This is a genomic window from Micromonospora trifolii, from assembly GCF_022229005.1.
Classification (GTDB): domain Bacteria; phylum Actinomycetota; class Actinomycetes; order Mycobacteriales; family Micromonosporaceae; genus Micromonospora; species Micromonospora trifolii.
This window is the reverse complement of the sequence record NZ_JAKKFD010000009.1, coordinates 112413-170083: the sequence shown is the minus strand read 5'-3', so window position 1 is coordinate 170083 and position 57671 is coordinate 112413. Positions and strand designations below refer to the sequence as shown.

The 57671-nt window shown below is 71.0% G+C and carries 53 protein-coding genes (2 of these 53 cut by a window edge); 42 read left to right on the top strand and 11 right to left on the bottom strand.

Features of this window, described 5'->3' with window-relative positions; translation table 11 throughout:
* Positions 1-4 carry the beginning of an Lrp/AsnC family transcriptional regulator gene (locus NIE79_RS06985; RefSeq protein WP_238659941.1) on the bottom strand. Its footprint begins 509 nt before the window's first position, so only the first 4 of its 513 coding nucleotides appear in the window; its start codon is at positions 2-4; its stop codon lies beyond the left edge, outside the window.
* A 214-nt stretch (positions 5-218) separates the two neighbouring features.
* Between NIE79_RS06985 and NIE79_RS06980 the strand changes: the two genes are divergently transcribed.
* The 14 genes from NIE79_RS06980 to NIE79_RS06915 all read left to right on the top strand — a co-directional run bounded on the left by NIE79_RS06980 (position 219) and on the right by NIE79_RS06915 (position 14916).
* Complete coding sequence (locus NIE79_RS06980) at positions 219-1403, top strand: polyamine ABC transporter substrate-binding protein (RefSeq protein ID WP_238677764.1); 1185 nt, start codon at positions 219-221, stop codon at positions 1401-1403.
* Between the two features lie 5 nt (positions 1404-1408).
* On the top strand, positions 1409-2560 hold the full coding sequence (locus tag NIE79_RS06975) for an ABC transporter ATP-binding protein (protein WP_238677763.1): 1152 nt from the start codon (positions 1409-1411) through the stop codon (positions 2558-2560).
* Positions 2557-3465 (top strand): ABC transporter permease, encoded by a 909-nt coding sequence (locus NIE79_RS06970; RefSeq protein ID WP_238677762.1) that lies wholly within the window; start codon positions 2557-2559, stop codon positions 3463-3465. The genes NIE79_RS06975 and NIE79_RS06970 overlap by 4 nt, the downstream gene beginning before the upstream one ends.
* A complete protein-coding gene (locus tag NIE79_RS06965; protein ID WP_238677761.1) occupies positions 3465-4301 on the top strand; it encodes an ABC transporter permease in 837 nt (278 codons plus the stop codon). The genes NIE79_RS06970 and NIE79_RS06965 overlap by 1 nt, the downstream gene beginning before the upstream one ends.
* A 37-nt stretch (positions 4302-4338) precedes the next feature.
* Positions 4339-5805: an NAD(P)/FAD-dependent oxidoreductase gene (locus tag NIE79_RS06960; RefSeq protein ID WP_238677760.1), complete on the top strand. Its 1467-nt coding sequence runs from the start codon at positions 4339-4341 to the stop codon at positions 5803-5805.
* Positions 5805-6986 (top strand): saccharopine dehydrogenase family protein, encoded by a 1182-nt coding sequence (locus tag NIE79_RS06955; protein ID WP_238677759.1) that lies wholly within the window; start codon positions 5805-5807, stop codon positions 6984-6986. The genes NIE79_RS06960 and NIE79_RS06955 overlap by 1 nt, the downstream gene beginning before the upstream one ends.
* Positions 6987-7256: 270 nt before the next feature.
* On the top strand, positions 7257-8045 hold the full coding sequence (locus NIE79_RS06950; RefSeq protein WP_238677774.1) for a G5 domain-containing protein: 789 nt from the start codon (positions 7257-7259) through the stop codon (positions 8043-8045).
* A 254-nt stretch (positions 8046-8299) separates the two neighbouring features.
* Positions 8300-9145, top strand: coding sequence for a type IV toxin-antitoxin system AbiEi family antitoxin (locus NIE79_RS06945; protein ID WP_238677758.1), 846 nt, complete (start codon positions 8300-8302; stop codon positions 9143-9145).
* 424 nt (positions 9146-9569) lie between these two features.
* Complete coding sequence (locus NIE79_RS06940; RefSeq protein WP_238677757.1) at positions 9570-10235, top strand: response regulator transcription factor; 666 nt, start codon at positions 9570-9572, stop codon at positions 10233-10235.
* The gene (locus NIE79_RS06935; protein WP_238677756.1) at positions 10232-11296 is read left to right on the top strand and encodes a sensor histidine kinase; all 1065 of its coding nucleotides are present in this window, start codon (positions 10232-10234) and stop codon (positions 11294-11296) included. Before NIE79_RS06940 ends, NIE79_RS06935 begins: the two co-directional genes overlap by 4 nt.
* 73 nt (positions 11297-11369) lie before the next feature.
* Entirely contained in the window at positions 11370-12383 is a 1014-nt protein-coding gene (locus tag NIE79_RS06930) for a threonine ammonia-lyase (protein ID WP_238677755.1), read from the top strand.
* Entirely contained in the window at positions 12380-13510 is a 1131-nt protein-coding gene (locus NIE79_RS06925; RefSeq protein WP_238677754.1) for a D-alanine--D-alanine ligase family protein, read from the top strand. Before NIE79_RS06930 ends, NIE79_RS06925 begins: the two co-directional genes overlap by 4 nt.
* Positions 13507-14184 carry a M15 family metallopeptidase gene (locus NIE79_RS06920; protein ID WP_238677753.1) on the top strand — a complete coding sequence of 226 codons (678 nt, stop codon included), beginning with the start codon at positions 13507-13509 and terminating at the stop codon, positions 14182-14184. Before NIE79_RS06925 ends, NIE79_RS06920 begins: the two co-directional genes overlap by 4 nt.
* A gap of 57 nt (positions 14185-14241) precedes the next feature.
* A complete protein-coding gene (locus tag NIE79_RS06915) occupies positions 14242-14916 on the top strand; it encodes an RlpA-like double-psi beta-barrel domain-containing protein (protein WP_238677752.1) in 675 nt (224 codons plus the stop codon).
* 56 nt (positions 14917-14972) lie between these two features.
* On the opposite strand, the gene gabT is transcribed toward NIE79_RS06915, so the two are convergent.
* Positions 14973-16280, bottom strand: coding sequence for a 4-aminobutyrate--2-oxoglutarate transaminase (gabT, locus tag NIE79_RS06910; protein ID WP_238677751.1), 1308 nt, complete (start codon positions 16278-16280; stop codon positions 14973-14975).
* Positions 16281-16307: 27 nt separating this feature from the next.
* Positions 16308-17744 (bottom strand): gamma-aminobutyraldehyde dehydrogenase, encoded by a 1437-nt coding sequence (locus NIE79_RS06905; RefSeq protein ID WP_238677750.1) that lies wholly within the window; start codon positions 17742-17744, stop codon positions 16308-16310.
* 142 nt (positions 17745-17886) lie between these two features.
* Here NIE79_RS06905 and NIE79_RS06900 point away from each other — a divergent pair, with 142 nt between their 5' ends.
* A complete protein-coding gene (locus NIE79_RS06900) occupies positions 17887-19326 on the top strand; it encodes an aldehyde dehydrogenase family protein (protein WP_238677749.1) in 1440 nt (479 codons plus the stop codon).
* Between the two features lie 18 nt (positions 19327-19344).
* Here the strand turns inward: NIE79_RS06900 and NIE79_RS06895 are convergent, their stop codons facing one another.
* The gene (locus NIE79_RS06895) at positions 19345-20586 is read right to left on the bottom strand and encodes an SUKH-3 domain-containing protein (RefSeq protein ID WP_238677748.1); all 1242 of its coding nucleotides are present in this window, start codon (positions 20584-20586) and stop codon (positions 19345-19347) included.
* Between the two features lie 78 nt (positions 20587-20664).
* On the opposite strand from NIE79_RS06895, the gene NIE79_RS06890 reads away from it, so the two are divergent.
* From NIE79_RS06890 to ahcY, 14 genes are all read left to right on the top strand, one after another.
* Complete coding sequence (locus tag NIE79_RS06890; protein ID WP_238677747.1) at positions 20665-21087, top strand: YbaB/EbfC family nucleoid-associated protein; 423 nt, start codon at positions 20665-20667, stop codon at positions 21085-21087.
* Positions 21084-21416, top strand: coding sequence for a hypothetical protein (locus tag NIE79_RS06885; protein ID WP_238677746.1), 333 nt, complete (start codon positions 21084-21086; stop codon positions 21414-21416). Before NIE79_RS06890 ends, NIE79_RS06885 begins: the two co-directional genes overlap by 4 nt.
* A gap of 15 nt (positions 21417-21431) precedes the next feature.
* A complete protein-coding gene (locus NIE79_RS06880) occupies positions 21432-25373 on the top strand; it encodes a toxin glutamine deamidase domain-containing protein (protein WP_238677745.1) in 3942 nt (1313 codons plus the stop codon).
* A 73-nt stretch (positions 25374-25446) separates the two neighbouring features.
* A complete protein-coding gene (locus tag NIE79_RS06875) occupies positions 25447-25698 on the top strand; it encodes a hypothetical protein (RefSeq protein WP_238677744.1) in 252 nt (83 codons plus the stop codon).
* A 43-nt stretch (positions 25699-25741) separates the two neighbouring features.
* Positions 25742-26080, top strand: coding sequence for a hypothetical protein (locus NIE79_RS06870; protein ID WP_238677743.1), 339 nt, complete (start codon positions 25742-25744; stop codon positions 26078-26080).
* Between the two features lie 252 nt (positions 26081-26332).
* The gene (locus NIE79_RS06865) at positions 26333-26581 is read left to right on the top strand and encodes a hypothetical protein (RefSeq protein ID WP_238677742.1); all 249 of its coding nucleotides are present in this window, start codon (positions 26333-26335) and stop codon (positions 26579-26581) included.
* Positions 26582-26799: 218 nt separating this feature from the next.
* Positions 26800-27441 carry a deoxyribonuclease V gene (nfi, locus tag NIE79_RS06860; protein ID WP_238677741.1) on the top strand — a complete coding sequence of 214 codons (642 nt, stop codon included), beginning with the start codon at positions 26800-26802 and terminating at the stop codon, positions 27439-27441.
* A gap of 139 nt (positions 27442-27580) precedes the next feature.
* Complete coding sequence (locus NIE79_RS06855) at positions 27581-28648, top strand: hypothetical protein (protein WP_238677740.1); 1068 nt, start codon at positions 27581-27583, stop codon at positions 28646-28648.
* A gap of 69 nt (positions 28649-28717) precedes the next feature.
* Positions 28718-30103 (top strand): phosphomannomutase/phosphoglucomutase, encoded by a 1386-nt coding sequence (locus NIE79_RS06850; protein ID WP_238677739.1) that lies wholly within the window; start codon positions 28718-28720, stop codon positions 30101-30103.
* Positions 30104-30164: 61 nt separating this feature from the next.
* Positions 30165-30350 (top strand): Trm112 family protein, encoded by a 186-nt coding sequence (locus NIE79_RS06845; protein ID WP_091394023.1) that lies wholly within the window; start codon positions 30165-30167, stop codon positions 30348-30350.
* Positions 30347-31543, top strand: coding sequence for an SIS domain-containing protein (locus tag NIE79_RS06840; RefSeq protein WP_145787176.1), 1197 nt, complete (start codon positions 30347-30349; stop codon positions 31541-31543). Before NIE79_RS06845 ends, NIE79_RS06840 begins: the two co-directional genes overlap by 4 nt.
* Positions 31544-31690: 147 nt before the next feature.
* Positions 31691-32698, top strand: coding sequence for a cation diffusion facilitator family transporter (locus NIE79_RS06835; RefSeq protein ID WP_238677738.1), 1008 nt, complete (start codon positions 31691-31693; stop codon positions 32696-32698).
* Positions 32699-32701: 3 nt separating this feature from the next.
* The gene (gene manA / locus NIE79_RS06830) at positions 32702-33865 is read left to right on the top strand and encodes a mannose-6-phosphate isomerase, class I (RefSeq protein ID WP_238677737.1); all 1164 of its coding nucleotides are present in this window, start codon (positions 32702-32704) and stop codon (positions 33863-33865) included.
* A gap of 279 nt (positions 33866-34144) precedes the next feature.
* Entirely contained in the window at positions 34145-35644 is a 1500-nt protein-coding gene (gene ahcY, locus NIE79_RS06825) for an adenosylhomocysteinase (RefSeq protein WP_238677736.1), read from the top strand.
* A gap of 185 nt (positions 35645-35829) precedes the next feature.
* Here ahcY and NIE79_RS06820 read toward each other — a convergent pair whose 3' ends face one another.
* Complete coding sequence (locus NIE79_RS06820) at positions 35830-35976, bottom strand: hypothetical protein (protein WP_238677735.1); 147 nt, start codon at positions 35974-35976, stop codon at positions 35830-35832.
* Positions 35977-36137: 161 nt separating this feature from the next.
* On the opposite strand from NIE79_RS06820, the gene efeU reads away from it, so the two are divergent.
* The 8 genes from efeU to hpf all read left to right on the top strand — a co-directional run bounded on the left by efeU (position 36138) and on the right by hpf (position 45557).
* Complete coding sequence (gene efeU / locus NIE79_RS06815; protein ID WP_238677734.1) at positions 36138-37037, top strand: iron uptake transporter permease EfeU; 900 nt, start codon at positions 36138-36140, stop codon at positions 37035-37037.
* Positions 37038-37060: 23 nt separating this feature from the next.
* Positions 37061-38194 carry an iron uptake system protein EfeO gene (efeO, locus tag NIE79_RS06810; RefSeq protein ID WP_238677733.1) on the top strand — a complete coding sequence of 378 codons (1134 nt, stop codon included), beginning with the start codon at positions 37061-37063 and terminating at the stop codon, positions 38192-38194.
* A 25-nt stretch (positions 38195-38219) separates the two neighbouring features.
* Positions 38220-39497 (top strand): iron uptake transporter deferrochelatase/peroxidase subunit, encoded by a 1278-nt coding sequence (gene efeB / locus NIE79_RS06805; protein ID WP_238677732.1) that lies wholly within the window; start codon positions 38220-38222, stop codon positions 39495-39497.
* 195 nt (positions 39498-39692) lie between these two features.
* Complete coding sequence (mtrA, locus tag NIE79_RS06800; protein WP_030331519.1) at positions 39693-40382, top strand: MtrAB system response regulator MtrA; 690 nt, start codon at positions 39693-39695, stop codon at positions 40380-40382.
* A gap of 12 nt (positions 40383-40394) precedes the next feature.
* Positions 40395-42152, top strand: a complete 1758-nt coding sequence (gene mtrB, locus NIE79_RS06795; RefSeq protein WP_238677731.1) for an MtrAB system histidine kinase MtrB — start codon at positions 40395-40397, stop codon at positions 42150-42152.
* 32 nt (positions 42153-42184) lie between these two features.
* Positions 42185-43963, top strand: a complete 1779-nt coding sequence (locus NIE79_RS06790) for an LpqB family beta-propeller domain-containing protein (protein WP_238677773.1) — start codon at positions 42185-42187, stop codon at positions 43961-43963.
* Positions 43964-44000: 37 nt separating this feature from the next.
* Positions 44001-44675: a ComF family protein gene (locus tag NIE79_RS06785; RefSeq protein ID WP_238677772.1), complete on the top strand. Its 675-nt coding sequence runs from the start codon at positions 44001-44003 to the stop codon at positions 44673-44675.
* Between the two features lie 246 nt (positions 44676-44921).
* On the top strand, positions 44922-45557 hold the full coding sequence (gene hpf / locus NIE79_RS06780) for a ribosome hibernation-promoting factor, HPF/YfiA family (RefSeq protein WP_196921222.1): 636 nt from the start codon (positions 44922-44924) through the stop codon (positions 45555-45557).
* Positions 45558-45624: 67 nt separating this feature from the next.
* On the opposite strand, the gene NIE79_RS06775 is transcribed toward hpf, so the two are convergent.
* A complete protein-coding gene (locus NIE79_RS06775; protein ID WP_238677730.1) occupies positions 45625-46737 on the bottom strand; it encodes a GNAT family N-acetyltransferase in 1113 nt (370 codons plus the stop codon).
* A complete protein-coding gene (locus NIE79_RS06770; protein ID WP_238677729.1) occupies positions 46734-47885 on the bottom strand; it encodes a GNAT family N-acetyltransferase in 1152 nt (383 codons plus the stop codon). The genes NIE79_RS06775 and NIE79_RS06770 overlap by 4 nt, the downstream gene beginning before the upstream one ends.
* A gap of 168 nt (positions 47886-48053) precedes the next feature.
* Between NIE79_RS06770 and secA the strand changes: the two genes are divergently transcribed.
* Positions 48054-50978, top strand: coding sequence for a preprotein translocase subunit SecA (secA, locus tag NIE79_RS06765; RefSeq protein ID WP_238677728.1), 2925 nt, complete (start codon positions 48054-48056; stop codon positions 50976-50978).
* A 134-nt stretch (positions 50979-51112) separates the two neighbouring features.
* On the opposite strand, the gene NIE79_RS06760 is transcribed toward secA, so the two are convergent.
* Positions 51113-51709 (bottom strand): Rv3235 family protein, encoded by a 597-nt coding sequence (locus NIE79_RS06760; protein WP_238677727.1) that lies wholly within the window; start codon positions 51707-51709, stop codon positions 51113-51115.
* Between the two features lie 200 nt (positions 51710-51909).
* Positions 51910-52137, bottom strand: a complete 228-nt coding sequence (locus NIE79_RS06755) for a helix-turn-helix domain-containing protein (protein WP_030490852.1) — start codon at positions 52135-52137, stop codon at positions 51910-51912.
* A gap of 217 nt (positions 52138-52354) precedes the next feature.
* Here NIE79_RS06755 and NIE79_RS06750 point away from each other — a divergent pair, with 217 nt between their 5' ends.
* Positions 52355-52864, top strand: coding sequence for a DUF6912 family protein (locus NIE79_RS06750; RefSeq protein WP_238677726.1), 510 nt, complete (start codon positions 52355-52357; stop codon positions 52862-52864).
* A 19-nt stretch (positions 52865-52883) separates the two neighbouring features.
* Here NIE79_RS06750 and NIE79_RS06745 read toward each other — a convergent pair whose 3' ends face one another.
* Together NIE79_RS06745 and NIE79_RS06740 are read right to left on the bottom strand one after the other, a co-directional pair.
* Positions 52884-53570, bottom strand: coding sequence for a Type 1 glutamine amidotransferase-like domain-containing protein (locus NIE79_RS06745; RefSeq protein ID WP_238677725.1), 687 nt, complete (start codon positions 53568-53570; stop codon positions 52884-52886).
* A 20-nt stretch (positions 53571-53590) separates the two neighbouring features.
* Positions 53591-54724 (bottom strand): hypothetical protein, encoded by a 1134-nt coding sequence (locus tag NIE79_RS06740; protein WP_238677724.1) that lies wholly within the window; start codon positions 54722-54724, stop codon positions 53591-53593.
* A gap of 291 nt (positions 54725-55015) precedes the next feature.
* Between NIE79_RS06740 and pruA the strand changes: the two genes are divergently transcribed.
* The 3 genes from pruA to prfB all read left to right on the top strand — a co-directional run.
* Complete coding sequence (gene pruA / locus NIE79_RS06735) at positions 55016-56644, top strand: L-glutamate gamma-semialdehyde dehydrogenase (protein ID WP_238677723.1); 1629 nt, start codon at positions 55016-55018, stop codon at positions 56642-56644.
* Between the two features lie 177 nt (positions 56645-56821).
* The gene (locus NIE79_RS06730) at positions 56822-57337 is read left to right on the top strand and encodes a PadR family transcriptional regulator (protein ID WP_238677722.1); all 516 of its coding nucleotides are present in this window, start codon (positions 56822-56824) and stop codon (positions 57335-57337) included.
* Between the two features lie 64 nt (positions 57338-57401).
* A protein-coding gene (prfB, locus tag NIE79_RS06725; RefSeq protein WP_238677721.1) for a peptide chain release factor 2 crosses the window boundary here: on the top strand, positions 57402-57671 show its 5' end (the start). It continues 852 nt past the right edge of the window; 270 of the gene's 1122 nt are visible here — the first part of the coding sequence; its start codon is at positions 57402-57404; its stop codon lies off the right edge, out of view.

The window sequence follows — 57671 nt, the reverse complement described above, 5'->3', positions numbered from 1 at the left end:
TCATTGCCCGCTCCCCATGTCCCGAATCGTGATGTCGCGCGTGTATCCCCGCGTAGTCTGGCGTATTTCGTCGTGCATCGCTATTCCCGCAACGGAATCCCTTGTAAGGGAGGTCACCTCATGTCAGGATCAGTCGTCCATGGCACTTGACCCTCCCGACATTCCCGCCGGCGTGCCTCCCCGTCCCGCCCGCCGACGATGACCCCCTAGGAGTCGTCATGCGTACTCCCCTCCGGCCCCTCTCCCGGCGTGGACTGCTCACCGGCACTCTCGGTTCGGCCGCCCTGCTCACCATGGGCGGCAGCCTCGCGGGCTGCGGCACCAAAGGCGCGCAGCAGACCGAAGCTGGCTGCGTCAGCGAGGACCTCTCCGGCACCGAGAAGAAACTGGCCTTCGCAAACTGGCCGCAGTACATGGACGTGGACGACGCTGACGAGTCCAAGCGACCGAGCCTCGACGAGTTCATCACGAAGACCGGCATTCAGGTGACCTACACCGAGGACATCAACGACAACAACGAATTCTTCGGCAAGGTGCAGAACCAGCTCGCCGCCTGCCAGAGCACCGACCGGGACATCATCGTGCTGACCGACTGGATGGCGGCCCGGATGATCCGGCTCGGCTGGATCCAGAAGCTGGACCCGGCGAAGATCCCGAACGTGCAGGCCAACCTGCTTCCGTCGCTGCTCAACCGCCCCTTCGACGCCGAGAACCGGATCTCCATCCCGTGGCAGTCCGGCCTCGCCGGCCTGGCGTACAACGGCAACGTCACAAAGGAACTGCGGACTGTCGACGAACTGCTCACCCGCCCCGACCTCAAGGGCAAGGTGACAGCGCTCAGCGAGATGCGCGACACCATGGGCCTGCTGCTCGGGTCCAACGGGCACGACCCGGCGAACTTCACCGCCGCCCAGTTCGACGACGCCCTCAACAAGCTCAAGAAGGCCGTCGACTCCGGGCAGATCCGCAAGTTCACCGGCAACGACTACGCGCCCGACCTGGCCAAGGGCGACATCGCCGCCTGCATCGGCTGGTCCGGCGACGTCATCCAACTCTCCACCGAGGACGAGAAGGTGCGGTTCGTCGCGCCGGACTCCGGCGTGATGCTCTACAGCGACAACATGATGGTCCCCAACAAGGCCACCCACAAGGGCAACGCCGAAGCGCTGATCAACTACTACTACGAGCCCGCGGTAGCGGCGAAGCTCGCCGCGTACGTCAACTACATCTGCCCGGTGAAGGGCGCTCAGGCCGAGATGGAGAAAATCGACCCCGAGCTGGCCGCCAACCCGCTGATCTTCCCGGACGAGGCGCTGCTGTCGAAGTCCAAGGTGTTCATGGCCCTGGACGAGAAGCAGGAGAAGGAGTACGAGGGCAAGTTCCAACAGGTCATCGGGGCGTGACGAGGATGGCGCGCGAGACACCCGCCGGCGACCTGCGCCTGGCCGACCTCACCAAACGGTTCGGCGTCTTCACAGCTGTCGACGACCTGAGCCTGACCATCGAGCAGGGCTCGTTCTTCGCGCTGCTCGGGGCGTCCGGCTGCGGCAAGACCACCACGTTGCGGATGATCGCCGGCCTGGAGGAGCCGACCAGCGGCCAGGTGCTGCTCGGTGACCGGGACATCGCCCGGCTGCGGCCCTACAAGCGGCCGGTCAACACCGTCTTCCAGAGCTATGCGCTCTTCCCGCACCTCTCCATCTTCGAGAACGTCGCCTTCGGGCTGCGCCGACGCGGCATCCGCTCGGTCGACGACGAGGTCACCCGGATGCTGTCGCTCGTGCAACTCGACGGGTACGGCAACCGCCGCCCCGCCCAGCTCTCCGGTGGTCAGCAGCAGCGGGTCGCGCTGGCCCGCGCCCTGATCAACCGGCCGCAGGTGCTGCTGCTCGACGAGCCCTTGGGCGCACTCGACCTCAAGTTGCGCCGACAGATGCAGATCGAGCTGAAGCGCATCCAGACCGAGGTGGGCATCACCTTCGTGCACGTCACCCACGACCAGGAGGAGGCCATGACCATGGCCGACACCGTCGCGGTGATGAACGCCGGCCGGATCGAGCAGTTGGGTGCCCCGGCCGACATCTACGAGTTTCCCGCCACCGCCTTCGTGGCGAACTTCCTCGGCCAGTCCAACCTGCTCGCCGGCGAGGCCACCGGCGCCAGTGGCGGCGACGTCGCGGTGACCGCGCACGGCACGCGCTTCTCGGTGCCCGCCGGCCGCTCACGGGCCGACCACGGCCCGGTCCACCTGGGGGTACGCCCGGAGAAGCTGATTCTGGTCGGCTCCGCCGACCAGGTGCCCGCCGGGCATCAGCACGTCACCGGGGTGGTCACCGACGCCTCCTACGTGGGAGTCAGCACGCAGTACCTGCTGCGCACCGGCTGGGGCACCGAGTTGTCGGTCTTCGCCGCCAACAGCGGGACGTCGGCGCGGGTGGCGCTCGGCAGCGAGGCCGTGGCGTACTGGGATCCGCAGCACGCGTTCCTGCTGCCCCGCGACGCCGCCGACACCGACCGGACGTCGCCGGTGCTCGACGAGCCGGTGGGTGCGTCGTCGTGACCCTGCTGGCCCCCACCGGCTCGGGGCACCCGCCACCCGCGCCACCGGCAGCCCGGTCCGGGCGACGCCGACTCCTGCCGTACCTCCTGTTGTTGCCCGGTGCGGCCTGGCTGCTCGTCTTCTTCGGTGTGCCGCTGGTGCAGTTGGCGGCGGCCAGCCTGTACGACCCCAGCGGCTCGCTCTCCACCGGGTACGCGATGACCTGGGCGGTCGGCAACTACCCGGACGTGGTGCAGGCGTACTGGCCGCAGTTCCTGCGTTCGTTCGGCTACGCCGGGCTGGCCCTGGTGTTGGCGTTGCTGCTGGGCTACCCACTGGCGTACGCCATCGCGCAGAAGGCCGGCCGTTGGAAGAACCTGCTGCTGGTGTGCGTCGTCGCGCCGATGTTCACCAGCTTCCTGGTCCGCACGCTGGCCTGGAAGACGATCCTGTCGGACAACGGCGCTCTCGTCGGTCTGCTGCGCGACGTGCACCTGCTCGCCCCGGACGGTCGGTTGTTGGCCACCCCGTTCGCTGTGGTGCTCGGCCTGACGTACAACTTCCTGCCGTTCCTGGTGCTGCCGCTGTACGCGAGCCTGGAGCGGCTGGACCCCCGGTTGCTGGAGGCGGCCACCGACCTGTACGCGAGCCCGGTGCAGGCGTTCCGTCGGGTGACGCTGCCGCTGTCCATGCCCGGTCTGGTCGCCGGCACGCTGCTGTTCTTCATCCCGGCCAGCGGCGACTACATCAACGCCGAACTGCTCGGCACCCCGAACGAATACATGATCGGCAACGTCATCGACTCGGCGTTCCTGGTCCGACTGGACTACCCGCAGGGCGCCGCGCTGTCGTTCCTGCTGATGGCGGCGATCCTCGCTGTGGTCTTCGGCTACCTCCGTCGAGCCGGCACGGAGGAGGTCCTCTAATGCGACTCTCGCGTTGGCTGGCGGACCGCTGGGTGATGATCGTGGCGTTGCTGGTGCTCGGCTACCTGGCGCTGCCGATCCTGGTGGTGGCCGGGCTGTCGTTCAACCGGCCGTCGAGCCGGCTGTCGTACGACTTCAACGAGTTCACACTGGACAACTGGCGGCAGCCGTGCGCCACCTCGGACATGTGCGACGCGGTGGTCCGCAGCGTGCAGATCGGGTTCATCGCCACGGTTGTCGCCACGCTGCTCGGCACCCTGATGGCGTTCGCGCTGGTCCGGCACCGCTTCCGTGGCCGGTCCGGGATCAACGTGCTGATCTTCCTGCCGATGGCCACCCCGGAGCTGGTGATGGGCACGTCGTTGCTGGCCCTGTTCGTGTCGGCGGGCGTGCCGCAGGGGTTCTGGACCATCGTGATCGCGCACGTGATGTTCTGCGTGTCGTTCGTGGTGGTGACAGTGAAGGCGCGGCTCGCCGGGATGGACCGGCGGATGGAGGAGGCCGCCATGGACCTCTACGCCAACGAGTGGCAGACCTTCCGGCGGATCACCCTGCCGCTGGTGCTGCCCGGCATCGTGGCCGCCGCGTTGCTGGCCTTCTCGCTGAGCTTCGACGACTTCATCATCACGAACTTCAACGCCGGCACCACTGTCACGTTCCCGATGTACGTCTGGGGCGCCGCCCAGCGTGGCATCCCCTCGCAGGTCAACGTGATCGGCACCGCGATGTTCGCAGTCGCGCTGCTGCTCGTGGGGCTCAGCTCGCTGCGTGGTCGACGGGCCCGCCGCGCCAACCTGCTGGCCGGGCCGTCAGGTCACCCGCGTCGGTCGTCATGACCCTCCCGGATGCGGGTCCTCCGACCGGTGCGCCGTCATGACGCTCCCGCATACCGGCCGGGCGTTGGCCGACGCGGCACCCGTGCCGTACTGGCTCGATCGCCCGGCCCGGCCCGACCCGCTACCGCCACTGAGCGGTCGGCACTCCGCCGACCTGCTGGTGATCGGCGGCGGTTACGGCGGACTGTGGGCCGCGCTGTTGGCGAAGCAGGCGGACCCGGACCGGGACGTGCTGCTCGTCGACGCCGGGACCTGCGGTTGGGCCGCGTCCGGGCGCAACGGCGGGTTCTGCGCCGCCTCGCTGACCCACGGCCTCGCCAACGGCGTCGACAGGTTCCCCGACGAGGTCGGCGAGTTGGAACGCCTCGGCCGGGACAACCTGGACGCGATCGCCGCCACCGTCGCGAAGTTCGACATCGACTGCGACTTCGAGCGCACCGGTGAGCTGGCGGTCGCCGTCGAGCCGTACCAACTCGACGGGCTGGCCGCCGACGCGGACCTGGCCCGCCGGTACGGCCACCGGGTGCGGCTGCTCGACCGGGACGAGGTACGCGCCGAGGTGCACTCACCGACATACCTGGGTGGGATGTTCGACGCCGACCGGGTCGCCCTGGTGGACCCGGCGAAGCTGGCCTGGGGGCTGCGCCGCGCCTGCCTCGACCTCGGCGTACGCGTGCACGAACACACCCGGGTCACCGGCCTGCGCGCCGACAACGCCGCGCTGCACGCCAGCACCCTGGGCACCGATCCCGCCGCCCACCCGACCGATCCTGGCCGGTCCGACACCAGGGCAGCAGGCCAACCCGGCTCGATACGGGCGCGCCGGGTCGTGCTGGCCACCAACGCGTTCCCGCCGCTGCTACGCCGGCTGCGGGCGTACCTGGTGCCGGTCTACGACCACGTGCTGATGACCGAACCGCTCACCCCGGCCCAGCGCGACGCCATCGGTTGGCGCAACCGGCAGGGGCTCGCCGACACCGCCAACCAGTTCCACTACTACCGGATCACCACCGACGGGCGGATCCTCTTCGGCGGCTACGACGCCGTCTACCACTACGGCAACCGGGTCGCCCCCGAGTTGGAGCAACGACCGGCCACCTTCACCACCCTCGCCCGCCACTTCTTCACCACGTTTCCGCAGCTCGCCGACGTGCGGTTCAGCCACCGTTGGGGCGGGGTCATCGACACCTGCACCCGGTTCTGCCCGTTCTTCGGCACCGCCTACGGCGGTCGACTGGCGTACGCGGCCGGCTACACCGGCCTCGGCGTCGGGGCCACCCGCTTCGGCGCCCGGGTGCTGCTCGACCTGCTCGACGGCGGAAACACCCCGCTGACAGGGCTCGACCTGGTTCGCCGCAAGCCACTGCCGTTTCCGCCGGAACCCGTCCGCGCGGTCGGCATCAACCTCACCCGCTGGTCACTGGCCCGCGCCGACGCGCGCGAGGGCCGGCGCGACCTCTGGCTCCGTACTCTCGATCGTTTCGGTTTGGGGTTTGATTCCTGATGCGTGTCCTCCTCGTCGGCGCCGGTGGCGTCGGCTCCGCCGCCGTAGCCATCGCCGCCCGACGGACCTTCTTCGAGACCGTTGTGGTCGCCGACCACGACCCCGTTCGGGCCCAGCGGGCGGTCGCCGGGCACGGTGACCGTTTCGTCGCCGCCCAGGTGGACGCCTCCTCGGCCGACGCGGTCACCGCACTGTGCCGGGAGCACCGGATAACGCACGTGCTGAACGCCGTCGACCCGCGGTTCGTCATGCCGATCTTCGATGGCGCGTTCGCGGCCGGCGCGGACTACCTGGACATGGCGATGTCGCTGTCGCACGTCGAGACCGGCGTGAAGCTCGGCGACGAACAGTTCGCGCTGGCCGACACCTGGTCGACGGCCGGTCGGCTGGCGCTCTGCGGCATCGGTGTCGAGCCCGGCCTCTCCGACGTGTTCGCCCGTTACGCCGCCGACGAGCTGTTCAGTGAGATCGACGAGATCGGTGTCCGGGACGGGGCGAACCTCACAGTCGACGGGTACGACTTCGCGCCCTCGTTCTCCATCTGGACCACAATCGAGGAGTGCCTCAACCCGCCGGTCGTCTGGGAGAGAGACCGGGGCTGGTTCACCACCGAACCGTTCTCCGAGCCGGAGGTCTTCCACTTCCCGGAGGGGATCGGGCCGGTCGAGTGCGTCAACGTCGAACACGAGGAGGTGCTGCTCATCCCGCGCTGGGTCAAGGCCCGGCGGGTCACCTTCAAGTACGGCCTCGGGGACGAGTTCATCGAGGTGCTCAAGACGCTGCACAAGCTCGGCCTGGACGCGGTCTCCCCGGTGCGGGTACGCGGCGTCGACGTCTCCCCGCGCGACGTGGTGGCCGCGAGTCTGCCCGACCCGGCCACGCTCGGTGCCCGGATGCGCGGCAAGACCTGCGCCGGCACCTGGGTACGCGGCCTCGGCCCGGACGGTCAACCCCGCGAGGTCTACCTGTACCACGTGGTCGACAACGAGTGGTCGATGCGGGAGTACGGGCACCAGGCAGTGGTCTGGCAGACCGCCGTCAACCCGGTCGTCGCGTTGGAGCTGCTCGCCAGCGGCGCGTGGGCCGGCGTCGGGGTGCTCGGGCCGGAAGCACTTCCCCCGATGCCCTTCCTCGACCTGCTGAACGGTTACGGGTCACCATGGGCGATGGAGGAGCGGTGAGCCCGCCCCGCTGACGGCATGACGACAGTTCCGTCGTCCCCGTTGGACACCAGCTCGCCCGTCGATGCGGTGCATGTTGATTTGCGGCTTTTGTTGGTGCCGACACGCGCACGATCGGCCCTGCCCTGGTGACCTGCCGGGTTGCCCCGCTTGTCGACTCGTCGCCCGTGAGCGCGCCCACCGATCTTTCCGCGAAGCGAAAGGCGCAGGTGACGGACGCGACGGGGGATATTGCAGAATGTGTTTGCGACGACACTCATCGCCGTGACGATGCAACCACCACAGAACCCGGTGCCGCCGTACCCGCCGTCGTTCGGCCAGACGCCCCGACCAAACTGGTTCCGCCGGGCAACTCCCGCCCGCCGAGTCGCGGTGATTCTCGGCTCGGTGACGCTGTCGATCCTGCTGCTCTGCTGCACCGGCACCGCCATCATCGGCGCGCTGACCGGCGAGCCGGAGCCGTCCAAGAAGACCGGCACCGCCGCCGAGCAGCCGCAGCAGCCGATCCTGGCCGCGCCCGGCGAGCCGACCGAGGAAGCCCCGGCCCAGGAGTCGCCGGTCGCCGCGCCCTCCTCTGAGCCCGCCACCACGCCCTCGTCGGCGCCTTTGTCGGTCGCACCCAGCCCGTCCAGCGCGGCAGCCGTGCCGGTGGTGCAGGTGACGACAGTGACGGAGAAGGCCACGGTCCGGTACGGCGAGCGGACCGTCAAGGACTCGTCACTGGCCGAGGGTAAGCGGGTCGTCCGGACCAAGGGTGTGAACGGCGTCCGTACCCTGACCTACGAGGTGACCACCACCGACGGCGTGCGGACGGCCAAGAAGCTGGTCAAATCCGCCGTGACGAAGCAGCCGGTGACCCAGGTCGTGGCCGTCGGCACCAAGAAGCCGCAAACGTCGAAGTGCGACCCGAACTACAGCGGCTGCGTCCCAATCGCCAGCGACGTCGACTGCGCTGGTGGCAGTGGCAACGGCCCCGCCTACGTCAGCGGGCCGATCAGGGTGATCGGCGACGACATCTACGCGCTGGACCGAGACGGCGACGGCATAGCCTGCGACTAACCCCCGGTCCGCCCCCGCCCCCCGCCCCCCGCGCCCCGCCCCGCCCCCGCGATCTTGCACTTTCTGTGCTCACGTTTCATGTCTTATCGGGCATATCGACGACAGGAAGTGCAAGATCGCGGGGTTGAGGTTCCGGGGTGTGAGGCGCTAGCACAGCAACGGGTGGGGTTGGGGGTTGTCCACAAGGGGGGCGGTTTTCCACAGAGGGTCGTCGCGGGACCTCTCTGGGGTCCTGGGTTGGTCAGCCTGCTCCCATGGCTACTCAGTTGTGGCGTAGTGACGCACTGATGCGGCAACTCACCGTTGGGCGGATCCGTAGTCGGCTCGACCGCGAGGAATTGCACCGCGTGCGCAGAGGGGTCTACGCCGACCAACCTCCCAGCGACGATGACGAACTGCGTGCACTGATGCTCCGGCTGCCCGATGGGGCGATGTTGGCCAGGCAGAGTGCCGCCCGCCGACACGGTTTCGGCGTGCTGCGTGATGATCTGATCCACGTGCATCTGCCCGCCGAGGTGCCGAAGCCCCGTCTACCCGGGGTGGTCGTTCACCGGACGGTTCTACCCGCTCGGCCGGTCCTCGTCGACGGTCTGCCCTGTGTGCCGGCGGCTCGGTGTGCGGTCGACCTGGCTCGCGCCGTTCGGCGGCTCGACGCACTCCCGGTACTCGATGCTGCGCTCCGGTCGGGCTTGGTCACCCAGGATGACCTGCTGAGCGAGGTCGCAGCCCATGACGCGCTGCGTGGTGTTCGCCAAGCCCGGCAACTCATACCGCTGGCGGACGGCAGGGCTGAGTGCCGACAGGAAAGCCAGCTGCGACTGATTCTGATCGATGGAGGGTTGCCTCCGCCGGAGCCACAACTATGGGTGGCCGACCGCCAGGGCATCCCTCTCTACCGGCTAGACCTGGGCTACCGGGAACGCCGGATCGGTATCGAGTACGACGGACTGTCGCACCTGGACCGTGACCGGCTCAGGCATGACCGGGAGCGGGTCAACTGGCTCGACGCAGCGGGTTGGCGCATGCGCTATTTCACCGACCGTGACCTCTACCGCCGCCCCCAACACACCACAGCCACCATCCGCGCCGCCCTCTCCTAACCACCTAACCCACCCCGCCCCACCCCCACTCCCACCCCCACCCCCGCCCCACTCCCACCCCGCCGATCTTGCACTTTCTGCCCCGAAAAATGCCTCATCAGGGGCATCACGGCAACACAAAGTGCAAGATCGCGGGGGCGGGCGCGGGGGCGGGCGCGGGGGCGGGGGCGGGGGTGGGTGGGCCGGGGTGAGTTCCGGGTGGTTTCTTGTGGCGCAGCTCACCTCGGCGCGCCAACCCGTCGTGGCCTTCGGGGACGGACGACGCAGATGGCGCGACACGGACACGAAGTCGACCAGGGCTGGCTTGCGGTGGTTTGCCCGATGGACACCCGCGTGGAGGATGGCTGCGGCGGGTGCTTACAGAACCCTTAACCCGGGCCTGCGACGGTATGCCGGGCAAGCCGAACTGGGGGAGCGGACAAACGTGCGGGTGCTGGTGGCGGACGACGAGCGGTTGTTGGCGGACACGGTGGCCGAAGGGCTGCGCCGCCTCTCGATGGCCGTCGACGTCTGCTACGACGGTGACGGTGCGCTGGAGCGGGTCGGCGTGAACCGGTACGACGTCGCGGTGCTGGACCGGGACATGCCCGGACACACCGGCGACGAGGTGTGCCGCAGCATCACCGACGCACAGGTCGGCACCCGAGTGCTGCTGCTCACCGCTGCGGCCGGCATCCGGGACCGGGTCGAGGGTCTCGGTCTCGGCGCGGACGACTACCTGACCAAGCCGTTCGCCTTCGCCGAGTTGGTGGCTCGGGTGCAGGCCCTCGGGCGACGGTCCGCCCCGGCGCTGCCACCGGTGCTCGCTCAGGACGGCCTGGCGCTGGACGTGGGCCGGCACCTGGCCACCCGGGACGGCCGCCCCCTCGCGTTGAGCCCCAAGGAGTTCGCGGTGCTGCATGTGCTGCTGCGCGCGGACGGCCAGGTGGTCAGCGCCGAGGAGTTGCTGGAGCAGGCATGGGACGAGTTCGCCGACCCGTTCACCAACGCCGTACGGGTCACAGTGATGACTCTGCGCAAGAAGCTCGGCGATCCCGCGATCATCCACACCGTTCCGAAGGCCGGCTACCGCATCGGCGGCACGGCGTGAGCTGGACGCCCCGACGTCGGGTGCTGCTGGTGGGGCTGCTGGCGCTGCTGGCCGGCCCGATACTGCCGACGATGGGCAAGTGGCTGTCGGAGGTGACGTGGAGCTGGGGGCAGCAGTTCTGTGACCTGCCCATGCCCGGGTTGTCGGCGGTGTGCCGCAACGTGCGGCCGGGGGCGTTCATGCTGCCCCTGATGGCCGTCCTGCTCGTGACAGTGGCCGCCCTGGTGGGGCTCTGGTTCGCCGCGGTGTGGTGCCTGCGCCCGGTTGCCGATCTGGCCGGGCCGATCGGGCACCTCGGCCCGCAGAACCTCGGTCACCGGATCCGGCCCCGGGGCAGGGACGAGTTGGCCCGGCTGTCCCGGGCGATCGACGAGATGATGGAACGCGTCTCCGCCGGGTACGAGGGGCAGCGGCGGTTCGCCGCGAACGCCTCGCACGAGCTGCGGACGCCCCTCGCGGTGCAGCGGACGCTCATCGAGGTCGGCATGGCAAGGGCGCTCACCGGGGAGCAGTTGGAGTTGCTGACCAGTCAGCTGCTGGAGACCAACGAGCGCAACGAACGCCTGATCGAGGGCCTGCTCGCGCTCAGCGAGAGTGACCAGGGCCTCCGTTCGCGGATACCGCAGCGGTTGGACACGATCGTCGAGGCGGTGCTGACCGGGTACCTGGACCGGGCCCGGGAGGCCGGGATCACAGTGGAGACCCATCTCGAACCCCGGGTCGTCGTCGGCGAGCGGGTGCTGCTGGAACGCCTGGTCACCAACCTGGTGGAGAACGGGATCAAGTACAACCGGTCGGGCGGTTCACTGACCGTCGTGGTGAGCGGTGTGCCCGCGCTGTCGGTGGTCAACACCGGCCAGCCCGTACCGGCCGAGGCGGTGGCGGGTCTGTTCGAGCCGTTCCGCCGACTCGCCCGGGACCGGACCTCGCAAGGCGGCGGGGCCGGCCTGGGTCTTGCCATCGCCCGCTCGATCACCCAGGCCCACGACGGCATCATCTCCGCCCGGCCCGCCGAGTACGGCGGCCTGCGGGTCGACGTCCAGCTACCCACCGTGAACTGACACTTCCACCCACCTTTCCCGGGGTCCACGTACCGCTGGACCCCGCCTGTGGTGTGCCCGAGAAGGAGAGACGATGACACGCACCGTTGGCCAGGTCCGGGCCGATGTCGAGGAGGCCAGCCGCTGGCTCGCCGGCCGCGTGGTCCGCACACCAGTGCTGCGCTCCGCGGTGATCGACGAGCGTGCCGGGGCGCGGGTCCTGCTCAAGGCGGAGAATCTCCAGGACGGCGGCTCGTACAAGATGCGGGGCGCGCTGCGCGCTGTCGGCCGCCTCGCCGCGGCCGGCCACACCGGGGTGATCGCGCAGAGCACCGGCAACCACGCGGTGGCGGTGGCGTTGGCGGCCCGGCAGCACGGGCTCGCGGCGACAGTGGTGCTGCCTGTCGACGCGGCGTCGACGAAGGTCGACCGGGCGCGCGCGGCGGGGGCGCGGGTGGTGTTCGCCGGCACCACCGTCGACGAGCGGGTGGCGGTGGCCAACGGGCTCAGCGACGAGAGCGGTCACCCCGTCGTCGACGCGTACGACCACCCGGACGTGATCGCCGGGCAGGGCACCGCGAGTCTGGAGCTGATCGAGGACGCCGAGCGCGCGGGGACGCCGTTGGACGTGCTTGTCGTACCGGTGGGTGGTGGTGGCGGGGTTGCCGGCGCGAGCCTGGCCGCCGCCGGCTCCGGCATCGAGGTGTACGGCGTGGAGCCGGTGGGCTGCGACTCGCTCGCCCGCAGCCTGGCGGCAGGTGTTCGCGTGCCGGTCGCGCCGGCGCCCAGCATCGCGGACGGGCTGCGGCCGTCCTGCGTGGGTGAGCTGCCGTTCGCCATCGTGCGGGACACGCTGCGCGGGGTCGTCCGGGTCGACGACGACGAGATCGCGGCGGCGTTCCGGCTGATCCTGACGGAACTCAAGGTCCTCGCCGAGCCGTCCGGGGCGGCCGGCCTGGCCGGTGCCCTCCGGCTTCCACCGGCGGGAGACCGACAGCGAACGGTCGGCGTGGTGCTGACCGGCGGGAACGTGGAGGCGGCGCTGGTGGCCCGGTTGATGGCCTCGCGATCCGCCGACCGGGCGGCTGAGGAAGGGGCGGCGGCGTGAGCGCGCCAGTTCGGATCGGAATCCTGTTCGGTGGGCCGTCGGCGGAGCACGAGGTGTCCTGTGCCTCAGCGCTCGGGGTGGCCCGGGCGCTTGCCGGCGGCGGCTACCGCACTGTCGCCATCGGCGTCACCCGCGGCGGTGGCTTCCGGCTGATGCCCGACGCGCTGCTGGCCGAGTTGCGCGACCGACCGGCCGGCGAGCGGGCCATCGACGACCAGCTGGTGGTGACCGGGCCGGCCGTCGAGTTGCGGGCCGGTCCGCGTCCGGGCGTCGTGCAGGTGTGCGCCGGTAACGCCCCCGGCGCTGTGCACGCCGAGTTGGACGTGGTCTTCCCGGTGCTGCACGGCCCGTACGGCGAGGACGGTGTGGTGCAGGGGCTGCTGGAGTCACTGAACGTGCCGTACGTCGGGTGCGGCATCCTCGCCTCGGCGGTCGGCATGAACAAGGTGGCGATGAAGCGGGCGCTGCGCGCCGAGGGCATCCCCGTCACCCCGTACGTGTCGTTCGACGCGCACACCTACCGGGCTGTCGACGACCCGGAGAAGCTGGTGACCGGGCTGAGCCGGCCACTCTTCGTCAAGCCGGCCAGCATGGGCTCGTCGATCGGCATCTCCCGCGTCGGCGAGGGTGACGACCTGGCCGCCGCCGTGGAGGAGGCGCTCCGCCACGACCAACTCGTCATGGTCGAGCAGGGTGTCGCCGGCCGGGAGTTGGAGTGCGCGGTGCTCGGTGGCTGGCGTCCCGAGGCGTCGGCGGTGGGCGAGGTGCAGGTCACCGGCGGCTGGTTCGACTACCAGCAGAAGTACTTCGGCGACGCCGACCCGATGATCGTTCCCGCCGTGCTGCCGGACGAGGTGACCGCGCGGGTCCGTGAGCTGTCGCTGCGCGCGTTCGCCGCGATCGGCGGTTGGGGTCTGGCCCGGGTCGACTTCTTCTACGACGAGACGACGGGTGAGCTGTACGTCAACGAGCTGAACACGATGCCCGGCTTCACCGCGCACTCGATGTACCCGAAGGTGTGGGCAGCCGTCGGGGTCAGCTACCGGGAGGTGGTGGACCGACTCGTCGAGTTGGCAGGGGTCCGGCACGCGGAACGGTCCGCGAGCACTGCGGGGAGCGTCCGATGATCCTGCTCTCCGATCCGCGGGTGGCGGCAGTGCCCAGCGCCGACGACGGCGAGGAGTTCGTGGACCTGCGTGAGCTGCCGGAGTTGCGGCTCGACGGCCGGGCGGCCGACCCCGCCGGGGCGTACGCCCGGCTGCGCGCCGGTGTCGTGGACCGCCTGCTGGCGGCGCAGCGTGCCCTGCCCGGTGGGCTGCGGCTGCTGGTGGTCGAGGGCTACCGGCCGTACCAGTCACAACTGGCCATCTTCACCGGCTACCGGGACGAGCTACGCCGACGGCATTCGGACTGGTCGCCGCAGCGGCTGCACCGGGAGACCACGAAGTTCGTCGCACCGGTCGAGGTGGCCCCGCACAGCACGGGCGGCGCGGTGGACCTGACGCTGTGCACCGACGACGGGGTGGAGCTGGACCTGGGCACGGCCATCGACGCCACCCCGGAGGACAGCGCCGACGCCTGCTTCACCGACGCGCCGACGATCGGCGGCACCGCCCGTCGGCACCGGCAGATCCTGGTGGACGCGCTCGGCGGCGCGGGGATGGTGAACTACCCGACCGAGTGGTGGCACTGGTCGTACGGCGACCGTTACTGGGCGCTGATCACCGGTGCCCCGCACACCCGGTACGGGCCGGTTGACCTGGCCGCCGCACGATCGATACCCGTGCCGGCTGAACGGTAGGACGCTCCGGTCCGTACCGGTGGGTGAAGGACACCACCGAGGACGGGAGTGACGGCGATGAGGGTGCAGCGCAGGCACGTGCTGGCAGCGAGCGTGGCGGTGCTCGCCGCGGTGGGCGTGTCGGTGGGGACCAGCTTCGGGTTCGCCGACACGTCCCCGGCACGGTCGTCGGTCTGCTCGGGCTCGGTCACCTTCTCGGCGGAGGGCGGGGCGCCGGCGGCGACCAGCGACAGGTTCCCGGTGGGGACCCGGCTGCGGGTGACCAACCTGGACAACAACCGGGCGGCCACTGTGACGGTGACCGGCCCGTCGGGCAGTTGCGTGCTGCTCAACTCCGCCGCCATGGAGCTGGTCCGCGAGCCGGGGAAGAACGTGATCCGCCGCAACGTGGTGGAACGCGTCGACGGCGCGGCCCCGCCCGCCGGCGCTCCGGCCCCCGGCACCGTCCGCCCCGGCGCCGCGTCGCCCGGCGCGCCCGGCCCGGCGCCCCGGTCGGCGTGCTCGGGCGCGATCACCTTCTTCGAGGAGGCGGCGGGACCGGCGGCGACCAGCGGGCAGTTCCCGGTGGGTACCCGGCTGCGGGTGACCAACCTGGACAACAACCGGGCGACCACCGTGACGGTGACCGGCCCGTCGGGCAGTTGCGTGCTGCTCAACTCCGCCGCCATGGAGCAGATCCGCGAGCCGGGCAAGAACCTGGTGCGCCGCAACACTGTCGAGGTGCTTCGCTGACAGTGGCGGAGGGGCCCGTGCACCGGGCCCCTCCGCCACTCAGCCTTCTCCGCCGCTCAGCCGAAGGCCGCGTCGAGGAGGTCGGCACCCCGACCGAGTTGCCCGTCGGAGATCACCAGCGGGGGCAGGAAGCGCAGCACGTTGCCGTACGTGCCGCAGGTCAGGGTGAGCAGACCGGCGGCGTGACAGGCCGCCGAGATCGCCGCGGTGGCGACCGGGTCGGGGGTGAGGGTGCCCGGCAGCACCAGCTCCACGGCGAGCATGGCGCCCCGGCCGCGGACCTCGGCGACCCGGGGATCCCGCTCGGCGATGGCCCGTAGCCGGGGGACCAGCAGTGACTCGATCCGTCGGGCCGCACCGGCCAGGTCCAGCTCGTGCATGGTCTCGATGGTGGCCAGCGCGGCGGCGCAGGCGATCGGGTTGCCGCCGTACGTGCCGCCGAGCCCACCCACGTGCACCGCGTCCATCAGCTCGGCCCGACCGGTCACTGCGGCCAGCGGCAGGCCACCGGCGATGCCCTTGGCGAGGGTCACCAGGTCGGGTTCGACGCCCTCGTGGTGGCAGGCGAACCAGTCACCGGTACGGCAGAAACCGGTCTGGATCTCGTCGGCGACGAAGACCACCCCGGCCGCCGTCGCCCAGGCCCGCAGCGCGGGCAGGAAACCCGGCGCGGGTACGACGAAGCCACCCTCGCCCTGGATCGGCTCGATGAGCAGCGCGGCCACGTTGTCCGCGCCGACCTGCTTCTCGATCAGCTCGACGGCCCGGGCCGCCGCCTCCGCGCCGGAGAGCCCACCATCGCGCAGCGGGTACGACATCGGCACCCGGTAGATCTCCCCGGCGAACGGCCCGAACCGGTGCTTGTACGGCATGTTCTTCGCTGTCAACGCCATGGTCAGGTTGGTCCGGCCGTGGTACGCGTGGTCGAACACCACGACCGCCGGCCGCCCGGTGGCGTGCCGCGCGACCTTGACCGCGTTCTCCACCGCCTCCGCACCGGAGTTGAACAACGCCGAGCGTTTCGCGAACCCACCGGGCGTCAACGCGTTGAGCTGCTCGCACACCGCCACGTACGACTCGTACGGCGCGACCATGAAGCAGGTGTGGGTGAACCGCTCCACCTGCGCCCGGACCGCCTCGACCACCCTCGGCGCCGAGTTGCCCACGCTGGTCACGGCGATGCCGGCGGCGAAGTCGATCCACTCCCGGCCGTCGACGTCGGTGATCGTCCCGCCCGACGCGTGGTCCACGTAGGACGGGATCACACTGCCGACACCCCGGGCCACCGCATCGCCGCGCCGCTTGTGCAACTCCTCGGAAGTCGGCGCGGCGCCGCTTTTCGTTCGCGGCTGCGGGGCTCGCAAACCCGGCTCACTCCTCGCGCTCACGGTTCAGCCCTCGATGTTGTGCATGACGTGCTTGATCCGGGTGTAGTCCTCCAGGCTGTAGACCGAGAGGTCCTTGCCGTGCCCGGAGTGCTTGAAGCCACCGTGCGGCATCTCGGAGACGAACGGGATGTGCGTGTTGACCCAGACACAGCCGAAGTCCAGCCGACGGGTCATCCGCATGGCCCGGCCGTGGTCGCGCGTCCAGACCGACGCGGACAGGCCGTAGTCGACGCCGTTGGCCCAGCGCACCGCCTCGTCCTCGTCGACGAAGCGTTGCACGGTGATGACCGGCCCGAACACCTCGTCCTGGATGATCTCGTCGGCCTGACGCAGCCCGGAGACCACGGTCGGCGCGTAGAAGTAGCCGCGTTCGCCCTGCCGGGACCCGCCGGTCTGGATCGCCGCGTGGTCCGGCAGGCGGTCCACGAAGCCGCTGACCCGGGTGAGCTGGTTGGCGTTGTTCAGCGGACCGTAGAGCACGTCGGCGTCGTCCGGGGCGCCGGTCTTCGTGTTGCGCGCCTGCTCGGCGAGCGCCGCCACGAAGTCGTCGTGGACGCCGGGGCCGGCCAGCACCCGGGTGGCCGCCGTGCAGTCCTGCCCGGCGTTGAAGTAGCCACCCAGCGCGATGGCCTCGGCCGCCGCCGCCACGTCCGCGTCGTCGAAGATCACCACCGGGGCCTTGCCGCCCAACTCCAGGTGGGTCCGCTTCAGGTCGGGGGCCGCCGCGGCGGCGACCTCCATGCCCGCGCGGGTCGAGCCGGTGATCGACACCAGCTGCGGGGTCGGGTGCGACACGAGGGTACGACCGGTGTCCCGGTCGCCGCAGACCACGTTGAACACCCCGGGCGGGAAGAACTCGGCGGCGATCTCGGCGAGCAGCAGCGTCGACACCGGTGTGGTGTCCGACGGCTTGAGCACCACGGTGTTGCCGGCGGCGAGCGCGGGGGCGATCTTCCAGACCGCCATCATCAGCGGGTAGTTCCAGGGGGTGACCTGCGCGCAGACGCCGATCGGCTCACGCCGCACGTAGGAGGTGTGCCCGGCCAGGTACTCCCCGGCGGACCGCCCCTCCAACATCCGCGCGGCGCCGGCGAAGAACCGGAACTGGTCCACCGCCGGTGGAAGCTCCTCCTCGGCGGTGAGCTGGCGGGGCTTACCGGTGTTGCGGACCTCGGCGTCGACCAGCTCGGCGGCGCGCGCCTCCACGGCGTCGGCGAGCTTGAGCAGTGCCCGCTGCCGCTCGGCGGGGGTGACCTCCCGCCAGCTCTCGAACGCGGTGGCGGCGGCGCTCATCGCCGCGTCCACGTCGGCGGCGCCGGAGACCGGAGCCTGGGCGAACACCTCACCGGTGCAGGGGTCGACCAGGTCGGCGTAACCGCCATCGGACGGGTCGACGTAGGAGCCGTTGACGAAGTTGCGCAGCTGCTGCTGGTCACTCATGAGGGATCACTCCGAGGGGGCCGGGGGCGCGGTTCTGCGGCGGTTATCGCAATCTCCCTGCCATCTTCGCTACTGAATTCGCGGCAGACAAGGGTTATCGCGACTGTTTCCGTCGGCAGGCCGCTCGGCTACTCTGCTCGACGTGGAGCCCGCAGCCTTCTTCGTCGCCTCCCGCCCCGCCACCGGCGAGGGTGAGTTGACAGTCCACCACCCGTACGACGGCCGCCCGGTGGGGCGTACCACAGTTGCCACGCCTGACCAGGTCGACGCCGCCGTCGCCGCAGCGGCCGGGGTGGCCGCGCAGGCCGCGGCCCTGCCCGCGCACGCCCGCGCGGCAGCCCTCGACCACGTGTCCCGGCGGCTCGCCGAGCGCGCGGACGAGATCGCCGCCCTGATCACCGCGGAGAACGGCAAGCCGCTCAAGTGGGCCCGAGCCGAGGTCGGGCGTGCGGTGTCGACCTTCCGCTGGGCCGCCGAGGAGGCCCGTCGCTTCTCCGGCGAGTTGCAACGACTCGACACCGACCCGGCCGCTGGCGGGCGGATCGCCCTGGTCCGCAGGGTGCCGCGCGGGCCGGTGCTGGGCATCACGCCGTTCAACTTCCCGCTCAACCTCGTCGCCCACAAGGTGGCCCCGGCCATCGCCGTCGGCGCGCCGATCATCGTCAAGCCCGCTCCCGCGACGCCCCTGACCGCGCTGCTGCTCGGCGAACTGCTGGCCGAGACCGACCTCCCGGGCGGGATGTTCTCGGTGCTGCCGCTGCCCAACGACCGCGCCGCCGAACTGGTCACCGAACCCCGGCTGCCGGTGGTGTCGTTCACCGGCTCCGGGCCGGTCGGCGCGGCCATCCGCCGCGCCGCACCGGAGAAACACGTGACGCTGGAGTTGGGCGGCAACGCTGCCGCTGTCCTCTGTGCGGACTGGACGACCGACGAGGACCTGGACTTCGCCGCGCAGCGCATCGCGACGTTCGCCAACTACCAGGCCGGCCAGTCGTGCATCGCCGTCCAACGGGTGTACGTGCACCACGCCCTGTACGCCGACTTCCTGCCCCGACTGGTGGCGGCGGTGCGGGGGCTGCGGACCGGAGACCCCGCGTCGGAGCTGACCGACGTCGGGCCGATGGTGTCCGAGGACGCTGCCCGCCGGGTCGAGACGTGGGTGGCCGAGGCCGTCGCCGCCGGCGGCACCGTCGAGGTGGGCGGCCTGCGCGACGGCGCGACCTACCCCCCGACAGTGCTCACCGGCGTGCCGGCGAACGCCAAGGTCGTGGCCGAGGAGGTCTTCGGGCCCGTGCTGGTGGTCGCCCCGGTCGCCGACGACCAGGCCGCGTTCGCCGCGGTCAACGACTCGGCGTACGGCTTGCAGGCCGGCGTCTTCACGCGGCGCCTGGACGTGGCCTTCGCCGCCGCCCACGCGCTGGAGGTGGGCGGGGTGATCGTCGGCGACGTGCCGTCGTACCGCGCCGACCAGATGCCCTACGGCGGGGTGAAGGGCAGCGGCGTCGGCCGGGAAGGACTGCGCAGCGCCATGGACGACTACACCGAGCCCCGGGTCATGGTGCTGACCGGCCTCACGCTCTAGGCCGGCAACGCTGCCGCGCTAGTCGGCCTGCCAGGTGCCGTCGTCGCGCACCCGGGCGGGGGTGCGGCCGAGGAGCAGGGTGGTCAGCGCGGCGTCGATGGTGTCACCGAGGAACCACTCGCCGGCCTGGTCGAGCGCGAAGACCCGGCCGCGTTCGTCCACCGCCAGGATGCTGTCCTGCTGCTCCGTGCCGATCGGAAAGAGGCGTACGCCGAGCACCGCGCCGAAGTCCGCGAGGGTGTCGGCGGTGTGCGCGATGGTGTGCGGGCGGATGTCGAAACGGGAGATCCACACCTGCTCGCCCCGGCCGCGCCGCGCACCGACCAGGCTGGGGAAGGCGGTGAGCGCCTCCACGGCGGCGGGAAAGACCTCATGCCGATGGTTGCGCCCCGGCACCGACGTGACGTCCCGTACGGCGGCGGCGGCCATGATCTGATCCCCGATGTGTGGCCGCCAGCCGGCCGCCACCAGCGCGTTGGCGACCTCCGCCGGGAACCGCCCAGGATCGGGGTCGGGTGCCTCCGGCGCCTGCCAGGTCTCGGCGTAGGCGCGAGCCGACTCCGGCAGGACGTTCGCCCGCACCAGGAAGGAGATGCACGAGTCGCAGGGCCGCTCGGCAGGCCCACCAGCGGGATCACCCGGCTCACGGACCCGGAAGATCTCGAACCGGGCGCCCTCCAGCAGCGCCGCTGCCTCGGGCCGCCCCATCGGCGCGATGCCCTCGGCGGCGCGGCGGTGGTCGTACTCGTGCAGGACGTCGGAGATCACGATCAGCTCGGCGTGAGCCTCCCCGCCACGCACCAGCTCGCCGGGCGGCAACTGGTCGAGATAGTCGCGGACCAGCGGGTGATGGTTGAGTGGCACGTCGGCCTTCGTGCCCTGGGCCGTCCAGAGCCGTCCGTCGATGGTCAGGTGCGCGGCGGTGTTCGGGGTGGCGCCCCGATGGATTTCCCGGAGCAGCAGGCTCGACGGGTCGACAGTGCGGGGAGCGGTCGGGCCAGCGGGCTGGCTGCGCCGGTACAGCTCCGCCACCACGGTGCTCGGCACCCGAGGCCAGGTGGTGACGGTGCCGGTCTGCTTGTCGATGACTGTCGTCGGCAGGTCACCGGGCACCGTGCGCACCTCGGTGGGCACGACGGACGTGATGACCCACCCCAGGTCGAACTCGTCGACCATCGCTGTGCACTCGTGGCCGAGACGTTGCGAGTCACGGCGGGCCCAGGTGGCCGCGAGCTGCTCGGCCTGTTGACGGTCGATCACGCATTGAAACTACCGGACTACGCGGATCGATGGCGGCCGGTATTGTCGTGCTCTACCGACGGTGACGGGAGGGCGGCGGTGGACGAACAGGCGGACCGGGGCGTCAATCGCGAGCTACGGGCCCGATTCGACGACGTTTATGGGCAATACCAGCAGCTCAGGTCCGGTTTGGACACCCTCCAGACGCGACTCGCCGCGCTGCGGGTGACCCGTCGGTCGGCCGACGGGCAGGTGACGGCGACAGTGGGCGCGCAGGGCCAGTTGTTCGAGGTCGAGCTGACGCCGGCCATCTACCGGGACCGCGACGCTGACGCGCTCGGCCGAAAGATCACCGAAACGATCCGGGCCGCCGCGACCGCCGCCGCCGACGCCACCCGCGACCTCGTCGCCGAGACCATGCCGGCCGGCTCCGGAACGATGGACTTCCTCAAGACCGGCGATTACGCCACCCTGCTCGGTCGGGCCGACGCCGTACTCGGCAAAGGTGAGGCGACGCCATGACCGACGGGCAGCTCTGGCTTGATCCGTCCCGGGCCGTCCGGGGTGGTGCCGACCTGGCACTCGCCGGCGAGGCGGTGACGGCCCGCCGCGCGGCGGAGGGAGGCGCGATCGAGGCCGCCAGCGGCGTCCGGCCCTGGGGTCGCGACGACATCGGCGCCGCCTTCGAGCGCAACTACCGCGGGTTCGAGCAGACAGTGCTGCGAGCCTGGGCCGGCGTCGGGCACCGGCTCACCGAGCTGGGCAGCGACGTGGTCGAGGCGGTCGACGCGAGCGTGCAGACCGACGGGGCCAGCGCCGCCCGGGTCGGTCGGGCCGCCGACCGGCGCTGACGGCCGGCGATCCCGATGAGCGTGCTGCCGAGCCCCGTTCCGCACCCACTGGACTACGCGCCGTGGGACGTGCCCGGCTGGATCTACGAGGCCCTCGACTGGGTGGTCGGCGTGCAGTGGCCGGAGGGCGACGAGCGGGCCGTCTGGGACGTCGCCGACCAGTGGTACGCGGTCGCCTCCGTGCTCGCCGGGCCACACGCCGACGCCGCCGCGGCCGCCGTCGAGGTGCACAACGGGTACGGCGGCGTCGGGGCTGTCGACGCGGCGTTCGAGGCGGCCTGGCGGGGGATCGCCGAGGGCACCGACGCCCCGCTGCCCGTGCTGCTCGCGGTCACGGCCGACCTGGGCCGACTGGTCGAGGAGTGCGGTTGCGACATCGAGGGCGCCAAGCTGGAAGTCTGGATCGAGCTGGGCATCCTGGTCATCGAGTTGCTCACCGTGGCGGTGGCGGCGGTGTTGACCGCCGGTGCCGCAACCCCGGCCGCCGGCGCGGCGATCACCGCGACGCGGCTGCTGGTTCAACAGATCTTCAAGCGGCTGATGGGCCAACTGGCCAGCAAGTCCCTCAAGCACGGTCTCAAGGAGGCCGGTGAGCGGGCCGCCAAGGAGGTCGCCCGAGGTGGTGCGCGCGGGCTCGCCAAGCGGGCCGCCCGGGGAGGGCTGGAGGAGGCCGCCGAGGAAGCCGGAGTCACCCTGGCCACCCAGGCGTACCAGAACTCCACCGGGCGGGCACACGGCCTGGACCTGACCGATCTCGGCGCCTCGGCGGTGGGCGGGCTGGCCGGCGGGGCGGTGGCGCCGCTGGCCGGCCTGGGCCGGCACGCGACCGGGCGAGCGGCGAAAGTCGGGGAGCACCTGGGGCGGGAGATGACCGGCGAGGTGTTCGCCGACAGCGCGGCGAGCCTGGCCACCGGTCAGGGCCTGACCTCGATGGAGGATGCGGCGCGCGCCGCTGCGTCCGGGGCCACCGGTTCGGCCACCGGGCAGACCGACCACGCGCTACGCGCCCGGCTCGACGCGCAGGCCAACGCCCTCGCCGGAGCATCGTTCACCGGCCCCTCCCTCCCGCCCGTGCTGCCCGTCGCGGGGGACGCGGCCTTCTCGGGGGTGTCGTCCTCCTCGGCGGCCGCGTCAACGGCGGTCCCGCCTGCGGTGGCGGCTACGTCTGCGGGGGCCGCCGGTGGTGTGGCTTCGGGTGGTCTGGTCACGGCTGCGGGCGTTCCGACGCAGGCGACGGAATCCGTCGCCGCGTCGTCGCCGAACCAGGTGGCTGCGCCGACGCCACCGGTTGTCGAGCAGTCACGGGGAGCCGGGCCGACGTCTCCGGTCGCGCCCTCACCGATGCCGGTCGGTGCGGTGTCCGACGTGGACGTGGTGGACCGTTCGGTAGGCACCTCCGAGGCGGCGGCGTCGACGGGCGGGTCGTTCGGTGACAGCGCGGACGTACCGCGCCCGGTCACGCCCGACCCCACGCTATCGACGGTCGGTGCCGATCCGGCCGCCCCGGCGGCGACCGCCGCCCCGGCCGCCCCGGCGGCGACCGCCGCCCCGGCCACGTCGGCGGTGGGTGCCGATCCGGCCGCGTCGGCGGTAAGTGCCGATCCGAGGCTTTCGTCGGTGGCCGCACCCGTGGCCGGCCCCATCGAGTCGAGCACCGGGCCGGCTGCCACCGGCACGCCGCCGGCCCACCCCGGCAGTTCGGCGCACGCCACCACCTCCGGACCGACCGCCTGGTCTCCGGCGACTGGACCCTCCGCGCCGACGATCAACCCCGGGCTGGCGGCACCGGTCACCTTCGGCGTCCCGACCACCACCAACGGTCCGCTGCCGGTCGCCCCCACCCCACCAGTGGTGGGTCGGTTCGCCGTGCCGACGCGCATCCCGACCCGGCAGACACCCGCACCGGTGCGAGCGCCCGACCATCCGGCCCGGGGAAGGGCGTCGGTCCCCGTCGACGTGGCCGCGTTCGGCGCCCCGACGATGCGTGAGCCCGAGACCAACGACGCGTACGCGGCGCAGTGGGCCGCAGCGGCGGAAGCCGCCGAGCGGCAGCGCTACCAGGACCACTACGAATCGCTGCGGATCGGGTTCGAGAACAACCGCAGGCAGTCCGAAGCCGCCCGACTGCGCGCCCGTGCCGTGGAGCACGATCGCCGAGCCGTCGAGTACGCCACCTACGCCCGACAACTGCACCAGGCCGGCAACCGGCAGTGGGCCGACGGCTGGCAGCGCGCCGCGAACGAGGAAGCTCGCGCGTACTCCGAATGGCGTGACCTGGCAGACGCGGTGCTGGCCGGCACCACGGCCCCGCCGGTCGTGGACATCAGCGCCACCTTCGAGCACGCCAACCGGGACGTCGGCGCCCTCGCCCTCGGCGCGGTGGAGACTGCCGGCCCGTCCAGGCTCACCCGCGACGACGACCCGCCGCCGATCGACGACTCCCGGCCGTACGGGCAGCCCGGAGGACTCCGGCCACCGCTCGCCCTGCACCAGGTCGACGTCGAACGACAGATGCCCCGCGATCTGGACGGCGCCGTCACCCGCACCGCCGACCCCCGACGGGGCGGCTGGTTCCGGCTGCTCAACGACGGTGGTCCCGCGGCCGACGCCACCCGGGGCATCAACTGCCTGGACTGCACGCTGTCGCTGTTCGAGACGTGGGTGCACGGGCGCCCCCGCGTGTCGGCACCCCGAACCTTCGACGGCTACCTCGACGGTGACATCCGGCGCCCCATCCGTGGCGAGGCGGGCGGCCCGGGCCGGGTGGAGGACGTGACCGGCGGGCGCTTCCAGCAACTCCTCGCCCCCGGCCAACGTACTGACGCCGCCCAGGCGCGGCAGGCCGCCGACCGGGGCTACCGCAACCTGCACGACCAACTGCTGCTGGGCGGCCACGGCAGCTACTCGTTCCTGGTCACCGAGTGGGCGCACGGCGGTTCGCACGCCTGGGTGGCGCTCAACCAGAACGGCACGGTGCTCTACGTGGACCCGCAGAACGGCGTGGTCCGGGACCGACCGCTCTACCCCGACGTGGTCGGCATCGACGCGCTGGTGCTGAGCGGGGACGGCAGGCCGATGCCGCTCGGCGGACTACCCCGAGGCCGGTTCAGCGAACGGCCCGACCTGCCGGATCACCCGCCGACGCGCGATGACGGCGGCCACGGCGACCCGTACATCAACCGGATGTACCTGCTCCTCGACGGCCCAGGTTCGGCCCCCGACGCCGATAACAGTCACAACCGCGTCGAGACCGCGGCGGAAGAGCCGGTAGGCCGCGGCTGGCAAGCTGCCGGTCCGCTGTTGCCCGCTGATGAATCCGGCCGCCAGTTGAGCCCGAGGGATTGCGGGTTCCTCGGCATCACGCCCGATGCCGTCCTGGCTTGGGCAGACAGGTCGGCGCCCCTTGGAGTTACCCGGGCGCAGTTCGTACAGATGACGGCCGAGCTCTTCGATGCATTGCGGGAGGATGGCCTGGACCTGTCAACTGTCGACATTCGGCTTCAGGGCTCATCGGCTCGCTTCTTCTCGGGTCCCCACAAGCAGATGCCGACGGAGTCCGAGTTGGTGGACAACCCGGAGGTGTTGGCGCGGTTGCAGGGCTGGTCGCAGGGCGCGCCGCTTCCACTGCGTAGGCCGTTCGACTCCATGTACCGGTTGGGGTTGGAAGAGCCGAGCGACTACGACTTTCAAATTTCCTCTGATGAGATGGTGGAGCGAGCTCGGCTACATGGAGCCGCGACCTATCCTGGCCTTCGTGTCGTGAACGCGAGGTACGGCTTCGTGACGAAGAAGGTGGCGCGAGAGTGCTTCCCTCACCTGTTTGATTGGGCCGAACGGCACGCCCGTGATCTGGGCCGCGACGTGGTTCCGGCGATTTTTCCTGGTTCCGGTCCGCCGGATCGAACCGAAACCGGAGTGTCGTCCCACTTCCAAGATTCGGACTGGATTGTTGGGTGAGCAGATGTCGGCTAGTTGGGTAATTGATCTGCACGGGGACGTGGACCGAGCCACTTTGGGCCGTCTGCGGTCAGTGCTGGGCCTGAGTGAGATCGGGCGGCTCGGCGACGACTGGGACGAGTTGTTCGGCGAAGTCAGACGGACGATCGCAGGGGTATCTGCGAACGTCGGGGTCTGGCGCGACGTGGACAGTCAAGGGTGGCGCCTCGACATCGACCTGCTGGCGGAGTCGGGCGACTCGGACGTGCAGAATCTGCTGGCTGAGGTCCAGGCGGAGGTTGAAGCAGCGGGCGTACAGGTCGTCTCGATCGCGAGGCGCCGATAGGCGTCAAAGTCGACGCAGTCGATTCGGGTGTGCCCGGGGATTGGTGACGAATCAGATGGGCCACAGGCTGACCTACTACGTGATCTACCGGAATGACGAGAGGGCCGGAGGTCCAGCCGGACTCTTCGTGATGGACGTAGGCGCAGGTAACGCCATCCTCTGGGACCACCGCAGTGGGCACTGGGCCTTCGATCCAACCCTGGTCGTGCGCTTCGTCGACGACTATCGAAACGTCGACCGCTTCGAAACCGTTGATCGGGCGACAGCCGAGAGGGTGGCCGAGACCGTCAGCGGGGGGACCGCGCTGCCCGACGAGGACGGCATCCGAGCCATGTTTGCGCTTGGCGCGAGCGCCGGCGGCACGCCCTCCGGTCAGCAGTGATTGAGCGTGCGAGGAAGCAGGTGGCGCTCATTCCCGTCATGGTTCCCGGATGGACAGACGGAGCGACGGGTCGATGAGGGACCGAAGGGCTGGACGCGCGGCTGGTACGGGCGCAGGTGCGGTAAGAGCAGGCGGTCTTCGGTGGCGACGCGAAGTCGTTGGACGAGGCGGAGCGGGACCTCACCGCGTTTGACGCGGATGTGGCGCTGGCGCTCGGGGGCGGCTCCTGCACGCGTCGAATAAGATCGACGCGTGGCGAGATCCGGTACGCAGAGCGACAAGTCCTACCTCTGGACCTGGCCGGTTGGCATCCTGATCGGCCTGGCGATCGGCATTCCCGTGTTCGGTACGAAGGGTGGCGTCGCCTTCGGTGTCGCGCTCGGCACTGCCTTCGCGCTCGGCCTGGGTGCGATCAGGCGTCGGGCCGACGGTGACCCTGCTCGGGGTGGCCCTGACGGTAGGGCCGCCGGGGATGGCGCCGACGCCTCCGGCCGAGGGTGATCGACTCCGGTTCCTTGAAGTCGGGGCATCCAGGGCCGTGGGATGGCCCGACTTCCGTGAAGCCGAGTGGATCATGGCGAGCGCCGGGCCCGACTTCCGTGAAGCCGAGTGGATCATCGCGAGGACCGGGCCCGACGCCCGTGAAGCCGAGTGGATCATCGCGAGGGCCCAGCGCGGCGGCCGCGGGGACCGCAGGGCCGGGCAGTGTCGCCGAGGCTGTGGCCGTACAGGAGGAGTTGCGGCCGCTGGTGGACCTGGACGGGCCGGGGCCGAGCGTGCCGGCGACGGTGGCCGGCCTGGACGTCGCGTACGCCGAGGGTGGTGACCTGCTGGCGGCGGCCGTGACGGTCCTGGACGCCCGGACCCTGGCGGTGGTGGACTCCGCGGTCGATGTGGGGCGACCCGCGTTCGATTATGTGCCGGGGTTGTTCGCCTTCCGCGAGTTGCCCGCGTTGCTCGCCGCGCTCGACCGCCTGACCACCATCCCGGACCTGCTGGTCTGCGACGGGCACGGCCTGGCCCACCCGCGCCGGTTCGGGCTCGCCTGCCACCTCGGGGTGGTCACCGGGTTGCCCGCGATCGGGGTGGCGAAGACACCGCTGGTCGGTGTGTGGGATCCGCCGTCCTCCGAGCGGGGATCCTGGTCGTCGTTGCGCGACGGTGGCGAGGTCGTCGGTCGGGTGCTGCGGACCCGCGACGGGGTGAAGCCGGTCTTCGTCAGCGTCGGCCATCGGATGAGCCTGGAGAACGCGACAGCGCAGGTGCTGGCGCTGACTCCGCGCTACCGGTTGCCGGAGACGACCCGCACCGCCGACCGGCTGTGCCGCGACGCCCTCGCCGAGGCAGAGCGGGAGCGCTGACTGGCTGGTCAGTCCGGCCGCCAGCCGAGCCGTAAACCGTAACGCCGCACACATGCTGGGCGCTCTATAGCCGGTGGGATAGGGGGGCCGGTAGTAGCCTGACCCGCGGACCCCACCCGGGGAGAACGGCGAGGTAATCATGACAGTGCGTCGACGCGTGGCACGGCTCGCGGCGGTCTGCGGTCTTGCGGGCGGCCTGGTGATGCTCGGTGCGTCGCCGGCGCTGGCCGATCAGGACTCGGTCCGGGTGGGTGCGGCCAGCAGCTTCGCCGCCGGTGGTTCCGCGCAGGGGGTGAACGTCGCGGTGCGTAAGCGCACCGACGGGTGCGTCCTGCTGCGTACCGCGCTGGGCTTCAGCCTGGAGGGTCTCCAGCCGAACCAGGTGACGGTCGAGGTCAACGCGGGCGGGCGCTGGTTCCCGGTGGCCGTCAACGGTGGCGCCGGCACCGTGTCGACCGCGCAGACGTCACCCTCGAAGCCGACCCTGTGCAAGGGTAAGGGCATCACGGTGCGCTACCGGGTGGCGTTCGCGGCGGGTTCGCCGGGCGGCCGTCTCGTGGTCACGGGCGCGGGCATCAGCGCCGCCGGCCAGACGCTGGGTCACGCCACCGACGCGGCGCGGCTGACCGGAGGGCGGGTCACTCCGTCGCCGACGCCGTCGCGGTCGAAGACGCCGACGCCCACCCCGACTCCGACCGAGGTCGCGACCGTCGACGAGGCGGTGAACCCGGCGGCGCTGGGCGGCGTCTCCGCCGCGCCGAACACCACGGCGACCGCCGCCGAGTCGTCCGGAGGAGGATCCCCGGTGATGTACTTCGGCATTGTGCTGGTGGCGGTCGGCCTGCTGCTCATCGTGCTGCTGTTCCGTCGCTCGCGGCAGGACCGCAAGCCGTCCGACGACGCGCCCGGTACGCTGCCGGGCAACCCCGGCGGCACCACCTACCGCGCCGGGGCTGGGCTCCCGGCCGCGCCCGGTCGCCCAGGTCAGGTGTACGGCCAGCAGCCGCCGGCCGCCCCGTGGGGTGGTGCGGTGCCGTCACCGCGTCCCGCCACCGGCGGGGTCTACGGTGCCCGGCCGGACGCTCCCGCCCCGGCGCCGGAGGCCACCCAGCCGATGCCGGGCCGGCCCGACGGTCGCCCGAACCCCGGTGATCCGCCCACCGACGGTGGCGGCCACACCGTGTTCATTCCCCGGCTCCCCGGCTGAGCGGAGTACGGCCTGGCCCTCCGTTAGGCTCAGGATCGGTGTCTAACCTGCGGCCAAGGAGTGGAACACGTGTCTGATCTGTCCCAGATTGTGAAGGCGTACGACGTCCGCGGGACGGTGCCGGACCAGTGGGACGAACGGGCCGCCGAAGCACTGGGCGCCGCCTTCACCCAGCTGCTCAACTCCACCGACGAGCCGGGAGACGCCGTCGTCGTCGGGTACGACATGCGGGCCACCTCGCCCGGCCTGGCCGCCGCGTTCGCCGCCGGCGTACGCGCCGAGGGGCGCTCGGTGATCGAGATCGGCCTCGCCTCCACCGACCTGCTCTACTACGCGTCCGGCTCGCTCGACCTGCCCGGCGCGATGTTCACCGCCAGCCACAACCCCGCGCAGTACAACGGCATCAAGATGTGCCGCTCCGGCGCGCGCCCGATCGGCCAGGAGAGCGGCCTGGCCGAGATCCGGGAGCGGGCCCAGGCCCTCCTGGACTCGGGCGACGCTCGTCCCGCCGGTGCGCCGACCCGGCCCGCCGAGCGGCGTGACCTGCTCCCCGACTACGCCGGCTACCTGCGCAAGCTGGTCGACCTCTCGGGCATCCGGCCGTTGAAGGTGGTCGTCGACGCCGGCAACGGCATGGGTGGCTTCACAGTTCCGACAGTGCTGGGCGACGCGGCCCTGTCGCCGCTGCCGTTGGAGATCGTGCCGCTCTACTTCGAGTTGGACGGCAGCTTCCCCAACCACGAGGCCAACCCACTCGACCCGGCGAACCTGGTCGACCTCCAGCGCGCGGTGGTCGAGCACGGGGCCGACATCGGGTTGGCCTTCGACGGTGACGCCGACCGGTGCTTCGTGGTGGACGAGCGCGGCGAGCCGGTCTCGCCGTCGGCGATCACCGCACTCGTGGCCGCCCGCGAGCTGGCCAAGCACCCGGGTTCCACGGTGATCCACGGCCTGATCACCTCCAGCGCCGTCGCGGAGATCATCCGCGAGCACGGTGGGCAGCCGGTCGTCGCCCGGGTCGGGCACTCCTTCATCAAGGCGGAGATGGCCCGAACCAACGCCGTCTTCGGCGGCGAGCACTCCGCGCACTACTACTTCCGGGACTTCTGGTTCGCCGACACCGGGATGCTGGCGGCGATGCACACGTTGGCCGCGCTGGGCGAGCAGTCGCTGCCGCTGTCCGTGTTCGCCGGTGAGTACGAGCGCTACATCGCCTCCGGCGAGATCAACTCGACGGTGGCCGACCAGGCGGGGGCGGTGGCCGAGGTGCGCGCCGCGTACCCCGACGCGGTGGCCGACGAGATGGACGGACTCACACTGCGTTTCCCCGACGGCGCCTGGTTCAACCTGCGCGCCTCCAACACGGAGCCGCTGCTGCGGCTCAACGTCGAGGCGCCCACCCGGGATCGGATGGTCTCGCTCCGGGACGACGTGCTCGACCGCGTTCGCCGATAAGATCGCCTGCGCCGGTCGGCACCGCCGTCGGTCAAGCCGTACACGTGGAAGGAGCCGCGCCATGGCCCTGGATCCGCAGTTGCTCGAGATCCTTGCCTGTCCGGACACGCACCACGCCCCGCTCACCTATGACGCCGAGGCGCAGACGTTGACCTGTACGGAGTGCGGTCGGATCTTCGAGGTCCGCGACGACGTGCCGGTGCTGCTGCTCGACGAGGCGCGCGGCGGCCCCGGGCAGTCCTCATGATCGACGGTACGGCCGGGGTCAGCGGGCGTCGTGACGCCGACGAGGCCCTGCTCGACAACCCGCAGGCGTTGGCCGAGGCCGACCCGGGCGGCATGCTCCGGCACACGGCGTCGGCCGGTGCGCAGGTTCGCGAGAGCGCCGCGCTGGCAGCCGAGGCGAACCTCGCGGTGCTCGCCGACGACGGGCGGCCCCGAGCCGTCGTGATCGCCGGCATCGGCACCGCCGGGCGTACCGGGGACGTGCTGGCCACTGTCGCGGGGCCACGCTGCCCGGTCCCGATCATCGGGCACCGCTCCGCTGGCGTACCCGGCTGGGTGGGCGCGGCCGACGTGGTGATCGCGGTGAGCGCGTCCGGACGTAGCCCGGAGGCGCTCGGCGCCGCCGAGGCGGCCCACCGTCGTGGTGCCCGACTCGTCGCCGTGGGTGCCCCGGACTCGCAGTTGCAGTCGATCGCCGAGCAGGCCCGGGCGCCGTTCATCCCGGTGCCGCGGCGTGCCCCGGCCCGGGCCAGCCTCTGGGCGCTCACAGTGCCGGTCCTGCTCGCCGCCCGTTCCCTCGGGCTCGTGAAGGTCAACGAGGCGGACCTGGCGGAGACCGCTGCCCGGCTCGACGCGGACGCGGACCGCTGCCGGTCCGCCGCGGAGTCCTTCGTCAACCCGGCGAAGTCACTGGCGCTGGCTCTGGCCGGCTCGATCCCGATCGTCTGGGGTTCGTCCCCACTGGCCACTGTGGCGGCCCGCCGGTTCGGCGACACCCTGTCGGCCAACGCCCGCTACCCGGTGGTGACCGGAGCGCTGGGTGAGGCCGGGCGGGGGCGCGTGGGGCTGCTCGACGGCGTCTTCGGCGGCCTGGCCGAGGGGGAGCGGGACATCTTCGCCGACCCGGCCGAGGACGACGGCGAGGGCACCCGGCTGCGGCTGGTGCTGTTGCGCGACGGCGGGCTCAACGCCGAGGACGACACGGACGAGCCGCTCGCCGTGGAGGAGCGCCGTGCGGACGCGGTGCAGACCCTCGCGGAGCGCCGTGGCGTGCGGTGCGACGTGGTGACCGCCGAGGGCGGATCCGCGCTGGAGCGGCTGGCGTCGCTGATCGCCGTTCCGGATTTCGCCTCGATCTACCTTGCTCTGGCACACGGGCTGGACCCGATGGCCGTTCCGGCCATCACTGAGATGAAGGAGCTGTCGAACCAGTGAACGAACGTAGGGGGCGGCGCGTCATGCGCGGACCGAGCGGCTTCGTGCGGCGAAGCGGAGCGGTGGCGTGAGCGAGCGCAGCGAGCGAACCAGGTGGCTCAGCAGCCGGGAGTCTCAGGTCGCCGTGGCGCGAAGCGGAGCTGTGGCATGAGCGCCAACGGTGGGACGAAGGCGATTGTCGCCGCCCTGCTGGCCAACATCGGCATCGCCGTCACCAAGTTCGCAGCGTTCCTGCTGACCGGCTCGTCGTCGATGTTGGCCGAGTCGGTCCACTCGGTTGCCGACTCCGGCAACCAGGGCCTGTTGCTGCTCGGTGGTAAGCGGGCCAAGCGGGCTGCCACCCCGGAACACCCGTTCGGGTACGGCCGGGAGCGCTACATCTACGCGTTCATCGTGTCCATCGTGCTGTTCAGCATCGGTGGCTTGTTCGCCCTCTACGAGGCGTACCACAAGTGGGCGGACCCGCACGGCATCACCAAGTGGCACGCGGTGCCGGTGATCGTGCTGGTGACGGCGATCATCTTGGAGTCGTTCTCCTTCCGGACCGCCATCAAGGAGTCCAACCACGTCCGGGGCAACCAGTCCTGGGTGCGTTTCATCCGTCGCGCCAAGGCGCCGGAGCTGCCGGTGGTGCTCCTGGAGGACTTCGGCGCGCTGGTCGGTCTGGTGTTCGCCCTGTTCGGCGTCACCATGACGCTGATCACCGGCAACGGCGAGTGGGACGCCGCCGGCACCGCGATGATCGGCATCCTGCTCGTCGTCATCGCCGTCGTGCTGGCCATCGAGACGAAGAGCCTGCTGCTCGGTGAGGGCGCCGAGGCGTCCGACCTGGCCGCCATCGAGCGGGCCGTCACCGACGGCCCCGAGGTGGAGCGGATCATCCACATGAAGACGCTCTACCTGGGCCCGGAAGAGCTGATGGTGGCCGCCAAGATCGCCGTGCCGGAGTGGGAGAGCGCCCACGACCTGGCCCGTGGCATCAACGCCGTCGAGGCGCGGATCCGCGCCGCGGTGCCGACCGCCCGGGTGATCTACCTGGAGCCGGACGTCTACAGCGCCGCCGCCGCCGAGGCCGGCACCGGTGCTGCGGCCGACACCGCAGTGCCGCAGCCGCAGGACGTGTCGGGCGAGGCGGCCGGGCGGCCCGGGGGCTGACGGGTGGAGCCACTGTACGGGCCGATCCGGGACTACGCCTGGGGCTCGCGCTCGGCCATCGCCCTGCTTCAGGGGCGATCGGTGCCGAGCGCGGGCCCGGAGGCGGAGCTGTGGTTGGGGGCCCACCCGGGCGCCCCGGCCCACGTGGATCGCGCCGGCCTGCGGGTGAGCCTCTGTGACCTGGTGCGGGACGAGCCAGGGCAGTGGCTCGGCCAGCGGGTGTCCGAGCGGTTCGGCAGCCGGCTGCCGTTCCTGCTCAAGGTGCTCGCGGCCGATGCTCCGTTGAGCCTGCAGGCCCACCCGGACGCCGAGCAGGCGCAGGCCGGCTATGCGGCGGAGGCGGGGCGCCGGGAGGGGCCGCGCAACTACTCCGACCCGCACCACAAGCCGGAGTTGCTGGTCGCGCTCACCCCGTTCGAGGCGCTGTGCGGGTTCCGGGATCCGGCGGAGTCGGCCGAGGCGCTCGCCGCGTTCGACGTACCGGCGTTGGCGCCTGTGGTCGCCGCGTTGCGGGCCGGGCCGGCGGGGTTGCGGACGGCGGTGCGGACGCTGCTCGGCTGGCCGGTCGCCAAGCGTCACGACCTGCTGGCCGCGGTGGTGGCAGCGCCGGTCGACGGCCCGGACGCGGAGTTGACCCGCCGGCTGGCCCAGGCGTACCCGGGGGATCCGGGTGCGCTGGTCGCGCTGCTGTTGCACCACCTGCGGCTGGAGGCGGGGGAGGCGATCTGGATGCCCGCCGGCAACCTGCACGCCTACCTGAGCGGCTGCGGCGTGGAGATCATGGCGGCCAGCGACAACGTGCTGCGCGGCGGCCTGACCCCGAAGCGGGTGGACGTCGACGAGTTGTTGCGGGTGCTGCGCTTCGAGGTGCTCGACGATCCGGTGCGGGCCGCGCAGCCGATCGGCCCGGGCGTGGACTGGTGGCCTGTGCCGGTAGACGATTTCGCGCTGCACCGGGTGCGGGTCGACGCGGCGGTGCCCTCGGTGACGCTGCCGCTGCCCGGCCCTCGGGTGGTGCTCTGCGCCGGCGGTTCGATCACCGTGGACGACGGTGCCGGTGCGCTGACGCTGGCCTCCGGCGAGGCGGCGATCGGCACGGCGTCGGGAGCGCCGCTGCGCATCGAGGGCGCGGGCGTGGCGTACGTGGCGACGTCCGGGCTGCGCTGACCTCAGCTCCGGAGAACGACACAAGTCCGACTTTCCCGGAATAGCTTGACGTGCCCTTGCCGGAGTGTGACTCTATGAGTACGCAGCGTTATCGCGACGACGGTCCGAGAACGTGCGGGGGAACCAAACCGGGGGGATGCACGGGGCGGGCGGGACGTGGGCGGGAAGGTCCGTCCATCCTCGACCGCCCCGTGCGCTGTCCGCGGACCGTTCCTGATGCCCGTCGCCGACGCGCGTAAGGTAGAAGGTCGGCGCAGACATCGTTCGACAGGAGCTTTCATGACCAGCACCCTCCCGGCGTCCGCCAGCGGCACGCCGTCCGAGGCCCGGCCGAGCACGCTCGCCGACGGCGACTTCAAGGTGGCGGATCTGTCCCTCGCCGAGTTCGGGCGTAAAGAGATCCAGCTCGCCGAGCACGAGATGCCCGGCCTGATGGCGATCCGTCGCGAGTTCGCCGAGGCGCAGCCGCTCGCCGGCGCGCGGATCACCGGCTCCCTGCACATGACCATCCAGACCGCCGTCCTGATCGAGACGTTGGTCGCGCTCGGCGCGCAGGTGCGCTGGGCGTCCTGCAACATCTTCTCCACCCAGGACCACGCCGCCGCGGCGATCGTCGTCGGCCCGGACGGCACCCCCGAGGCTCCGGCCGGCGTCCCGGTGTACGCCTGGAAGGGCGAGACCCTGCCGGAGTACTGGTGGTGCACCGAGCAGGTGCTCGCCTGGCCGGACGGGCAGGGCCCCAACATGATCCTCGACGACGGCGGCGACGCCACCCTGCTCGTACACAAGGGCACCGAGTTCGAGCGGGCCGGGGCGGTCCCGCCGGTCGAGTCCGCCGACTCCGAGGAGTACGCGGTCATCCTCGAGCTGCTGCACCGCTCGCTCGGCGAGGACGGCCAGCGCTGGACCCGGATCTCCGCCGGCATCAAGGGCGTGACCGAGGAGACCACCACCGGCGTGCACCGGCTCTACGAGATGCACCGGGCGGGCACCCTGCTCTTCCCGGCCATCAACGTCAACGACTCGGTGACCAAGAGCAAGTTCGACAACAAGTACGGCTGCCGGCACTCGCTCATCGACGGCATCAACCGCGCCACCGACGTGCTGATCGGCGGCAAGATGGCTGTCGTCATGGGCTACGGCGACGTCGGCAAGGGCTGCGCGGAGTCGCTGCGCGGCCAGGGCGCCCGGGTCGTGGTGACCGAGGTGGACCCGATCTGCGCGTTGCAGGCCGCGATGGACGGCTACCAGGTCGCCACCCTGGACGACGTTGTCGAGCAGGCCGACATCTTCATCACCGCCACCGGCTGCTTCGACGTCATCACCAACGAGCACATGGCCCGGATGAAGCACCAGGCCATCGTCGGCAACATCGGCCACTTCGACAACGAGATCGACATGGCCGGGCTGGCCAAGCGTTCCGACGTCGAGCGGATCAACATCAAGCCGCAGGTCGACCTGTGGCGCTTCGCCGACGGGCACGCCATCATCGTGCTCTCCGAGGGTCGCCTGCTGAACCTGGGCAACGCGACCGGGCACCCGAGCTTCGTCATGTCGAACTCGTTCGCCAACCAGACGATCGCCCAGATCGAGCTCTTCACCAAGACCGAGGAGTACCCGATCGGCGTCTACGTGCTGCCCAAGCACTTGGACGAGAAGGTGGCCCGGCTGCACCTCGGTGCGCTCGGCGCCAAGCTGAGCACGCTGACCAAGGAGCAGGCCGCCTACCTCGGCATCTCCACGGAGGGTCCGTTCAAGCCGGATCACTACCGCTACTGATCGACATCTCCGGACCGGGTCGGCTGTTCGCAGCCGGCCCGGTTCGTCGTCCCTGCCTCCGTCATTCCCGCGATCTTGCAGTTTCGGTTGGTGGTTTGCGGGTTTTGGTGCGTTATGACGCCGCAGGAAGTGCAAGATCGCGGGGGCGGGGGCGGGGGCGGGGCGGGGCGGGGCGGCGGGGGCCGTCAGTTGCGGCGGGTTGGGCGGAACCACGTCCAGACGCACCAGACCAGCCAGCCGACCGACACGACTGTGGCCAGCGCCCGCAGACGTAGCGCGCTGAGCAGCAGCACAACGGCCAGCACCGCCAACCACGGCAGGAATCCCCTCACGGCGGGGATCCTCCCACAGCCGACCGGCGACCGGCCGGCCGTGGGTCCTCGTCACGGGCCGAGTGAGCTTGTCGTGAACGACTTGACGAGTGCCCTGAGCAGGGAGGAAGGTATGCCTGCCCTAAGTCAGCCAAGGCGTGCCTAACCTATTCGGAGCCCGGATGTTCGCCACCTACCTGATCGGCCTGCGGGAAGGGCTGGAAGCCACCCTGGTGGTCAGCATCCTGGTCGCCTTCCTGGTGAAGTCGCAGCGCCGGGACCGGCTGCCGCAGGTCTGGGCGGGCGTCGGCCTGGCCGTGGTGCTCTCGGTGCTCTTCGGCTGGCTGATCGAATACACGTCGACCTCGCTGCTCGCCCGTTCCGAGGATCGTGAGCTGTTCGAGGCGATCACCTCGGTCGCCGCCGTGGTCTTCGTGACCTGGATGATCTTCTGGATGCGCCGGGCCGCCCGGACCATCGCCGGAGATCTGCGAGGCAAGCTCACCGAGGCGCTGGCCGTCGGGTCCCTCGCCGTCGCCGGCATGGCCTTCCTCGCCGTGATCCGCGAGGGCCTGGAGACCGCGCTGATCTTCTACTCGGCCGCCCAGGGCGCGGCCGGCGACAGCGGCCCACTGCTCGCGTTGATCGGCGGCATCGTCACCGCCGTGGTCCTCGGCGTGCTGCTCTACGCCAGCGCCCTGCGGATCAACCTCAGCAAGTTCTTCACCTGGACCGGCGCGCTGCTGATCCTGGTCGCCGCCGGCATCCTCAAGTACGGCGTGCACGACTTCCAGGAAGCCGGCGTCCTGCCCGGCCTGAACGACCTGGCCTTCGACATCACCGGCGCGCTCGACCCGAGCACCTGGTACGCGGCCCTGCTCGCCGGCATGTTCAACGTGACTCCCGCGCCCACAGTGCTGGAGACGATCGCCTGGGTCGCGTACGCCGTACCGGTGCTCCTGCTCTTCCTGCGACCGGCCCGGCGCAAGCCGGCACCCACCGCGACCACCACCACAGTCACCGAGCGCGGGGCCGACACCGGCGCCGAGGCCGAGGCGGCGTCCACGCCGCAGCGTGCCTGACCCCACGAGGAGAGACAGCTTAGATGCGTACCACCCAGTTCTTCGCGCTGGCCGCCGCCGGCGTGCTGGCGACGGCCGGTCTGACCGCGTGCTCCGACTCCGACAAGGGTGACCCTGCCGCGTCCGGCGGACCGATCGTGGTCAAGGCCAGCGACACCGCCTGTGAGGTCGGCTCGACCGACCTGGGTGCCGGCACCGCCACCTTCAAGATCACCAATTCGGGCGCGAAGGTGACCGAGTTCTACGTGTACGCCGACGGCGACCGGGTGATGGGCGAGGTGGAGAACATCGCCCCAGGGCTGAGCCGCGAGCTGCACGTGGAGTTGCCGGCCGGCACGTACCAGACGGCCTGCAAGCCAGGGATGAGCGGCAAGGGCATCCGGGGCGCGCTCAAGGTCAGCGGGTCGGCGCAGCCGCTCACCGCCGACGCCGCGCTGGGTGACGCCACCGACAACTACCAGCGCTACGTCAAGAGCCAGACCACAGCGCTGTTGGACAAGACCGAGGAGTTCGTCGGCGCGGTCAAGGCCGGCGATGTGGCGAAGTCCAAGGCGCTCTACCCGGTTGCCCGCACCTACTGGGAGCGGATCGAGCCGGTCGCCGAGATCTTCGGCGACCTCGACCCCAAGATCGACGGCCGCGAGGAGGTCATCGAGGAGGGGATGGAGTTCACCGGCTTCCACCGGATCGAGAAGGACCTCTGGCAGTCCGGCGACATCAGCAAGGACGGCCCGATCGCCGACCGCCTGCTGGTCGACGTCAAGGAGATCGTGGCCAAGGCGAACGCCGAGAAGCTCTCCCCGCTCCAGCTCGCCAACGGTGCCAAGGAACTGCTCGACGAGGTGGCCAGCGGCAAGATCACCGGCGAGGAGGACCGCTACTCGCACACCGACCTGTGGGACTTCGCCGCCAACCTCGAAGGTTCCAAGGCCGCCGTGTCCGCCCTGCGGCCCGCGTTGCAGCAGCGCTCGCCGGAGCTGGTCACCCAGCTGGACACCGAGTTCACCAATGTCGAGGGACTGCTCGGCAAGCACCGCGACGGCGACGGGTGGAAGCTGCACACCGCGCTGAGCAAGGCCGAGCTCAAGGAGCTCTCCGACGGGATCAACGCGCTCGCCGAGCCGATCAGCAAGGTCGCCGCGGCCGTCGCCAAGTGACCACCTGACAGAAAGAGTCGAGTCGATGAGCGGGAGCAGGTTCACCCGGCGCCGGGCGATCACCCTGGCCGGCGCCGGGGTGGCCGGGGTCGCCGGAGTGGCGGCCGGCGCCGGGGCGCTGCTGAACGGCTCCCGTGGCCCGGCCGCGGCGAGCGACCACCCGGCCGGGGCGGTGCCGTTCCACGGCGAGCACCAGGCCGGCATCGTCACTCCGGCGCAGGACCGGCTGCACTTCGTGGCCTTCGACGTGATCACCAAGGACCGGGCCCGACTGGTCGAACTGCTCGAGGAGTGGACGGCCGCCGCCGCCCGGATGACAGCGGGGCGCGACGCCGGGGTGCTGGGTGCGGTCGGCGGAATGCCGGAGGCCCCACCGGACGACACCGGCGAAGCCCTCGGCCTGCCTCCCTCGCAGCTCACCCTCACCATCGGGTTCGGGCCGACGTTGTTCCGCGACGCCGACGGGCGGGACCGCTTCGGCCTCGCCGACCGTCGGCCCGCCGCCCTTGCCGAGCTGCCGAAGTTTCCCGGCGACGCGTTGCAGGCGCAGCTCTCCGGCGGCGACCTCTGCGTCCAGGCCTGCGCCAACGACCCACAGGTGGCGGTGCACGCGATCCGCAACCTGGCCCGGCTCGGCATGGGGGTGGTGAGCGTCCGCTGGTCGCAGCTCGGCTTCGGCCGCACCTCGTCGACCTCACGGAAACAGGCCACCGCGCGCAACCTCTTCGGGTTCAAGGACGGCACGGCCAACCTCAAGGCCGAGGACACCGAGTTGCTGCGCGACCAGTTGTGGGTGCAGCCGGGCGACGGGCCGGACTGGATGGCCGGAGGCTCGTACCTGGTCACCCGCAAGATCCGGATGCTCGTGGAGACCTGGGACCGGACCTCCCTCGCTGAGCAGGAGGAGATCATCGGCCGGACCAAGGGCAGCGGCGCGCCACTGGGTCGCAGCGATGAGTTCGACCAGCCCGACTTCGCCGCGCGTGGCGCGGACGGGAAGCCGGTGATCGCCGAGCACGCCCACGTCGCGCTGGCTCACCCGAGCCGGAACAGCGGCGCCCAGCTGCTGCGCCGGGGTTACAACTTCGTCGACGGCTCGGACGGCCTCGGCCGGCTCGACGCGGGCCTCTTCTTCATCGCCTACCAGCGCGATCCACGGCGTCAGTTCGTACCGATCCAGACGCAGTTGGCCCGGCACGACGTGATGAACGAGTACCTACGACACGTCTCCAGCGGGGTGTTCGCGTGTCCGCCCGGGGTACGCGACGGCGGGGACCACTGGGGGCGTGGGCTGTTCGGCTGACCGTCGTCCGGATGACGACAACCGGATCAACCCAGCCTGCGGTGGCGCCCGGCGGCGTCGAAGGGGGATCATGGTGGCAGCCTGGCGACGGCCATCCGTGCGCCCGGCACCGCGGCCTCCGTTTTGACGGCGGCGCGCAGCATTACCGGCGGACGCCGGTCCCACCGAACTGAATGAGGATGCAATATTAATCCCATGAGAGCCCGCGTACTGGTGGTCGACGATGACCCCGCGCTCGCCGAGATGCTCGGCATCGTGCTGCGCAGTGAGGGTTTCCTGCCCTCGTTCGTGGCGGACGGCGAGCGGGCGTTGGCCGCTTTTCGCGACAGTCGTCCCGATATCGTGCTGCTTGACCTGATGCTTCCCGGTATGAGCGGTATCGACGTCGCCCGGTCGATCCGTGCGGAGTCCGGCGTGCCCATCGTCATGCTGACCGCCAAGAGCGACACCGTGGACGTCGTTCTCGGGCTGGAGTCCGGCGCCGACGACTACGTGGTCAAACCGTTCAAGCCCAAGGAGCTGGTGGCCCGGATGCGGGCCCGACTGCGCCGAGGCGAGGACGTGGCCCCGGAGATGCTCACCATCGGGCCGCCCGACAACCAGATCACCATCGACGTGCCGGCGCACACGGTGAGCCGCAACGACGAGGAGGTGAAGCTGACGCCGCTGGAGTTCGACCTGCTGGTCGCGCTCGCCCGCAAGCCACGTCAGGTCTTCACCCGCGAGGTGCTGCTCGAACAGGTCTGGGGCTACCGGCACGCGGCCGACACCCGTCTGGTCAACGTGCACGTGCAGCGGTTGCGAGCCAAGATCGAGCCGGACCCGGAGCGACCGGAAATCATCCTCACCGTGCGGGGCGTGGGCTACAAGGCGGGGACCGGATAGCCTGGTCGCACTGTGTCGACCTCGCCGCCCCCACCCTCCCCGAGTGCTGCTGCCCGCCGGTCCCGCGCCGGCGGGGAGCTCTGGCGTGCGGTGAGCGGTCGGGTCGCCCGGGTGGTGGGTCGGGCGCACCAGACCTGGCGCCGCTCGCTCCAGGTCCGGGTCGTGACCATCACGCTTGTCGCGTCCAGCCTGCTGGTCGGCGGGTTCGCGTTCCTGATCGCCGACAAGATCACCACAATCCTGCTCGACAGCGCTCGCAGCGATGTCCGGCAGCGGGTGACCAGCGGCGCCAACTACGCGGCCAAGCAGGTTTCCTTCTACGGGCAGCCGCAGGAGGCGCAGCTCCAGGAGACCATCGACGGCACTGTCAACTACCTGGCCGGCGGCGACCCCCAGCAGACCAGCGGGGTGGTGGTGGCGATCACCGCCGACGACTACCCCAACGACATCCAGACGCGCACCTCCCCGTCCGCGAACGTCCAGTCGCTGATCAGCCCCGAGCTGCGGGCCGCTATCGCCGACGGCAAGGTGGCCAGTCAGATCCGCACCGGGCGACTCACCCGCGAGACCACCAAATACCTGGTCTACGGCTCGCCGGTGCCCACCCGCTTCGGCCAGATCGAGCTCTACTATCTGGTGCCGCTGGGCCGGCAGGACGTCACCGCCGCCGATGCCCGAGCCACAGTGGTGGCCACCGGGGTCGCGCTGGTGATCCTGCTCGGGTTGCTCGCGGCGCTGGTCACCCGGCTGGTGGTCAACCCGGTCCGGGTCGCCGCACGAACCGCCCAGCGGCTCTCCGCGGGCCTGCTCGACCAGCGGATGGTGGTCAACGGCGAGGACGACCTGGCGCTGCTCGCCGCGTCGTTCAATCAGATGGCCACCAACCTTCAACGGCAGATCCTGCGCCTGGAAGAGATGTCCCGGTTGCAGCGCCGCTTCACCTCCGACGTCTCCCACGAGCTGCGGACCCCGCTGACCACAGTTCGGATGGCCGCCGACCTGATCTTCGCCGAGCGCGACGAGTTCGACCCGGCGGTCGCCCGCAGCGCCGAGCTGCTCCAGGCCGAGCTGGATCGATTCGAGGAGCTGCTCACCGACCTGCTGGAGATCAGTCGGTTCGACGCGGGCTTCGCCATGCTGGATTCCGAGCCGACCGACCTGGTGCCGGTGGTGCACCGGGTGGTCGACCGGCTGGCCGGCCTGGCCGAGCGGGTGGGCGTACCGATCGAACTCGACCTGCCGGGCACGCCGGTGATCGCCGAGGTCGACCCGCGCCGGGTCGAGCGCGTGTTGCGCAACCTGGTCGGCAACGCCGTCGAACACGGTGAGGCCCGTCCGGTGCTGATCACCCTCGGCATCGACGAGACCGCCGTGGCGATCACCGTTCGCGACCACGGCGTGGGGCTGAAGGTGGGCGAGGAGAAGCTGGTGTTCAACAGGTTCTGGCGGGCGGACCCGTCCCGGGCCCGGCAGACCGGCGGCACCGGCCTGGGCCTGTCGATCAGCCTGGAGGACGCTCGGCTGCACGGCGGCTGGCTGGAGGCGTGGGGTGCTCCCGGCCAGGGCGCGCAGTTCCGGCTCACACTGCCGGCCCGCGCGGGCGATCGGCTGACCACCTCACCGCTGCGGCTGGTGCCGGCCGACGCCGCCCTGCCGTTCGGCGGCCCCCGCGACGGTGGCCCACTGGCCATCGGTCCCGGCACCGGCGGGGCACTGGCGATCGGCCCGGCTCCGGCCGGGGACGGGCAGCGGACGGAGGTGCGCTCGTGAGACGGCCAACTGTGCTCGCGGCTCTCGGCGTGATGGTGCTGCTGGGCGCCGGCTGTGGCATCCCGGCGGCATCCGATGTGCGGGTGGACGGCAAGGGCGGCGCCGCTACCGAGGCCGGTGTGATCAGTCGGGGCAGTGAGCCACCGACGCGGACGGCCAGCGGCAGCGTCAACGAGACGTTCGTTCGCAACTTCCTGTCCGCCGCCGCAGGCGAGCCGGATCGGGCGTACGAGCGGGTCAAGGCGTTCATCGCCCCGGAGGACAAGATCCGCCTACAGGACAAGAAGGGCAGCGAGGTCGCGCTGAACGTGGTCCGGCTGCGCGAGGCGGTCTACACCGACAACCGCGACAGAACCACGACCGTGAAGATCGCGGTGCAGCAGATCGGGGTGCTGCGGACCAACGGCACCCTGGCCCCACCGGTGGCGACCGAGACGGAGTACGAGTTCGGCCTGCGCAGCGCGGCCTTCAACAGCGGCGTCAACGAGGACCGGGCCGGCCTCTACATCATCAACCCGCCCAACGTGCTGCTGCTCAGCGACACCGCACTTCGTCAGTACTACCAGGACGAGACGATCTACTTCTGGAGTTCGGACCGCAGTCGCCTGGTGCCCGACCAGCGCTACCGGCCGCAGGCTGTGCCGGTCGAGCGGCAGGTCAACGAGGTGGTGAAGTGGCTGGTCGGCGGCCCCTCCGACTGGTTGCGCCCGGGGGTCGTCGGGCTGCCGGACCGCACCGAGCTGATCAACAACGCCACCGGCGGGAACGGTCGGTGGGAGGTCAACCTGGACATGTCCGGTGACGACCAGAACGGGATCGACCAGTTGATCACGCAGATCGCCTGGTCGTTGGGCGACCTCACCGGCCAGCTGGAGTTGAAGATCCGCAACAACGCGCAGCCCGTTGTGGAGCTGGGCGAGCGACGAGGCTCCCAGGTGCTCTACCCGCATGCCGCCAGCCCGCAGCGCTTCGGCGTGTACGACGGCGCGATCCACCCACTCGACTTCGAGGGCGAGCCCAGCGGCACTGTGCCGTTGACACCCGAGGCCAACCGCAACGTCGTCTCCGCCAGCCTCGGGCTGGCCAAGGACCGCCGGATCCTCGCCGCGATGGTGGTCGCCGGCAGCAGCAAGAACCGGTACCGACTCGCCGTCGGCACGGGCGCAGACCCGGTCTCCGTGCTCAGCCGCAGCGGCACCGACTACTCCGCGATCGGCCGACCGGTCTGGCTGCGTACTGTCGACAACCGCCCCAGCCGCGGCCTGGTGGTGGCCGACGGGCAGCTCTACCGGTTCGACGAGGCAGCCCGGATGTATCCGGTGCCCCTCAACCTGCCCTCCGCCGGGGTCACCGCGGTGGCCGCCGCGTTGGACGGCCAGCGGGTGGCGCTGATCGCCGGCGGCCGTCTCTACGTCGCCGCTGTCAACCTCGACGGCGGCGGGGTCTCCATCGGCCCGCCCCGAGAGTTGGTCACCTCGCTGACCAACCCGACGGCTGTCGACTGGGGCAGGGAGGACCAGCTCGTGGTGGCGGGGTCGGTCGGCCAGCCGGCGATCTACGAGATCAGTGTCGACGGCGCCCTGGAGACGCCGCTGAAGACCGAACTCGGCGCCAAGGTCACCCACCTGACCGCGTACCCGACCAACCGCAGCGTGCGGGCGCCCAGCGGGGCCTACATGTACGAGGCGAACGGGGTGGCCTACCGCAGCAGCCCGTTCGAACGGATCGAGCCCGGCCGGGTACGCGACATCGCCCCGGTGCCGACAGGTGTCCGGCCGAGCAACCCGTCGGCGCCGTTCTTCCTCTACTGACACGGTGAGCGGGCTCTGGGCGGACCTCGCCGACCTGGTGCTGCCCGCCGACTGCGCCGGTTGTCGGGAGCGCCGACCCGGCCTGCGGCACGGGGTCTGCCCAGCCTGTGTCGTGGCGCTGGGTGAACTGCGGCCCGGGGCGGTCCGGCCCACCCCCGCCCCGCCGGGCCTGCCGCCCTGCGTCGCCCTCGGTCCGTATGCGGGTCCGCTGCGCGAGGCTCTGCTGGCGTACAAGGAACACGGCCGGCACGGGCTGGCCCGCCCGCTCGGCGCGCTGCTCGCCGAGGTCGTCGCGGCGGCTGTCGGTGGGGCCCGCCCGCTGGCGTTGGTTCCGGTCCCGGACACCGCGGCGGCGGCCCGGTCCCGCTACGGGGACCACCTCGACCGGCTGGCCCGGCACTGCGCGGCCCGGCTCCGCCGCAGCGGTTGGGCGGTGCGGGTGCATCGTCCGCTGCGGGCGTTGCCCCGGCCCGACTCGGTCACCCTGGACAGCGCCGGGCGGGCGGCGGCGGCCGAGGCGGCCTTCCAGCCCCGCTCGACCGGGCCCGTCCGGGGGCGTGCGGGGGGTGTGGCGCCGGTAGTGGTGCTGCTCGACGACATCGTCACCACCGGCGTGACCCTCGCCGCCGCGAGCCGGGTGTTGACCGTGACGGGATGGGCACCGAGTGTCGCGGTGGTGCTCGCGGCGACCGAGAAAAGACACCAGTCGTAACCGATAGTGTTTCCGTTTCACCCGTTGGTGTATGAGGTGCGAAAAATCCTGGGTGGTCTCGGCAACATGGGGTGACTGTCGGGCAAACAAGAGTTAGCGTTTCGCTGTCGGGGGTAGGAGGTCGTTCCAACCACCCTCGGCGGTGAGAGGAGGCGTAGCCGTACCAACCGGTCGACGCCAGCGGGTCTCCCCACGGCGCGCGGCCGGGTAAACCGGATCGAAGACCGTCCGAACAAGGGAGGTCACGTGGACATCGTGGTCAAGGGCCGAAACGTCGAAGTGCCGGACCATTACCGGGTACACGTAGCCGAGAAACTCGCGAAGATCGAACGCTACGACCACAAACTCATTCGCGTTGATGTCGAGCTGTTTCACGAGCGCAATCCGCGCCAGGCCGACCACTGCCAGCGGGTGGAGATCACCTGCGTTTCCCGGGGCCCGGTGATCCGGGCCGAAGCCTGCACCAACGACTTCTACAGCGCCCTCGACGCGGCCATCGCGAAGCTCGACACCCGACTGCGCCGCGCGGCCGACCGCCGCCGCGTACACCGGGGCCGGCACGCGCCGATCTCCGTCGCCGAGGCCACCGCGGGCCTGCCGGTCGCGGACCTGGTGCCCAGCGCGCTGAGCGCGCCGAGCGATGGCGCCCGCGCCGGCACCGCTGTCGCGGAGCGCGTCGAAGAGGAGCACGACGACCAGCCGTGGCACATCGCCCGGGAGAAGGTGCACCCGGCCGAGCCGATGACCATCGACGACGCGTTGTTCGAGATGGAGCTGGTCGGCCACGACTTCTACCTTTTCCAGGACAAGGAGTCCGGCCGCCCCAGCGTCGTCTACCGGCGTCACGCGTACGACTACGGCATCATCTCCCTCGCCACCTGACCGGTAGCCGATCCGCGTCGATCATGGGGTTGTGGTGGGGAAACGCCCACCACAACTCCATGGTCCGTCAGCGGAGGTCGGCGGGGAGCAGCGCGAAGGTCAGGTCGTCCAGGCGGGCGCCGGCCAGCCCTGGCAGCCGGCCGCGCTGAACGGCCTCGCGCCGAAACCCGACCCGCTCCAGCACCCGGTGCGACGCGGTGTTGTCCGGCACCGTGCCCGCCGACAGCCGGGCGATACCGGCCGGGCCGAACGCCCAGCCCGCGAGCAACCGGACCGCCCGCGTCGCGTACCCCCGGCCACGCCAGTCCGGCAGCAACGCGTAGCCGACCGACGCCTCGCCGGCGGCCACGTCGGTGTACGACAACCCGCAACTGCCCACGGGCTCCCCGCTGGCCACGTCCGTGATCAGCAGCCGGGCGATCTCGCCGGTCAGCCAGCCGCTCTGCGCGAGACGACAACGCCGCTCCATCGCCTCCCGGGTTGGCGGCACCGGCGGCGCCTGGTTCGCCACCACCTCGGGTCGGCTGTGCAGCAGGTACATCAGCGCCGCGTCGTCCGGCGCGAGCGGGCGCAGCGCCACCACCTCGTCGGTGAGCACCCCGCCGGGCAGGTCGGGCAGCAGCCGGGCGACCGGGCCGGGCGGATCACCGGCGACGCGTACCCAGGCCAGCAGATCGTGCCGGCCCCCGTCGCGGGACGCACCGGCCGACCGACGCAGACCCTCGTAGCGGAAGCCGGCGGCCAGCGCGACCCGCTGGCTCGGGCCGTTCTCCGGCTCGGTGAGCAGGTCCAGTCGGGCCGCCCCGGCGTCGAACGCGTGCTCGCTCAGCGCGCGAGTCGCCGCGGCGGCCAGCCCGCGACCGCGCGCCGCCGGCCGCATCCAGTAGCCAATCTCCAGCTGACCCCGGGCGGGCACCGGGTTGTTCAACCCCACCGCGCCGAGCAGCCGATCGGTCGCGGGGTCCGCGACGGCGTACGCCGTGCCGCCGCCGGTCCAGGCCGCCGGGGCGCCGATGTCGATCCACCAGCGGGCATCGGTCTCGGTGTACGGCCGCGGCAGGTTCGACACGAATCGTTGAGTCAGCGGGTCCGCGCAGCCGTCGACCACGTCGGCACTGTCCTGCGCGCGAAAGGGGCGCAGCCGCACCCCGTGCGCCTCGACGACCGGCCGCAGATTCATCCCAGATCCTTCGCGAGAAGCGCACCGACCCACACGTCCACCCGTTCGCCCCGGTGCTGCACACCGCCGCGGGCGGTTCCCTCGATCAGGAAGCCCGCCTTCTCCGCCGCCCGACGGGAGGCGGTGTTGCCCACGTTCGCCTTCCACTCGATTCGCGCCAGGCCCAACGTGCTGAAGCCCCAGGCGCTCAGCGCGACCAGGGCGGCGGGCAGATAGCCCCGACCCCGGGCCGTCGGCGCGGTGACGAAGCCGACGTCGGCCACCAGCGGGTCGGCGGGGGAGAGCCGCACGTCGAGCGTGCCCGCGTACCGGTCGTCGGGGTCGGCGATCACGAAGCAGGCGGCGTCCCCCCGAGCCCAGGCGTCCCGGCCGTAAGCCTGGTAGCCCTGCGCGTCGGCGTGCTCGTACGGGTCCGGCACTGTCGTCCAGTGGATGGTTTCCGGGTCCCGGGAGGTCTGCACCACGGCGTCCAGGTCCTGCTCCTCCATGGGCCGCAGACGAAGCTCGCCGGCCTTGGATTCGGCGAACAGAACCGGCTGCGGGCGGCCGAAGACGGCGGCCCGCCGGGCGGCGAGGGTGCCCGGTCCGGCCGGCCCGGTCGACCCGGCGGCCGGCACCTCGCCGGGCAGCAGCGAGCCGATCCAGCCGTCCGCGCTGCCGTGCAGCGCCGGGTTGGCCAGCCGCAACCGGCCGTCGATCCGGAAACCGGCCCGGAGGGCCACCAGCCGGGAGGCGTGGTTACCGACCTCGGCCTGCCAGATGAGTCGGCGAAGCCCGAGGGTGTCGAAGGACCAGCGGGCCACCGCCCGGGCGGCCCGGACCATGACGCCCCGACCACGCGCCCAGGGCGCCGTCCAGTAGCCGATCTCACCGGTGCCGTCCTTGTCGATCGAGATCAGCCCGCTGGAGCCCAGCAGCTCCCCGGTGCTCGGGTCGCAGACCGCGAACGGTGCCCCGGTGCCCTCGGCCCAGGCCGTCCGGCTCATCTCGGTGACAAATCCGTGCGCGTGTTCCGGCCGGTACGGGCGCGGTACGGTGGTCCAACGCTGAATGTCCGGGTCCTGGCAGGCTCGGTGCACGGCCTCGGCATCCGTCTCTCGCCAGGGCCGCAGCAGCACGCCGTCCTCGATGATCTCCACAGGCTCCACTCGTGCATCCTGCCGTAGCGTTCGCCGACGGCGTAACCGGATAACGTTTGGAGCGTGCGTCGGACGCGAGTTATGTCGGGTTCGGCGGGGTCGAGCACCGCCACCAGTGACCATCGCGCCGATGGAGCGCCTACGATGGTTCGAGACTGTCTAGGGGAGCGTTGATCCGTGTCGATTCTGGAAAAGGTCCTTAACGCGGGCGAGGGCCGCATGGTGCGACGGCTCAAGGCCATCGCCGCCGCCGTCAGCTCGATCGAGGACGACTACGTCAACCTCACCGACGAGGAACTGGCCGGCATGACCGAACAGTTCCGGGAGCGGCTCGACGAGGGTGAGACCCTCGACGACCTGCTGCCGGAGGCGTTCGCGGTGGCCCGCGAGGCGGCCGCCAGGGTGCTCGGCCAGCGCCCGTACGACGTCCAGGTGATGGGCGGCGCGGCGCTGCACTTCGGCAACATCGCCGAGATGAAGACCGGTGAGGGTAAGACGTTGACCTCGGTCATGGCCGTCTACCTCAACGCGCTCTCCGGCAAGGGCGTCCACGTGATCACGGTCAACGACTACCTCGCCCAGCGTGACGCGGCGTGGATGGGTCGGGTGCACGAGTTCCTCGGGCTGACCGTCGGCGTGGTGCTGCCCAACCGGCCGGCCACCGAGCACAAGGCCGCCTACGAGTGCGACATCACCTACGGCACCAACAACGAGTTCGGCTTCGACTACCTGCGCGACAACATGGCGTGGTCGAAGGACGAGCTGGTGCAGCGCGGGCACAACTTCGCCGTGGTCGACGAGGTCGACTCCATCCTGATCGACGAGGCCCGCACCCCGCTGATCATCTCCGGCCCGGCCGAGCACTCCGCCCGCTGGTACGGCGAGTTCGCCGGCGTTGTGGCCCGGCTCCAGCCCGGCACCGACGGTGAGGGCGACTACGAGGTCGACCACTCCAAGCGCACCATCGCGGTGACCGAGCGGGGTGTCGCCAAGGTCGAGGACCGGCTCGGCATCGACAACCTGTACGAGTCGGTGAACACTCCGCTGGTCGGCTACCTCAACAACGCCATCAAGGCCAAGGAGCTCTACAAGCGCGACAAGGACTACATCGTCAGCGACGGTGAGGTCCTGATCGTCGACGAGTTCACCGGTCGCATCCTGCACGGCCGTCGCTACAACGAGGGCATGCACCAGGCGATCGAGGCCAAGGAGGGGGTGGAGATCAAGCAGGAGAACCAGACCCTGGCCACGATCACCCTCCAGAACTACTTCCGCCTCTACGAGAAGCTGTCCGGGATGACCGGTACGGCGCAGACCGAGGCGAGCGAGTTCAACAAGGTCTACAAGGTCGGCGTCGTGACCATCCCGACCCACCGCCCGATGGTTCGCGAGGACCGGCCGGACGTCATCTACAAGACGGAGAAGGCCAAGTTCAACGCCGTCATCGAGGACATCGCCGAGCGGCACCAGATGGGCCAGCCGGTGCTGGTCGGCACCGTCTCGGTGGAAAACTCCGAGATCCTCTCCCAGTTGCTGCGCCGACGCGGCATCCCGCACAACGTGCTGAACGCCAAGTTCCACGCCCGGGAGGCCGAGATCGTCGCCCAGGCCGGGCGTAAGGGCGCGGTCACCGTGGCCACCAACATGGCCGGCCGCGGCACCGACATCCTGCTCGGTGGCAACCCGGAGTTCCTCGCCGCGAACGAGCTGCGGCAGCGCGGCCTCGACCCGCTGGAGAACGAGGAAGACTACGCCAAGGCGATGGAGGAGGTCCTTCCCACCTGGAAGCAGGCCTGCGACGCCGAGGCGGATGAGGTCTCCGCCGCCGGTGGCCTCTACGTGCTGGGCACCGAGCGGCACGAGTCCCGGCGGATCGACAACCAGCTGCGCGGTCGCGCCGGCCGGCAGGGCGACCCGGGCGAGTCCCGGTTCTACCTGTCCCTTCAGGACGAGCTGATGCGGCGCTTCCGGGCCGGCGCGGTCGAGGCGGTGATGGAGCGCTTCAACATCCCGGAGGACGTGCCCATCGAGTCGAAGATGGTCACCCGGCAGATCAAGAGCGCCCAGGCCCAGATCGAGGGCCAGAACGCCGAGATCCGCAAGAACGTGCTCAAGTACGACGAGGTGCTCAACAAGCAGCGCCAGGTCGTCTACGCCGAGCGGCTCCGGGTGCTCAACGGTGAAGACCTCTCCGACCAGGTCCGCAACATGATCGACGACACCGTCGAGGCCTACGTGCGAGGCGCCACCTCCGACGGCTACGGCGAAGACTGGGACCTTGAGCAGCTCTGGTCCAGCCTCAAGCAGCTCTACCCGGTCGGCGTGACGATCGAGGAGCTGGAAGAGGAGGCCGGTGGCTCCCGGGCCGGCATGGACGCCGACTTCCTGGTGGCCCGCCTCAAGGAGGACGCCAACGCCGCGTACGACCGGCGTGAGGAGGATCTCGGCACCGAGGGGGTGCGCCAACTCGAGCGGATGGTGCTGCTCCAGGTCATCGACCGCAAGTGGCGCGAGCACCTCTACGAGATGGACTACCTCCAGGAGGGCATCAACCTCCGGGCGTACGCCCAGCGCGACCCGGTGGTGGAATACCAGCGCGAGGGCTTCGACATGTTCGCCACCATGATGGACGGCATCAAGGAGGAGACCGTCGGGTTCCTCTACAACGTCGACGTCCAGGTGACCGAACCGGAGCCCGAGGAGGGGGCCGACGAGGTCACCCTGCTCGACAAGCCGGTGGAGATCCGGGCCAAGGGCCTCAACCAGGCACCGCGGCGGCAGGGCCTGCAATACTCCGCGCCCACCATCGACGGTGAGGCCAGCCCCGGCGCGGTCGCCGTGGAGCAGGCCCAGCAGCAGGCTCCGGCGCTCGGTGTGGGCCGACCGGCTCAGGGTGCTCCGGCGGCACCGGGGCAGAGCGCTCCGTCCGCTCCGCAGCGGCCGGCATCCGGGCTGCGGGGCCCGACTGTTCCGTCGGCCGCCCGCCGGCCGGCACCGAACCAGGCGGAGGCGAGCAACGGCCCGTCCCGCAACGCGCCGTGCCCCTGTGGCTCGGGCCGCAAGTACAAGCGCTGCCACGGCGCACCCAACGGCGGCAACTGACCAACAGCACCTGCACCGAGAGCGTCTGCGCCGACAGCAGCCGCACTGACAGCGTCTGACCGACGGGTCCCGGCCTACCCTGGCCGGGGCCCGTCGGTGTCGTTGAGCCCCGTTGACGACCGGGGCAGGTGTGGTCAGAGCACGTGTAGGGCGACGCAGAGCCAGCGGCCCCGGCGATGTTCGAGACGCAGTGCCATCGCCCAACTGCGGCCGCCCGCGCCGCTGAGGACGGCCGCCGCCTCCACCGCGGTCTCCTGGGGCTCGCAGACGCGCAGGCGTAGCAGCCGGACCAGTGGTCGGCCGGTGCGGCGGCGGGATGTCCCGGCCCGGCCGGGTGCGCGGGCGAGTTCGGTCAGCAGGTCGCCCGCTCTGGCCGGGTCGAGCAGCGCTCGCACCTGGGCCGGCGAACGGTAGCCGTTGACCACCTCCAGGCAGGTGCCGACGAAACGGTGCGCGGCTCGGGTGGTTTCCGGCACGGTCGACGGCGGCAACGACGCCACCGGGTGGGTGATGGTGGACCGGCTGGTCACCGAGCGCAGGGCCGCTCGCCGTTCCGGCGGCCGGACCGGGCTGGGCCGGGTGGAGGCGAACAGGTCGAGGGCTAGCTGGCCGTCGGTCGGCGCCGGCCAGTACGACCCGTCGGCCTCGTCAACGTACGGCGGGTCGAAGGGCGGGACGGGGAGCAGCCGCACTGGTGGTCGGGAAGGACCGGGTCGCGCTCCGCTCATCATGGCCCCCTTGATCTTGCGTTTGCCTTCGTTTGCCTCCGACCAGCTCGATTCTGGGCGACAGAACGGCCCCGGTCAATGGCTCGATGGCAGCCTCCGCCCGACAAAGCGCATGATCCACTCGGGTTCCTGGGTGTCGCGGGGTCCCAGCAGCTCGGATACCCCGACTTCCGCAAAACCGAGTGGATCACGCCCCGCGCGGGCTACTCGGGGTCGCGGTCGACCAGCGGATTGCTCTGCACCCAGTCCGCCGTCTCGTCGTACTTGCGCGCTATGTATTCCTCCAGGCGGGCGCGCTCGACGCGCCACTGGCCGCGCCCGCCGATCTTGATCGCCGGCAGTTCTCCGCTGCGCACCATGTGGTAGACCTGCGAGTCCGACACGTTGAGCTCGGCGGCAACGTCGGAGAGCAGCAGGAACCTCGGCTCCACAGAAACTCCCGGGGTTGATGTCGTTTGGCTCAGTTTGCCACCGACAGCCCCCGCCGCCCAGCACCGGACCGGGTCGGGGGCGAGGCCAACCACGCGGGACACACCGGCGGGGAGCTTCCTCCGGGCGGAGGCGGGGTGTATGACGGTCACGGCGTGCGGCATGATCTGCGCCCGTGCCGGCGGCCGCCGGTGAGAGGACGACGCGGGGAGACGACCGGTGACCGACGAGCTTGTCCGGGTGTACGTGCCGGCGACCGTACCGATGCTGGCCCGGCTGCGTGAGGAGGGGCTGGCCACCGACCAGGCGCACGCCGTGACCCCGGCGCTGCGCGAGTGGTACGCCGAGGGTGACGAGGAGGAGTTGGAGTACGTCGCCTTCACCCGGGCTGCCCAGGACGCCCTGCACCTGCTCCGGGCCGACCCGACCGCTCCCCGCCGACGCGTCGTCGTCTCGGTCGACCTACCGTCGGCAGCGATCGGTCGTGGCGACGGTGAGCTGGGCTCCAGCACCGTGACGTTGGCCGACGCCGTGCCGGTGGGCGCCGTCGCGGCCATCCACGTGGACAGCGCGGACGCGGCCGAGGAGATCGGCGCGGCGGCCGACGTGGTGGCCGAAGCGGCGGCTGGTGACCCGGACGCCCAGTTCACGGTCGACGGCGCCGAGGACCACGAGTTGGAGTGGTACGACGTGACGGAGCTGGACCAGTTGCTCGCCGCGACCGACTGAGCCGGATGCCGCCCCTCGGTCAGGGGTTGATCAGTCTCCAGTCGCCTTCGGAGATGACGTCAACCGTGCCATCGGCCACCTTGATGGCGGTGTTGTCGTCGATGGCGTACGTCGGGACCGGGATCCCGGACGCCCACTTCTGGACGTGGGACAGCTTGACGTCCGCCATGTCCGGATGATTGAGGTGGGGGTACAGGGTGAAGTCCACCAGCCCCAGTGCCCGGTCGGCGTCCTGCGCCATGTCGCTGCCGTCCGGGACGAACCCGAGGTCGAATTCGGCGTCGCAGTTGTAAGCGGTGACCGCGATGCTTCCGGCGCTGACCCCGACATAGACAGTGTCACGCAGCGACGGCAGGAGGTCGGCCAGGCCCGATTGACGCAGCCAGTAGGTCAGGTACAGCACATCGCCGCCCCAGACGAGGATGGCGTCGGCCTCCCGGACCGCCGGGACCCAGTTCTCTTCCCGAATGGTCGGCAGCGCGGTGAGCTCCAACAACCCCAGGGATTTCCAACCGAGCTGGGTCAGCGGGATGTCGGCCCGGCCGTAAATCGCCTTCCAGGCCCTCTCCGCTCCGCCGGGGAAGGGGTGGACAGCGGTGGGGATGAACAGGGCCGTCGACTCGGCGATCGGCTTGCCCAGCAGATCGACGAGTGCGTCGGAGATGCTCGGGTTGCTGATGCCGCCCGACGTGAGAAGGAACTTCATGACATCCGCCTCTCGCCGGGTCAGCGAGCCGGGTCCGCCTTCGCCGGGCCCGCGTCGGACGTCTCAGCCGCGTCGTCGTCGAATGTCTCGGTCGGGTCGGCGTCGAACGCCTTGGCGTAGCCCGGCTTGTCGTCCTCCGGGGCGATCTGGTCCGCGACGGGGTTCGGGCCGTCGGCCGGTGCGTCGTCCTCGCTGTGGGCCGGGCTGAGCGTGCGGCCGAACGCGATGAGCGCTGTCAGCGCCCCCACGAAGAGCACCCAGATGCCGTTGTCCACCCGCGAGGTGCCCAGCGAGGTCTGCGCCACGGCGTCCGCCTCGCTGAGCGCGCTGGCGAGGTCGAGCAGCGACCGGCCGCCGATGCGGATGATCACTTCGGCGAGCAGCAGGAGGAGCCCCGGCCCGGCCCCGGCGAGCAGGTATGCCGGCCAGCGCAGCGCCGGGGTCTCCGGGTCGCGGCGGACGGCGCGACGCCGCGCCCAGGTCAGGTAGCCGAAGGCCAGTAGCCCGGCGAGCAACCCGGCGACGAGCGATTCGGTACGGGACACCCACTTCGCCGCGTTGATCAACGATTCCTGGCTGTCGCCGGCGCCGAAGAGGTCGAACAGCGGGTCCCGGGCGCGGCTGAACGCGACCACGAAGATCAGCGTGCCCAGCGCGGCGGTGACCACAGCGCCGATCGCCGGGGCGGTCCGCGCGCCGGCCAGCGCGCCCCCGATGATCGCCGCGGCCGCCGTGGTGCCGGCGATCACGTTGGTGGTGGACGTGTCGAAGTAGGTGAGGTTGATGGCGACCGCGGCAGCGAGCCCGACCAGCATTCCGCCGCCGATCGCCCCGGCGAAGCGCAGGGTGGCCCAGTCGCCGTACCGGCGGGCCAGCAGGTTGCCACCGGCCAGCGCGACGGCCGCCCCGGCCACCAGCGCGGCCGAGATCACGCCGGGTAGGGCGAACGCGGAGAGGCTGATCGCGGTGACCCCGGCCGCCGCCGAGGTGATGGCCTCCCGGGTGGACCAGAGCATGGCGGCCAGCCAACCGAGCGCCAGCAGCGCGAGCACTGCGGCGCCGGGGGCGGGCAGCGGCCGACTGCCGGCGCTGACCGGGTCGACCGCCGGCTCGTCCGACTCAGCGGCCGGGACGCGGCCGGGCTGCTTGGTCATCGTCTCCCCTTCGAGGCGGCAGGTCACCGACCATTCAGGGTACGCGGGCCCGCTGGGCAGCCTGTCGCCCCGGGACGGCGGGACGGATCGAGGCCGGTCGGTAAGGGGAGGAGGGGTGGGGCGGTCCTTGGCGCAGGGCGGTGGCGGACGTGGGGCGCGTGGCCCGTCGTGGGAGAATCACGGGAGGTCCCGCCGCTGCTCGGCCTCCCGTGTGGCGTCCGGTGTCCGGCCATCCGGTCGGTGCCCGCGGGTCCGGTTTCGCCACTGCTGTCGAGATCGCCAGGAGCCTTGATGGATGCCGTGTTCTCCGTTCCCGAGCCGCGCAACGAGCCGGTTCGCAACTACGAGCCGGGCAGCCCCGACCGGGACCGGCTCCAGCGGCGGCTGACCGAGCTCGCCGCCGAGCGCATCGACCTGCCGATGACCATCGGCGGTGAGCAGCGGATGGCCGGCGGTGACCCGATCAACGTGGTGCAGCCGCACCAGCACGCCCACGTGCTGGGGGTGACAGCGCACGCCACCCACGACGACGCGCGCGCCGCGACCAGGGCCGCCAAGGACGCCGCGCCGATGTGGCGGGCGCTGCCCTTCGAGGAGCGCGCCGCGATCTTCCTGCGCGCCGCCGAGCTGCTCGCGGGTCCCTGGCGGGACACGCTCAACGCCGCCACCATGCTCGGCCAGTCGAAGACCGCGATCCAGGCGGAGATCGACGCGGCGTGCGAGTTCATCGACTTCCTGCGGTTCAACGTGCACTTCGCGCGTCGCCTGCTCGAGGAGCAGCCGGCGTCCTCGCCCGGTGTCTGGAACCGCTTCGACCACCGCCCGCTGGAGGGCTTCGTCTACGCGGTCACGCCGTTCAACTTCACCGCCATCGCCGGCAACCTGCCGTCGGCGCCGGCCCTGCTGGGCAACACCGTGGTCTGGAAGCCGGGCCCGACCCAGCAGTTCGCCGCGCACTTCACCATGCGGCTGTTCGAGGCCGCCGGCCTGCCGCCCGGCGTGATCAACATGGTCACCGGCCGGGGCGAGGAGGTCTCCGATGTCGTGCTCGCCGACCCGGATCTGGCCGGCATCCACTTCACCGGTTCGACGAAGGTCTTCCAGCAGTTGTGGCGGACCGTGGGCGACAACATCTCCCGTTACCGGGGCTACCCGCGCCTGGTCGGCGAGACCGGCGGCAAGGACTTCGTCGTCGCGCACACCAGCGCCGACGTGGACGCGTTGCACACCGCGCTGATCCGCGGCGCGTACGAGTACCAGGGCCAGAAGTGCTCGGCGGCCTCGCGGGCGTACGTGCCGCGCTCGATCTGGGAGGGTGGGCTGCGGGACCGGCTGGCCGCCACCGCCGACTCGCTGACCTACGGTGACGTGGCCGACTTCGGCAACTTCGGCGGCGCGGTGATCGACGACAAGGCGTTCGCCCGGCACACCGCCGCGCTGGAGCTGATCGCCGGCGACGACAGTTGCCGGGTGCTGGCCGGTGGCACCGCCGACGACTCGGTCGGCTACTTCGTGCGACCGACGCTCTTCGAGTGCGGCGACGCCGCCCACGAGACCTTCACGACCGAGTACTTCGGGCCGATCCTGGGCGTGCACGTGTTCGACGACGCCCGGTTCGACGAGGTGGTCGCGCAGGCCGAGTCGATCGCCCCGTACGCGTTGACCGGCTCGGTGTTCGCCACCGACCGCCGGGTCGTCGAGTCGGTTGGCGAGCGCATGCGGTATGCGGCCGGCAACTTCTACATCAACGACAAGCCGACCGGCGCTGTGGTCGGGCAGCAGCCCTTCGGTGGCGCCCGCGCCAGCGGCACCAACGACAAGGCCGGCTCCTGGCTCAACCTGGTCCGCTGGGTCTCCCCGCGGACGATCAAGGAGACCTTCGTGCCGCCGACCGACCACACGTACCCCCACATGGGCTGACCGGCGCGGACCCGCCGGCGGCGCGCGTGGGCGCCGCCGGCGGACGCCCGGAATGTGGCAATCCATCGATAGTCCTCAGCGGACAGTCTGCCGCCGACAGTGCACTTAGGAAGTCCTGTCGGGTGGCAAACCGGCAAATCCTGGACGCCGGGTGCGCAAAGTGGCAGCGTAGTGGGCATGGCGGATTCCGGAGTCAACCCTACGGCGGCGGCCCTGCTCGGCCTCCTCCATGAGGGCCCGATGACAGGCGGTCAGTTGATGGCCGCCGCTGAGCGCCGTCTGGCGCCGTACTGGTCGATGACCCGCAGTCAGGTGTACCGCGAGTTGCCGGTGCTGGCTGAGCGGGGTTTCGTGCGGCTCGGTAAGCCGGGCCCGCGGATGAGCCAGCCGTACTCACTCACCGCCAGCGGAAAACGGACGTTTTCCCGCTGGCTCGCGGAGAACCCGGGGCGGGACACCATCCGCAACCCGATAGCGCTCCGGATGGCCTTCGGCAACCTGCACTCCGCCAGCCAGCTGAAGGGCCTGTACGCCTCGGCCAACGAATACCACACCGAGGCCCTCGCCCAGGTCCGGGAACAGGTGAAGAACGCCAAACGGGACGGCGAGACGTACGACGCCAGCGCGCTGGAGTTCGCCGTCGCCTACCATCGGGCGGCCCTGTCGTGGTTGAAGTCCGCCCCCGTCGGGTGACGTCCGGCAGATTCGCCGACAGCAAACGCGCTGCTCCGGCCGCGGCACAGTACGCTTGTCTGTCGTGACCGCTGCCGATTACGCCGAACAGCTCAAGGAACTCGACGCGACCCTGCGAAACATCGAGGCCGTCCTCAACATCGACCGTCTGCACGAGGACAAGGCCCGCCTGGAGCAGGAGGCCTCCGTCCCCGATCTGTGGGACGACCAGGCCAAGGCCCAGCAGGTTACCTCGCAGCTGTCATACGTCAACGGCGAGATCAGCAAGCTGGGCAGCCTACGTTCCGGCCTGGACGACGCCCAGGTGCTGCTGGAGCTGGCCGAGGCCGAGGCC

What these genes read in the sequence shown, in the direction of transcription:
- efeO (WP_238677733.1), top strand. Translation starts at nt 37,061, where the DNA reads ATGCGTACCACCCAGTTCTTCGCGCTGGCCGCCGCCGGCGTGCTGGCG.
- NIE79_RS06845 (WP_091394023.1), top strand. Translation starts at nt 30,165, where the DNA reads ATGGCCCTGGATCCGCAGTTGCTCGAGATCCTTGCCTGTCCGGACACG.
- NIE79_RS06965 (WP_238677761.1), top strand. Translation starts at nt 3,465, where the DNA reads ATGCGACTCTCGCGTTGGCTGGCGGACCGCTGGGTGATGATCGTGGCG.
- NIE79_RS06760 (WP_238677727.1), bottom strand. Translation starts at nt 51,709, where the DNA reads ATGATGAGCGGAGCGCGACCCGGTCCTTCCCGACCACCAGTGCGGCTG.
- NIE79_RS06950 (WP_238677774.1), top strand. Translation starts at nt 7,257, where the DNA reads ATGCAACCACCACAGAACCCGGTGCCGCCGTACCCGCCGTCGTTCGGC.
- NIE79_RS06955 (WP_238677759.1), top strand. Translation starts at nt 5,805, where the DNA reads ATGCGTGTCCTCCTCGTCGGCGCCGGTGGCGTCGGCTCCGCCGCCGTA.
- NIE79_RS06730 (WP_238677722.1), top strand. Translation starts at nt 56,822, where the DNA reads ATGGCGGATTCCGGAGTCAACCCTACGGCGGCGGCCCTGCTCGGCCTC.
- NIE79_RS06840 (WP_145787176.1), top strand. Translation starts at nt 30,347, where the DNA reads ATGATCGACGGTACGGCCGGGGTCAGCGGGCGTCGTGACGCCGACGAG.
- NIE79_RS06790 (WP_238677773.1), top strand. Translation starts at nt 42,185, where the DNA reads ATGGTGCTGCTGGGCGCCGGCTGTGGCATCCCGGCGGCATCCGATGTG.
- NIE79_RS06975 (WP_238677763.1), top strand. Translation starts at nt 1,409, where the DNA reads ATGGCGCGCGAGACACCCGCCGGCGACCTGCGCCTGGCCGACCTCACC.
- NIE79_RS06740 (WP_238677724.1), bottom strand. Translation starts at nt 54,724, where the DNA reads ATGACCAAGCAGCCCGGCCGCGTCCCGGCCGCTGAGTCGGACGAGCCG.
- NIE79_RS06775 (WP_238677730.1), bottom strand. Translation starts at nt 46,737, where the DNA reads ATGAATCTGCGGCCGGTCGTCGAGGCGCACGGGGTGCGGCTGCGCCCC.
- efeB (WP_238677732.1), top strand. Translation starts at nt 38,220, where the DNA reads ATGAGCGGGAGCAGGTTCACCCGGCGCCGGGCGATCACCCTGGCCGGC.
- NIE79_RS06880 (WP_238677745.1), top strand. Translation starts at nt 21,432, where the DNA reads ATGAGCGTGCTGCCGAGCCCCGTTCCGCACCCACTGGACTACGCGCCG.
- NIE79_RS06960 (WP_238677760.1), top strand. Translation starts at nt 4,339, where the DNA reads ATGACGCTCCCGCATACCGGCCGGGCGTTGGCCGACGCGGCACCCGTG.
- NIE79_RS06930 (WP_238677755.1), top strand. Translation starts at nt 11,370, where the DNA reads ATGACACGCACCGTTGGCCAGGTCCGGGCCGATGTCGAGGAGGCCAGC.
- NIE79_RS06945 (WP_238677758.1), top strand. Translation starts at nt 8,300, where the DNA reads ATGGCTACTCAGTTGTGGCGTAGTGACGCACTGATGCGGCAACTCACC.
- efeU (WP_238677734.1), top strand. Translation starts at nt 36,138, where the DNA reads ATGTTCGCCACCTACCTGATCGGCCTGCGGGAAGGGCTGGAAGCCACC.
- NIE79_RS06980 (WP_238677764.1), top strand. Translation starts at nt 219, where the DNA reads ATGCGTACTCCCCTCCGGCCCCTCTCCCGGCGTGGACTGCTCACCGGC.
- NIE79_RS06745 (WP_238677725.1), bottom strand. Translation starts at nt 53,570, where the DNA reads ATGAAGTTCCTTCTCACGTCGGGCGGCATCAGCAACCCGAGCATCTCC.
- NIE79_RS06885 (WP_238677746.1), top strand. Translation starts at nt 21,084, where the DNA reads ATGACCGACGGGCAGCTCTGGCTTGATCCGTCCCGGGCCGTCCGGGGT.
- mtrA (WP_030331519.1), top strand. Translation starts at nt 39,693, where the DNA reads ATGAGAGCCCGCGTACTGGTGGTCGACGATGACCCCGCGCTCGCCGAG.
- ahcY (WP_238677736.1), top strand. Translation starts at nt 34,145, where the DNA reads ATGACCAGCACCCTCCCGGCGTCCGCCAGCGGCACGCCGTCCGAGGCC.
- pruA (WP_238677723.1), top strand. Translation starts at nt 55,016, where the DNA reads ATGGATGCCGTGTTCTCCGTTCCCGAGCCGCGCAACGAGCCGGTTCGC.
- NIE79_RS06905 (WP_238677750.1), bottom strand. Translation starts at nt 17,744, where the DNA reads ATGAGTGACCAGCAGCAGCTGCGCAACTTCGTCAACGGCTCCTACGTC.
- NIE79_RS06920 (WP_238677753.1), top strand. Translation starts at nt 13,507, where the DNA reads ATGATCCTGCTCTCCGATCCGCGGGTGGCGGCAGTGCCCAGCGCCGAC.
- NIE79_RS06835 (WP_238677738.1), top strand. Translation starts at nt 31,691, where the DNA reads ATGAGCGCCAACGGTGGGACGAAGGCGATTGTCGCCGCCCTGCTGGCC.
- NIE79_RS06855 (WP_238677740.1), top strand. Translation starts at nt 27,581, where the DNA reads ATGACAGTGCGTCGACGCGTGGCACGGCTCGCGGCGGTCTGCGGTCTT.
- NIE79_RS06915 (WP_238677752.1), top strand. Translation starts at nt 14,242, where the DNA reads ATGAGGGTGCAGCGCAGGCACGTGCTGGCAGCGAGCGTGGCGGTGCTC.